The organism is Flavobacterium sp. AK-301 (assembly GCF_058310215.1).
Genome location: NZ_JBZEES010000003.1, coordinates 382,618 through 440,288 on the forward strand (window position 1 = coordinate 382,618; position 57,671 = coordinate 440,288).

Here is a 57,671-nt window from a genome sequence, read left to right on the forward strand (position 1 = left end):
TTTTGGATACAGAATGTAATTTTTTAAGCTTGAATGATAAAAACACTCTGAAAATACCATAAGTGATAAACGCCAGAGCAGTCCAGAATATAATTGATAACCCTCCAAAAATAGGGTTCCAGATCATTATGAATGAAAAGATTAATCCTAATACTCCCAGAGTTAATAACCATCCCCATTCCTGAACACCAAATGATTTCATGTCAAGTGAATATCCAATAGCAGACATGGATCGAAACATTAGCATGAAACCTACATAGAAAGGTAAAACTGCCAGAGATAAACCAGGATTAGAAATTAACCATAATCCAAACAGCAGATCAATTATTCCACTTGCCAAAACCCATCCCCAATTATCAATTCGGTCTTTATTGCTGATTGAAAAGATAATTTCAAAAATACCGTTTACAAGAAATGTTATGCTGAAAAGGATTGCTAATGTTAAATAAGATTCCAATGGGGTTTTTAAAATCCAAAATCCCAGTAATATAAATAGAACCCCTACAATAAGGGATAAATACCAATGTTTAACAGCATTTTTCACTGTTTTAAATACTTGATTTTCCATAATTTATAATAATTAAGTTATTTGTTACTAAATTTAGTGATTTAGTAACGATTTGTGAATTTATAATTGGTAAATTATATATAAATTATTTAGTTTTCAAAGAGTAGTTAAAAGATAAACTATTATATTAATCTTTTAGTCATAATAGAAGAAGCCCAATATTTAAGCAATTAATACTTAGATAATGGACTTCTTTGTTTTGTAAAACAGAAATTCTACAATGTAGATTGTTAGTTGTAACAATGGTATTATTATAGAAAATTGTTTTGTGGTTAGTATCTATAATATTCCGGTTTAAATGGACCGGTAACTTCAATACCAATATAAGCTGCCTGTTCTTCATTTAAAGTTTCCAGTTCGACACCTAACTTTGCCAAGTGTAAAGCAGCTACTTTTTCATCTAAATGTTTAGGTAGCATATAAACTTCATTTTTATAGTTGGCACTGTTTTTCCATAATTCGATCTGAGCCAAAGTCTGGTTTGTGAATGAATTACTCATTACAAAGCTTGGATGACCAGTTGCACAGCCTAAATTTACTAAACGACCTTCAGCCAGGATAATAATATCTTTTCCGTTGATTGTATATTTGTCTACCTGCGGTTTGATTTCGATTTTTGAAGCACCGTGATTTTTGTTTAACCATGCCATATCTAATTCGTTATCAAAATGACCGATATTACAAACGACAGTTTTGTCTTTCATTTTTTCAAAATGCCTTCCTACAACAATATCTTTGTTTCCGGTTGTTGTAATAATGATATCAGCAGTAGCAATAGCAGTATCTAGTTTTTTTACTTCATAACCATCCATTGCAGCTTGTAAAGCACAAATTGGATCAATTTCAGTTACTGTTACAATTGAACCAGCTCCTCTGAATGAAGCTGCGGTACCTTTACCAACATCCCCATAACCACAAACAATTACTCGCTTTCCGGCAAGCATAAGATCCGTAGCGCGACGAATAGCATCAACAGCACTCTCTTTACAACCGTATTTATTATCAAATTTTGATTTAGTAACAGAATCATTAACATTGATTGCAGGCATTGGTAAAGTACCATTTTTCATTCTTTCATACAAACGGTGAACACCAGTTGTCGTTTCTTCAGACAATCCTTTGATTCCCGCAACTAATTCAGGGTAACGATCAATAACCATATTGGTAAGATCTCCACCATCATCTAAGATCATATTTAATGGTTTTCTGTCTTCCCCAAAAAATAAGGTTTGTTCAATACACCAGTCAAAATCTTCTTCATTTAACCCTTTCCATGCGTAAACAGAAATACCGGCTGCTGCAATTGCAGCTGCTGCCTGATCCTGAGTAGAAAATATATTACAGGAACTCCAGGTTACTTCTGCACCAAGAGCGACCAATGTTTCAATTAGAACAGCAGTCTGGATAGTCATGTGTAAGCAACCAGCAATACGAGCACCTTTTAAAGGCTGTTCGTTTTTATATTCTTTACGAAGTGCCATTAATCCCGGCATTTCAGCTTCAGCTAATTCAATTTCTTTTCTTCCCCAACCTGCTAGAGAAATGTCTTTTACTTTAAAAGCCACAAAAGGCAATGTTTTTGAACTCATGTTGTATATTTGTGTTAGCAAAAATTAGGATACAAATTTACGGAATTACTTTTATTTAAATTAGCGTTCTGAATAAATTGTGACTTTGTCAATGTGCTAATGATCTGAAATACAATAACCTGAATTTAAAAATCAAAAAGTAAAACTCGTAATATAATAATGTCGCACTATAAAACTATCACTGTTACAGATACTATTCAGGTTTTTGTCTGGAAAATAACAGAAACATTCGATTCTCTTTTTAAAGAAGTTCAGCTTAAAGAGTCCAGTTTATTGCGCCTGAATATGATGAAGTCAGAAAGCCATAAAAGAGGGTTTTTAAGTGTAAGAAAGTTGTTGGAACAAGCCGGCTATACAGATTTCGATTTATTCTATGATCAGAACGGAAAACCACATCTTAAAGATGGTAAAAATATTTCAATAACACATTCCTTCGATTTTTCTGCTATAATCATAAGTGATAAAGTAGTGGGTATTGATATTGAGTTAAGAAGGGATAAAATAAAAAAGATCGCAGATAAGTTCATTGATTACGAGTTCAGTTTTCTGGATCAGGAAGATGAAAAGAGTTATATCAGTAAACTTACTGTAATATGGGGTGTAAAAGAAGCTTTGTATAAAATATGTACAAAGCCAAAAATGAGTCTTAAACAGAATGTAAAGGTTATTCCTTTTGAACTGGAAGAAAAAAAAGGAATAGCATGGTTGCAGTTTGAGGAGATAAATAAAATGTATCCGATTTATTTTGAGGAAATTGACCAATTTACCTTGGTGTATGCCGTTGGAGATACCTTTCTTTTTTAATGAAGATCAATAAATTTAAATATATGAAAAATAATTGCACGAGATCTGTCAGAAAAAAATATTGGTTATGGTAGAATTTTTTCTAAATGTCTATAAAGATAAAAGCACACTAGATATTATATTAGAGACTATTGTTTTTGTCTTTGGTATAATAAGTGTTTATTATGCTAAAAAAGAAAATATATTGGTTTACCCGACAGGGTTAATAGCTACAATCATAACGGTTTATTTACTATATACAGTTCAGTATTTTGCTGATATGACTTTAAATGCTTATTTCTCAATAATGAGTATTTACGGATGGTATAACTGGTCCAGAAAAATAAATAATCAGTATGTCATACCTATTTCCCGTACCAGTCTTAGAGAAAAGATAATCGGAGTAGGGTTATTTATATTGACGATATTAGTTACCTACATTATCTATCATTTATTCGGTCATGAGATACGACCGGAAAATTATATTGATATAGTTACTTCAGCAATATTTTTTACAGGGATGTGGTATATGGCGATCAAGAAGATCGAAAATTGGACTCTGTGGATTATAGGAGATTTTATTTCAATACCTTTGTATGCTTATAGAGGGTTGTGGATATTATCTCTACAATATGTCGTTTTTACAATTTTAGCAATTTCAGCTTATATAGAATGGAAGAGGATTTTAAGCAACAATCAACAGAGATTATAAAACAGCTCACTAAAACCAGAGAACAAGGTTTTTCATCAGAAGATTATGTTCAGATGTATCATCATGGTGTTGATATTGAAAAAATTCAGAATCATTTAGATATTTTGAAAAAGGGAGTTGCTAAGATAAAGTTAGAACGACCAGCTACAATAGGAGATGGAATTATTAAGTTTTCAGGAAGAGAAATTTTAAATTACACTAGTCTTTTTGAAGCAGAAAATGACAATTATAAAATTATAAAATTTGTTCCGGCTTCTGGAGCTGCCAGTAGAATGTTCAGTTTTTTAAATGAATTTTTAAATGAATTCAGACTGGGGAAAGAAACGGTTAATGCTTATATTAATCGAAAGAAAGAGACTTCTTTACCTGTTTTCTTTATAGGACTTGATAAATTGCCTTTTTATAAAGAAGTATTAGCGAAGACCAGAGTTATACATCCGGAATATGGGAAATGGACAAGTGATCTGAGATTTTTCTATTTTGTAGAGGTTTTATTGTCTTCGGAATATTTTGATTATGCAAATAAACCAAAAGGAGTTTTGCCTTTCCATAGATATAAAAAGAATCAGATAACACCTATTGAAGAGCATCTGAGAGAAAGTGTTTATTATGCGAATTCAGAAGGTATATCTCATTTGCATTTTACAATTTCAGAAAAACATTACGAAGAGTTTAAATCAGTTTTAAATTCAGTTAAGCCCAAAGTAGAATCAGATACAAAAGTATCTTTTGATATTAATTTTTCATATCAGGATAAAAAAACAGACACGATTGCAGTCGCTTTAGAGAATGTACCTTTAAGAGATAATAATGGACAGCTTATTTTCAGGCAGAGTGGACACGGAGCATTAATTGAAAATTTAAAGAAATTAGATGCAGATATTATCTTTATTAAAAATATTGATAATATTATTCAGAATCATATAAGAACAATTTCTAAATATAAAAAATGTTTAGCAGGAGTTCTGATATATTTACAGAAGCTGATATTTTCATACTTAAGGATATTAGACGGAAATATTGTAACAGAAGAAATTATATCTGAAATTGTAAATTATTCTGTTCAGAATTTAAATATTCAGATACCAATGGAGTTTTCCAAGTTTACAATAGAAAATAAGATCAGTTATTTGATTGAAAAACTGAATAGACCAATACGGGTTTGCGGGATGGTCAAAAATGAAGGAGAACCGGGGGGAGGACCTTTCTGGGTACGTGATGCGAATGGAACTATTTCATTACAGATAGTAGAGACCTCACAGATTGATATCAACAATAATGAGCAGGTTCAGGTTTTAGAAAATGCAACTCATTTTAATCCTGTTGATCTGGTTTGCGGAATAAAAAACAGTAAAGGAGAGACCTTTGATTTAGATAAATTTGTTAATACTGATAGTGGTTTTATCGTTCAGAAGAATACTGGTGGAAAGGAACTGAAATCATATGAACTTCCAGGGTTATGGAATGGTGCTATGTCAAACTGGATTACTGTTTTTGTAGAAGTTCCTTTAATTACTTTTAATCCAGTTAAAACCGTAAATGATCTATTAAAACCGGTACATCAGCCTATATAATGAATAAAGAGAAGATAATATCAGAATTACAGTTCAAAGCAGTAAGAAGCAGTGGTGCAGGAGGACAAAATGTTAATAAGGTTTCTTCAAAAGTTGTCCTTAGTTTTGATCTGAATAATAGTCAGGCAGTATCGGATAATGAAAAACAGTTGCTTCTGGAAAAACTTGCTTCAAAACTCACCAATAGCCAGATATTGATTTTAAATTGTGATGAAGACCGTAGTCAGATTCGAAATAAAGTACTCGTAATTAATAGGTTTATTAACATAATAGAACAGGCTCTTATTATCTCTAAAATAAGAAGACCAACTAAAATCTCAAGAGCTGCTGTTAAAAGAAGGATACAAAGTAAACAGAATCATTCTCTTAAAAAAGAACTCAGAAAAAGGCCAAATCGTTTTGAATGAGAGGGCTCTAAGATATTATTTGAATTTTAAAGCTCTTATTTAAAATTAATCTGTATATCTCAAAACTTTTTTATTACTTTTGTTCTGTCTCAAAGGGGTGCTCAAAATAACGAGCTGAGATTATACCCAAAGAACCTGGGCAGGTAATGCTGCCAAGGGAAATAAGATATTAGGAAGTGTGCACGCTTTTTTTGTCTGGAAACTATCTATTTATTATTAACAAAGAATAATTACCCCTTTTATTCGTGATTTTTTACGAATGGAAATTATATTCAAAATTATTGACGTGATTTCGTCAGCAGGAAGTTTATGTTTAAAAACAGTTAAAAATCCTTTTGTAGCACAACTAACTGTTATCATCTTTTTATTATCCATACCTATTTATGCTCAGGAAACTATTCCTGTGGATTCTACAAAAATAAAGGAGTTAAGCCTTGATGAAGTATTAGTGTCGGCAGTTAGAGTGACGGCACAAACACCGGTAACCTTTAGTAATCTGACTAAAAAAGAATTTGGCAAACGAAATCTGGGGCAGGATATTCCTGTTTTAATGAATTATTTACCATCAGTTGTAACAACAACAGATGCCGGTAATGGGGTCGGTTATAGTGGAATCAGAGTTAGAGGATCAGATGCGACCCGTGTCAATGTAACAATTAACGGGATTCCATATAATGATTCCGAATCACAAGGAACATTTTGGGTTAATATGCCTGATTTCGCTTCTTCTGTAGAGAGCCTTCAGCTTCAGAGAGGTGTAGGAACCTCTACAAATGGTTCAGGGGCTTTTGGTGCCAGTTTAAATATGCTTACAGATAAAGTTTCTGAAGAAGCAAATGGTGAGATTTCCAATTCCTTTGGTAGTTTTAAAACCAGAAAGCACACAGTTAAATTCAGTACAGGGAAATTAAATGACCATTTTGAATTAGCAGGACGTTTATCTATTCTTAAATCAGATGGTTATATCGACAGAGCTTTCTCTGATTTAAAGTCTTATTTTCTTCAAGGATCTTATGTTGGGAAGACCACATTTATAAAAGCATTGGTTTTTGGAGGAACACAAACTACCTATCAGGCATGGAATGGAATTGATAAAGAGACCTTAAAAAAAGATCGCAGATATAATTCAGCCGGAAGATATACTGACGAGAACGGAAAGATTCATTTTTATGATAACGAAGTAGATCATTATAATCAGGATCATTATCAGTTACACTGGAATGAAAAAATAGAAGAGTACTGGAGTACTAATCTCGCGTTTCATTATACAAGAGGGAAAGGATATTTTGAAAACTATAAAGAAGACGCTCGTTTTGCGGATTATGGTTTAAAAGAAATTGTTATTGAAGGTACAACTATAAATACAACAGATCTGATCAGACGTAAATGGCTGGATAATTATTTTTACGGAACCACATTTTCTGCAAATTATAAGAAAGATAATTTAGACTTTATAGTAGGAGGAGGATGGAATAAATATGAGGGAAATCATTATGGAAATGTAATTTGGGCAAGATATGCCTCTGGCAGTGAGTCAGAGATTCGTTACTATGATGATGATGCAAACAAGACTGATTTTAATGTTTTTGCAAAAGCAAATTACAGACTAAATAATCAATGGAGTCTTTTCGGAGATTTACAATATCGTACTATTAATTACCGGGCTGATGGGAATGAAACAGGTCTAGTAGATGACACTTTTAATTTTTTTAATCCAAAAGTAGGGATAACGTATACTTTAAATGAACAAAATAATTTGTATTTCTCATATGCCAGAGCAAACAGAGAACCAAGAAGGAATGATTATAAAAGTGGTAGTATTAAGCCCGAGAAATTAAATGATTTTGAGCTGGGTTGGCGTTTTGTATCTGAAAACACAAGATTGAATGTAAACGCTTATTATATGCGTTATAAAGATCAGTTAGTTTTAACAGGAGAATTAAATGATGTTGGAGCTCCTGTAACTACAAATAGTGGAGATAGTTATCGTTTGGGGCTGGAAATAGATGCAGATATTGCATTATCCGATAAATGGTCGCTCAGACCTAATTTGGCATTAAGTGATAATAAAAATATTGATTTTTACGATCAGAAAGAAGGAGTTTTACAGAATTTAGGAAAAACGAATATTGCTTTTTCTCCGTCTGTAGTTGCAGGAAATGCGATAACATTTAAACCGAAAGAAAATTTACAGTTTTCTTTTCTATCAAAGTTAGTAGGAGAACAGCATATGGGAAATATTGATGCTGTTGATTCAAAATTAGATAGTTATTTTGTAAATGATTTTAATGTAGTATACGAAGTACAGACTAAAAATATATTTAAATCAATTGTTTTTTCTGCTTTGGTCAATAATATTTTTGATACTAAATATGAGTCAAATGGATATTATGATTCACAATATGGACCAGGATATTATCCACAGGCAGGGATTAATTTTTTAATTGGAATGCAGCTGAAGTTTTAGATTATTTGATAGCTAGAAATCAACTGTTGATCAGCCTTTGGCTGATGTTAGTATAGTTATTTTAAAGGTCAGGAGACCTTTAATCGCACCTGCCAAGTCAGAGATATTTGCAGAGCAGAATCATATCCAATATGATTTCTAGCTATCAAATAATTCAAAAATTGAGTAATCGATATAAAAATTAGTTATAAATTCTGATTATATTGCCGTTAACCTGTACTCTATAAGGTTTCATGGTATATTGTCCTTCTCCAACACCTGTGAACAGACTATATTCTAAATTATCACAAGGACAAATAGCATTTATTCCTTTAATTGTCATTCTGGAACATTCATTGGGATATTGATTAGGGCAATTAGCTTCAAAAGCACGATAATCAGTCTCACTCACCTTCATTACAATGATTCCTTTTACGCCTATTCCCACCTGTGTAATAAGTACAGGGTTACTGACATATTTTAAATTGCTGTAAGAAGGAAGGTTTGTGTTAATGTCAATTGAGAATGAATACTCAGGGATGTATGGGTTTTTATTTTTCACACTATCTTTCGAACAACTAAATAGAAATAAAATTCCAAAAGTCAGGATTAGTAATTTTTTCATTTTTATAAAGGCTATAATTCAAACAAAAATAAATTAATTAACTTTGAATTCATATATCATTAAGTATAAATTATGGATTGATATAAAAATTAATATCTTTGCAAATAAGAAGTCCCATTCGTGTGGGATTTTTTCTATTTATATAAACGATGAAGTTATGAGTAAAGTATCTTATTATACAGCGGAAGGATTAAAAAAATTAAGAGATGAATTAGATTATCTGAAAAATGTGATGCGTCCAAAAGCTTCACAAGATATAGCAGAGGCAAGAGATAAAGGAGATTTGTCTGAGAATGCAGAATATGATGCAGCAAAAGAAGCACAAGGATTATTAGAAATGAAAATTTCTAAAATGGAAGAAGTATTTGCTAATGCAAGATTAATTGATGAATCGCAATTAGACACTTCAAAAGTATTAGTGCATTCTAATGTGAGGATCAAAAATAAAGCCAATGGAATGGAAATGAAATATACATTGGTAGCAGAAAGTGAAGCGGATTTAAAAACCGGGAAAATATCAGTAACTTCTCCGATTGGAAAAGGTTTATTAGGTAAATCAGTAGGAGAAGTGGCAGAGATTGTAGTCCCTAATGGAACATTACTATTTGATGTTTTAGAGATTACAAGAGACTAATGTAATACCCGTTTTTTGAATAATTCATAAATTAAACTATAAACCTATGGCTTCTATATTTACCAAAATTGTGAATGGAGAAATTCCTTGTTACAAAGTTGCAGAAGATGAAAAGTATTTCGCTTTTTTAGATGTTAATCCTAATGCTAAAGGACATACTCTATGTATTCCAAAGAAAGAGATCAATAAGATTTTTGATATGGAAGAAGAAGATTATTTAGGTCTGATGAAGTTTTCACGTAAAGTAGCTATTGCTTTAGAAAAAGCAGTGTCATGTAAACGTGTTGGGATGGCTGTAGTTGGATTAGAAGTGCCGCATGTACATGTACATTTGATACCTCTGAATGAGATGAAAGAAATGACTTTTCAGTATAAAGTAAGTTTAGAAAAAGAAGAGTTTGAAGCCCTGGCTAAAGACATACAGAGCTATTTATAAAGAAGTTTCTTTAAAGATTTAAACAGCTGTAATAATTGTATTACGGTTGTTTTATTTTAGAGCCTTTTTTAATATGATCTGCATAATTGTTCCTTTTCCTATTTCTGATTGAAGAACCTTAATCTTGCCTTTGTGATATTCTTCAACAATCCTTTTCGTAAGAGAAAGACCCAACCCCCAGCCTCGCTTTTTAGTAGTAAATCCGGGGTCAAAAATATTTTTGAACAGTTTTTTAGGGATACCATTTCCAGTATCCTGTACTAGAATTTTTACTGTTTTATCATTATCTATGATAGAAACAGACAGTTTGCCTCTTCCTTTCATGGCGTCGATAGCATTCTTCATCAAATTTTCAATAGTCCAGCTGTGCAGGGAAGGATTGAGCATAACAGGTATGCTGTATTGTGGTAGATCTAATGAAAATTCTATCTGACTAGAAAAACGAGACTGTAAATAATCAAAAGATTGTTTCGTTTCCTGTACAAGATCTCTTTTTTCAAGAATTGGTTTTGAACCTATTTTAGAAAAACGATCAGTGATTGTTTGTAACCGGGCAATGTCTTTCTGAATTTCAGTTATAATAGTTTCATCTACATTATCTGCTTTCATGATTTCTAGCCATCCTATTAAAGAAGAAAGAGGAGTGCCGATCTGATGTGCCGTTTCTTTTGCCATACCTGCCCAAAGTTTATTTTGAGTGGCTATTTTATTGGCTTGATAAAAATTCAGAACAATTCCTATGAACATTATTATTATTAATATTAATGCTAAAGGGTAATATTTAAGTTTTTTCAGTAAAGGAGAATTTCCATAATATAATAAATTTGATTTTCCCTCATCATATTCCATTACAATAGGTTTATTATTGTTCTTTAAACTCTTTAGCAGGAAATTTGCCTTTTTTTTATCTCTTGTAATCGCTTGATCAATATTGACCATTCTGATTATACTGTCTTTTTCATTAGTAAGGATAATGGGGATTGAGGAATTTTTACTGATTATCAATAATGAAAGTTCAACATCAGTATCTTCCAGATCTGCTTTATTGAGAGTTGTCTGGGCTTCTGCCCAAAGTTCCATTTTTATACGCTCCTCGTTTTTAAAGGTCTGAAAAAAGGTATAAGTATTCCAAAGGATAAGAATAACAAGATTAAACGAAGCTAAGATTATTATCCAGCGTATTAAATTCTTTTTAGAAGACTCCATGTCTGTATTTTTGAAAGGTTAAATATAGTGAAATAGTTTTTTGTCGTACTAAAATCAATGTAAAGAGGCTGAAATAATTAAGTTAAATATTTGATTAATAATCTAATTTAGTGAATGAACAGTTCAATACTATTTTCTATTTTTGTTTAAAACTATACTATTATGATTAGTGTTGATCCAAAAGAACTCTCTACAGCTAAATTACATGGATATTTGTTAGGTTCTGTTGGTCCGAGACCGATAGCACTTGCCAGTACAATAGATGAACAGGGAAGATCCAATCTTTCTCCTTTTAGTTTTTTTAATGTTTTTAGTGCGAATCCTCCTATTTTAGTTTTTTCTCCTGCAAGACGCGTTAGAGATAATACTATCAAGCATACCCTGATCAATGTTGAAAAAACAAGAGAAGTTGTAATTAATGTTGTAAATTACGAAATAGTACAACAGGTATCTCTTTCAAGTATTGAATACCCGGAAGGAATTAATGAGTTTATCAAGGCAGGATTAACAGCAGTACCATCAGATGTTGTAAAGCCTTTCAGAGTACGTGAATCACCTGTTCAGTTTGAATGTAAAGTAAATGAAGTGATACATTTGGGGGAAAATGGAGGAGCCGGTAACCTAATCATTTGTGAAGTAGTAAAACTACATATTCACGAAGATATTCTGAATGAAGATGGGGTTATAGATCAGTTTAGAGTAGATCTGGTAGCTAGAATGGGAGGAAACTGGTATTCAAGAGCAAATAAAGGACTTTTTAAAGTTCCTAAACCCATAGCAACAATCGGTATAGGAGTAGATTCGATTCCGGATTTTGTCAAAAACAGTGCTGTTTTTAACGGGAATGATTTGGGGATGTTAGGCAACATAGAAAAATTGCCTACAAAAGAAGAAATTAATATCTTTGTAAAAGAGAATTTTGCCGTTAAAGGAGTTTTAAGTTCAGATGATGAACAGAAAATTCATTTAAAAGCAAAAGAATATTTAAATAACCAAGATATACTTTCCGCATGGAAAGTATTATTAGCAAAAAAATAATTATGGAAGTTACAGGCAAAATTAAAGTGATCGATGAAACTAAGACTGTCGGAGCAGGAGGATTTAGAAAAAGAGAGTTAGTAGTAACTACAGAGGAGCAATATCCACAACATATTCTTATTGAATTTGTTCAGGACAGATGTGATTTATTAAATAATTTTAGTATTGGAGAACCTGTAAAAGTATCTATTAATCTAAGAGGTAGAGAATGGGTTAATCCACAAGGAGAAACAAAATATTTCAATGCAATTCAGGGATGGAAGATAGATAAAGTTCAGACTGAAGTTCCATCACAGCAAATGCCGCCAATGCCTGCTGCAGATGCTTTTGAACCTGCATCAAATTTTAAAGAAGAAGATCACGACGATTTGCCTTTCTAAAATATAGTAAGCCTCAAATTTCTTTTGAGGCTTTTTTCTCTTCTTTGTTTTTAATAAACTTTTGTTCAAATGTATTTTTTGACAAGCGAATTATCTTTCCCCTCGGTTTCTTTAGCTTCTTCAGATGGTCTCGTAGCTGTTGGTGGAGATCTGTCCGTAGAAAGGATTATATTAGCCTACAGATCTGGTATCTTTCCTTGGTTTGAGGATAATGATCCAATTTTATGGTGGAGTCCCAGTTGGCGAATGGTTTTGTTTTTAGATGAACTCAAAGTGTCTAAAAGTATGCGTAATATTTTAAATAGAAATATATTTCAGATTACTTTCAATAAAGATTTCAGAGCAGTAATTTCCAATTGTCAGAAAATGAAAAGAGAAGGGCAGCAGGGAACCTGGATCACTAAAGAAATGGAAGAAGCATATTGTAAACTTCATGATCTGGGGTATGCAAAATCTGTTGAGGTATGGCAGGATGATGAACTGGTAGGAGGTTTATATGGTATTGATCTTGGGCATGTTTTTTGTGGAGAAAGTATGTTTTCAAAAGTCAGTAATGCCTCAAAAGCAGCATTCATTTCGTTAGTTGAACGATTAAGAAAAGAGAATTATAAACTGCTGGACTGTCAGATTTATAACGATCACCTAAATAGTCTGGGTGCCAGAGAAATAGAAAGAGAAAAGTTTATAAAAATACTCAAAAGTTAATAGTTTATGTTATAGTGTGCCATATTAAATTATTGTATTCAATTCATTTTTAATATGTAAGTTTCCACATTATTTCTCTGTTCTTTTCCAGCAATCTATAGTATGATCATCTACCATTCCTATAGCTTGCATTTTAGCGTATATTACAGTTGAGCCTACAAATTTAAAACCTTTCTTTTTCATATCCTTACTTATAGAATCTGAAAGAGGTGTAGTTGCTGGTATTTCCGATAGATCCTTCCGGTGATTGATTATAGGTTTTTGATCTACAAATCCCCAAATGTATTTTGAGAAACTACCGTATTCTTTCTGTATTTCCATAAAAGCCTTAGCGTTAGAGATCGCTGCTCTTATTTTTAACTGATTTCTGATAATTCCTGCATCCTGTAGTAATTCCTGTACTTTTTCTTCAGTGTAATTTGCTATTTTAATATAATCAAAGTTATCAAAAGCAAGTTTGAAATTTTCTCTTTTTCGGAGGATAGTAATCCAACTTAATCCCGCTTGAAAAGTTTCTAAAATAAGAAATTCAAATAATTTTTTATCATCATATAAAGGAACACCCCATTCTTCATCATGATATTTTTGATAAAGAGTATCGTCTTTACACCATTTACATCTTATTTTAGACTCCATAATTATTTTGATTTTTGAATTCATTCAAATATAAAGAAAAACCCCAAATCTAAATGAAATGGGGTTTTATTATTTTGTAGTTTTAATAGTAAAGATATACTGCTGTACTGGTACTGCTGTGTATTTCTACTGTAAAAGATTAACCTAAAGCAGCTCTTTTAAATCCTGTAACTACTAAATCTTTATCAAGAGATTTAACGTAGGCAGCAACACTTAATTTACTGTCTTTAATATAATCCTGGTTCACTAAAGTATTATCTTTAAAGAAACGTTGTAATTTACCTTTAGCGATGTTTTCCAACATGTTTTCCGGTTTACCTTCCTGACGTAACATATCTTTAGCGATCTCGATTTCTTTTTCAATTGTAGCTGCATCAACACCTTCTTCATTTAAAGCGATAGGAGCCATGGCTGCTGCCTGCATTGCAACGTTTTTAGATACATCTTCAGCACCTGCTACGTTAGCAGAAAGAGATACAATAGTAGCAATTTTATTTCCGGCGTGGATATAAGATCCGACAAATGAACCTTCTAATTTTTCAAAAGTACCAATTTCGATTTTTTCTCCTATAACACCCGTTTGCTCGATTAATTTATCAGCAACAGTAATACCGTTGAAGTCTGCTGCTAAGAAAGCTTCTTTTGTAGGGAAGTTCAAAGCTAAATTAGCAAGATCATTAGCTAATTTTACAAATGATTCATTTTTACCTACAAAGTCAGTTTCACAGTTTAATGTGATAACCACACCAGCTGTTTTATCTGCATTAATTACAGCAATAGCAGCACCTTCAGTAGATTCTCTGTCAGATCTGTTAGCTGCAACTTTTTGCCCTTTTTTTCTTAAGTTTTCAATTGCCAAATCGAAATCCCCATCAGCTTCAACTAGTGCTTTTTTACAATCCATCATCCCTGCACCAGTGATAGTTCTTAATTTATTTACGTCTGCAGCAGTAATATTTGCCATTTGTGTATATTTTTAAGGTTAAAAAAGAAGTCGTTATGTTGATTAATAACTACAAAAGCAGTTCTCCATCAACATAACGACTTTATTATAAATAATTCTTATTCTTCAGTAGAAGCGGTAGTCTCAGGAGCAACAGTTGCTTCAGTCGGAGCTGGAGTCGGTTGTGTATCTTTCTCAGCATTTCTCTCAGAAAGACCTTCAATTACAGCAGAAGTTACTAAAGATAAAACTTTATCAATAGATTTAGAAGCATCATCATTTGATGGAATAACAAAATCAACCTCTCTTGGGTCAGAGTTTGTATCAACCATTGCAAAAACTGGAATGTTTAATTTTTGAGCTTCTTTTATTGCTATGTGTTCAGATTTAATATCAACTACAAACAACGCTGCCGGTAATCTGGTCATGTCCGCGATAGAACCTAAGTTTTTCTCAAGTTTTGCACGTAAACGATCTACCTGTAAACGTTCTTTTTTAGAAAGTGTATTAAAAGTACCGTCTTTTTTCATTCTGTCAATAGAAGCCATTTTTTTAACAGCTTTTCTGATAGTTACGAAGTTAGTCAGCATACCACCCGGCCATCTTTCAGTGATATAAGGCATGTTAGCAGCTGCAGCTTTTTCAGCTACGATATCTTTTGCTTGTTTTTTGGTAGCTACGAAAAGTATTTTTCTACCTGATGCAGCGATTTTTTTAAGAGCTTCATTAGCTTCTTCAATTTTTGCTGCAGTTTTATATAGATTGATAATGTGAATTCCATTACGCTCCATATAGATGTAAGGAGCCATGTTTGGGTCCCATTTTCTAGTCATGTGTCCAAAGTGAACACCTGCTTCTAGTAAGTCTTTTACTTCTATTTTGTTTGCCATTTTTTGTAATAGTTTACGTTCCGTTGACTAGCAATGTTTAAGTGGCGAAATTTTCGGCCTTAACCATTTAGATGCTAAACTAATTCCCTTCGAGGGTCAACAACAACTAATTTTTTTAAATTCAATTAATAAATGAACTGTATCTTGTTCAAATAAAACAAGGTAAGTATTAACGTTTAGAGAATTGGAATTTCTTACGCGCTTTCTTCTGACCGAATTTCTTACGCTCAACCATTCTAGGGTCTCTTGTTAATAAACCTTCTGGTTTCAAGATAGATCTGTTTTCAATTTCTACTTCACACATTGCGCGTGCAATAGCCATTCTTACAGCCTCAGCTTGTCCAGTTACACCACCACCATATACATTTACTTTTACGTCAAAGTTAGTAGCGTTTTCTGTAAGAGAAAGTGGCTGCATTACTTTATACTGTAAAGTTGCTGTAGGGAAGTAAGTTGCTAATTCTTTTTTGTTTACTGTGATAACTCCTGTTCCTTCTGAAACGTATACACGAGCAACAGCGGTTTTTCTTCTACCGATTTTGTGAATAACTCCCATTACTTAAGATCGTTTAAATTAACGGTTTTAGGTTTTTGAGCCTCATGTTTGTGCCCAGTACCTACATTTACATTTAAATTACGGAATAGTTCAGCACCTAATTTATTTTTAGGTAACATTCCTTTGATAGCTTTTTCTACTAAAAGTGCAGGGTTTTTTGCCTGTAACACTTTTGCAGTTAAAACTCTTTGACCACCTGGGTAACCGGTATGACGAATGTACTGTTTGTCATCTAGTTTGTTACCAGTTAGATTGATTTTTTCTGCGTTAATAACAATTACGTTATCTCCACAGTCCACGTGCGGTGTATAACTTGGTTTGTATTTACCTCTTAATAGCATTGCTACTTTTGAAGCAAAACGACCTAAGTTATGACCTTCAGCATCTACAATAATCCACTCTTTTTGTACAGTGGCTTTATTAGCTGAAATTGTCTTGTAGCTTAATGTGTTCACAATTATTTATTTTAATTAAACATTCCATCCCCAATAAAGGGGTTGCAAAAGTACAATTAATTATTTTAATTACAAACACACATAAAAGAATATTTTAAGTGTTGATTATCAGTGAAAAATCTTTATGATCTGTTTCAGATTAAAAGATAATCATTTCTGATTCTTTTTCAAAAAGAGCCAAATTTAAGAAAATGAAGGAATAGAAAAGCAATAATTGTATACTGGTTAATAAACCGTTTTAAATTTAATAAAAAAGTTTATCCCGAAAATAGTCTTTTATATATTATAAGAATTAAATCATTTAATGATAAATTAAATTATAATTACATATAAATGAATTAGTGTTTAAAGTATATTAATTTAGATAAGGCAATTCTTCTTCTGTTTTTAAGTCATGAATTTTTAAATCTATAGTAATGGTTTGATCCTTAATATTATCAGATAATAGTTTAACAAGGTTATAGCGGATTATTTCTAGTCGGTTTAATTCATTGTTTTTTGTATCGGGAAGCAAAATATAGTATTCATTATAATGAGGTGTTGTTATTATATCACTGGATAGCAGATAAGAATTTATTATTTGGCAGATTTCTCCTTGAAGTTGTTCTTTAAAAGAAAGATTAAAAGAATCCAGTTTTGAGTTATTTTTAAAAGTAATTATAGCCATATGACTTTGTATTCCTTTTATTTTTATCCTTTGTAGTTCCTGGTTTACAATTATGCTAAACAAATACATATCTATATTGTTAAAAGCTCCAATGGTCTGTAAGCTTTTATTTATTTTGCCCGAACTGGATAGGAATTCCTTACCTCTTTGTGTAATGGTATATTCTCCTATTGTTTTTTTTAACAGATCAAACAGATCGTTTTCATATTCACAATCCAGACAGACAGCGATCATTTCTGAATTCTGAAATGTGTGATAACATTCTCCGCAGGAGTACACAGTAGAAGGTTTATCATAGTCAACTCCAATGTGTCTTAATGTTTTATTGCATTTTGGGCATTCCAGAAGGTCTAGTTTTTTGAAATTATTTTCAGGAGCAACATGAGCACATACAAAATGATGAATCAAATCCTGAGGTTTTATGTTACTTGTGTTACATTTTGGGCACACTTCTTTGAAGTTGAGAAAATTACCTTTACAGTTTTTACAAAGATGTATATGATCTTTAATTTTTATATCTAAATAGCCGTTTTGAACGATCTTATTTAGTATTCTCAAAAGTTCTATACCTTCTTTGTTATTATATAATAAGCTGATGTAAGGATAAGTATACCCAATATGATTTTTTCGTGATAAAACAGGAGTTAGGGTTTCATTTCGTGTATATAAGTAAGCTAATATTTTATATATTATTCCTTTTTCAGTAGTATGATCCTGTCTTTTAAATATTGTTTTTAATCGGTTGTTTATACTGGCTACTTTTTTTAAAGTGACCGAAATTTGTGACATATCTAAATAATTATCACAATGCACTATGATTTTTCCAGGATACTTTAAGTGTTGGAGGAGGAGTATCGGTTTTAAGCTAATTGTAATACATTCTTGTTTTCTTATAAAAAGAACTATTTTTACAGCTTCACTTTTTACAGCAGTATCAATAATAAAGCCATCATATTTTTTAAGGGATTGCTCTGTTAAGTCTGAGATCTGTTGTATTCGAAATAGAGAATGATCATTATAATTGATCTCTTGTGAATCACTTTCATTTTTTGATGTATTTTCCATTTTGAAAGGATTTAAATTAGTTTTAGATATGAAAATAGTTCTGATTTAAATGATTTTAGCCTGTTTTATATATTTTTATCTTGACATTCATTTTATAAAATCTCCCCCATTTTGTTATATCTTCTTTTTTAGAAGGCATAATCAGGGCTAATATATTTCGTTCCAGAGGCTCGTATGTTTTCTGAAATTCTTTAGGAGATTCATAAGTTGATATGTATAATTTATAAATGATTCCTTTCGATTTAGATCGATCAGGAAACTCTATAGTTACTGTTTCACCTTCTTTTATGCCATTTGATTGTGTAAGATGAAAATAAGCTTTTATATGTACTTTTTCAGGATTATGAATGGTTAAAACATTTTCTGTTTTATAGGATACTTCTCCATCACCTTTAAGAATTTGACCGATTACTCCGTTTATGGGTGAGAAATAACCACTGTAGAAGTCGTTATTTTGGATAGTATCATTTTCTTCTGAAGAATTATTAAATTGTAGTTGCTCTTTCTGTTGGTTCAGGTAAAGAATTTCGTCTTGTTTTAGTTGAATATTGGTTTCTAAGTTAATCCTTTGATTGGTAATCTCATCCAGTTGTGCTTTTGGATGGATATCCAGTAGAACTAAATTCAATATATTTTCTTCTTTTAATTTAGTTAGTTCTAACTTAGATCTAAGTCCTTTTAATTCTATATTACAAAAGGAAATTTCTTTTTCCAGACTTTGCAAAGAAGTTCTAAACTTTTCTTTTTTGTTACTGTTTCTCAGATAGACAGTAGCCTGATCGTCAAAATCATTTTGTTTATAATCAAAAATTAATTTGTTTTTATGTACAGAATCTCCTTCTTGAATATAGAGTTTTATGATTCGAATGTCGTGTGTAAAATTGACATCTATTTTATCCATAAAAATCTGTCCATTTCCTTCAATAACAGCAATCTTTAAAAACACAAAGCGTCCTAAAAAATAAACTATAATCAAAGCAAATATAAAATATATAACCCTGTCTGTATTTATTTTTCTCTTTTTGAATACAGGCTCTTTTAATGTTCTGATGATTGCTTCTTTTTTTTGAAATGAGAATTTTTTCATTTATATTTTTTTAGTTCATCTAATTCCTCTTCTATCCATTTATCAAGCTCTTTTGAAAATATATTGGTTTCATTCTGAATAAATATAAATTCATTCTCTTTTAATTTCTTAATAAAATCTTCGTTTTTATTCTCTGTAATAATGTGTTTTATTCCTTTAGCCTTTAGAAAGTTAATTTGTAATTCAATAGGGAATTTACTTTGTTTTTGGATAATAACATTTATTTTTCCCGTTGTGTTTTCCAGAACTAATGGTTTTGCAAAAAGAATGGTTTCGTTGCTGTTCAATGTATATAATGTCGATAAAATATGATATAGTTCTTTTTTTATTTGTAAGATGTTTTCAAGTACTTCAAACTTTTGTTTTAAAATATTTAAAAGAGTCAATCCGGAGTTATTGTTATTGAATTCCTGTTTTAAGATATTAATTACTCTTTCCTGTTCCGTTAATAATTGCCATATTTTGTACTGCGTATTTATGTCCCGTATTTTTTCACGATATTGGCTGATATTGGTCAGTATATCATTTTGATCAATAAGATATTCCTTTTGAAACTGATTTTTCAGGATAGATGTTTTAGTTTGTAGGATTTCTTTTTTATAGTCATTCCTTAAAGGAAGCTTAAATCGAAATCCTGCAATAGTATAATCTGCTATGTTGTGTTGTGATGATTGCCGAATATTATAATTAATGTAAAAGGATAATTCAGCTTTATTTTCAAATTTATTTTCTAATTCAATATTGTTCTTTAAAATTTTTTCTCTTTCATTTTGATTATAAGTTGGATGTAAGCTATCAATTATAATTTCAACAAGAGGAAGTTCCTTTTCAGGAAAAGACTGAGTCACACTATCTTTAGTTTGAATGTTAAATGCTTTCAGATTATTAATTTCAGTTGTAACAATAGTAAGTGCATTTCCTGTTTCGATAATAAGATTTCGGTTGATTACCTTTTTGAAGTACAAGAGATTTAGTAAATCAAAATATTTTTCAAGAAATATTTTTTTCTCTATAAAAAGAGTTAGCAACTCTTGGTTTATACTGAAATTATAACTTAATCTAAATTGTTTTATCCAGGATTCCTTATCGTATCTGATCTTTTCTATTTGAAGAGCTGTTTTTTCGTTTTCTATTTGTTTGACTTTGTTTTTATTATATAAAAAGCCACTATTTAAGAGCCGCCATTCTAGTTCAGTGTCTAATCGGGATATTTGAGTGTCTTCAAGGTCATTGTTGAAAGCTGTCCCAAAAAGATACATCCCCCTTACCTTTAATTCTAGTCCAAGATCATTTTTATATCTTTTAATTTCCCATTTCTTTATATCTATTGCCGGATCTGTAATAATATCTGAATCTGTAATTGAAATTAAATTCTTTAATGGATAATTAGGTTGATTTTTAGGGAAATTTAGTTTAGGTGAAGTCTTTTCTATTAGAAATTCCGTTTGTTTTATTAAATCACTAAATCCTTGCTCCTGAGCTTGTAGAGTATAGAGACTGGAAAACAAGAATAGAAAACAAGAGTTAAAAATAGTCATATTTAATAGGGGATTTAAAATACAATTCTTTATACTTTGATGTGACATTCTGGCTCTCTTCAAATGTAGTTAAAATTTCTCTATTTTATTAAATATATTTTAATAAATTATATTTATATATATAATATTTGATTAATTTAAGTTAAATTTACAGACTACAAGTTATGATCGTTTATGTGGGATTGAATATTTGCTATTGTAAGTAAAAAATAAATAGTTATGGTGTATTCAAATTTGTATACTATTTTCCCGGAATATATGAAGTATTGGAGTATAGTAGGTTATGATAAATTCATTCAGGTCTTTTGGTATTTTATTTATTTTGAATTTACACGGTATATTTTAATTGATTATATAGTAGCTTTCATATACAAGATAAATAATAAGAAGAGGAAAATTATTTTTGAAACAGCAAGACAAAAATTAAAAAATGAAAACCCATTTGTATCCATTATTATTCCTGGTAAAAATGAAGGAAAACATTTGTATAAACTGACAAAGTCATTAAAAGAACAAACATTTAAAAACTTTGAGACTATTATAGTAGACGATGGTTCAGACGATGACACCCCTATAATTGGTAAGAATCTGGAAAAATTAGGTTTGATCAGTCGTTTCATTCGAAATGACATGAGGGGAGGAAAAGCATCAGCAGCGAATATTGCTTTATGTTTCAGTAAAGGAAAATATGTTATACACTTAGATGCAGATTGTTCTTTTGACAGATCAGCGATAGAAAAGATCTTAATACCTTTTTATACAGACGATTCAATAGCTGCAGTTGGAGGTAACGTAAAAGTAAGAAACTATAAGACTAGTTTGTGTGCAAAGCTACAAGCCATAGAATATCTCAAAACAATATCAGTAGGGCGTATCATTACATCCTATTTGGGAATATATAAGATTATTTCAGGTGCTTTCGGAGCATTTAAAAAAGAAGTTATAGAAAACATCGGAGGTTGGGATGTAGGTCCTGGTTTAGACGGAGATATAACAGTAAAGATCCGAAAATCAGGATATAAAGTTGTTTTTGCAGAAAATGCAATTTGTTTAACAAGTGTACCCGCTAATTTTAAAATACTTACCAAACAAAGATTAAGATGGGATAAATCAATTATTCGATTTCGTGTACGAAAACACAAAGACGTTTATTTTCCAAATGCAAATTTTAGATGGAGTACCTTTTTTGCTTTAGCCGAGAATGTATTTTACAACGTGGTACTTGATGCAATATGGTTGATATATGTACTTGATATGATTATTAATTACAACAGTTCATTAGAGTTTATTATAAAGATGAATTTTACACTATACTTTGTAATGAGTTTTGTGCAAATGATACCCGTTTATATTTTTTCAGAGCGTAGAAAAGAAGAGCTCTATCTCTGGCGTTACATTCCTTTAATGTTACTATATACCGGAGTTTATCTTAGAATCGTGCGATCAATAGCCTATTATAAAGAATTCTTTTTTAAACAATCGTTCAATGATCCCTGGAATCCGTATAAATCCTCCATTCAGGCTAAAAGACATGGGTTATAATCATTTTTGATTTAAGATAAAAAAAAGAGAACAACATAGAAGATTATTGTGTTGAGTATTAATCAAATAGTTTTTCGGAAAAAAGAGATGTAATTTTGTTAATTTATAAATGTAAGAGTAGTCAAAATTCTTTTGCGTTTATATTTTTCATTACTTTACGTAATCATTACAAGAATATAAATTTTAGGTACCATGAAAGCTAGAGCTACTTTAAAACAAATAGCAAAGGAATTAAACGTTTCAATATCCACAGTATCCAAAGCTTTAAGTAATAGTCCGGAAATTAGTGAGCCAACAAAGAAAAAAATTCAGGAGTTTGCAAAACTGAAGCACTATAAGCCAAATAACATGGCTATAAACCTTAAAAATAGGCGTACTAAAACAATAGGCGTTATTATTCCAAATATTTTAAATTCATTTTTTGCAAAAGTGTTTAGTGGAATTGAAAAAGCAGCAAATGAAAAAGGATACAATGTAATTACTTGTATATCAAATGAGTCATACGAAAAAGAAGTGTATACATTAGATATGTTAAGCAATGGTACTATAGACGGATTTATTCTTTCCATTGCCGAAGAGACACAAAAAAAACAAGAGTTCAAACATTTTGAAGACATTATAAAAGGAGGTGTTCCCATTGTAATGTTTGACAGAATCTCAGAAGAAGTTAACTGTGATAAAGTAATCGTAGATGATTTTGATTCCGCTGTTCATGCAACACAATATTTAATAGATCTGAAATGTAAAAATATAGCTCTGTTATCTACCATTGATAATTTAAGTGTTGGAAAACTAAGGTATAAAGGATATCTGAAAGCTTTTGAAATCAACAAATTAAAAGTAAATACCGATCTGATCCTTACAACAGATTCAGAAGAAGATTTCGACAAACGTATTATTGAATTGTTTAATAATCACTCGATAGACGGTATTTATGCAATCGACGAGCATGCCTCCGTACATGCAATGAAAACAGCAATTAAAAGAGGAATTAAAATTCCGGAAGAATTAAGTATGATTGGAGTAGCAGACGGTTTGTGGTCCCGCAGAATGACGCCTTCTTTGTCTACAGTCAGTCAACATGGGATTAAAATAGGAAAAGCAGCAGTTGAAAAATTAATTGAAAAACTAGAAAACAAAGAAGAAGAATATACTTACAGCACTACTGTTATAAAAACAGAATTAAGAAAAAGAGACTCTACAAGAAAAATATAATTTTTTTTAGATTGTTCGATTGTTTGATTTTTAGACTATTCGAAGAGAGTCTTTGTGAAGTTGAAAACTTTACAAAGACTCTAAATGAGCCATCGAGCCATCCAATTATCGAATAATCATTTAATGAGCAACCAACCAGTTTTCACCTTGTCCTAAATCTACGATTAAAGGAACATCCAGTTTAAAAGCATTTTCCATTTCTTCTTTTATCATTGGTTTAATGTACTCTAATTCAATGTTATAAATGTCAAATACAAGCTCATCATGCACCTGAAGTAACATTTTACTTTTTAGATTTTCATTAAGCAAACGATTATGAATATTAATCATTGCTATTTTAATAATATCAGCCGCACTTCCCTGAATAGGAGCATTAACAGCATTCCTTTCAGCAGCCCCACGAACTACAGCGTTCTGAGAATTGATATCCTTTAAATAGCGTCTTCTGCCCAGGATTGTCTGTACATATCCATGTTCCCTTGCAGATTCGATCTGTTCCTGAATATATTCCTTTAATCTTGGATAAGTTTTATAATAAGCATCAATCAGTTCTTTTGATTCCGATCTGGAAAGAGATGTCTGATTACTTAATCCAAAAGCAGATACACCATAAATAATTCCGAAGTTAACCGTTTTAGCATGGCTTCTCTGTTCTCTAGTTACCTCGTTCAGAGGAATATTGAATACCTTAGCCGCAGTAGAAGCGTGAATATCCTCTCCTTTCTGGAAAGAAGCAATCATTTCCGGATCACCACTTAGAGCAGCAATAACACGTAACTCAATCTGAGAGTAATCTGCTGAAACAAGAGTATAGTTTTCATCCCTTGCGACAAAAGCTTTTCTGATTTGTCTTCCTCTTTCCGTACGAATAGGAATATTCTGTAAGTTAGGGTTATTAGAACTTAAACGACCGGTAGCAGCAACAGTCTGCATATAGTCAGTGTGAACCCTTTTTGTTTTAGGATCTACCTGAGTAGGCAGAGCATCTACATAAGTATTTTGTAATTTGATTAAAGAACGCCAGTCCAGAATATCACTTACAATCTGATGTTCCGTTGCTAAATAAGAAAGAACTTCTTCCCCCGTTGCATATTGCCCTGTTTTTGTTTTTTTCTGTTTATTTCCTCCGATTTTTAATTTATCAAAGAGAATATCACCTAATTGTTTTGGAGAAGCTAAATTGAAACTTTCCCCCGCAGTCTCATATATTTTCTGTTCCAGTGATTTGATATCGTTATCCAGAGCTTGGGAAAGAGATTTAAGGAAGTCAACATCTAAACGAATACCCTCAGTTTCCATATCTGCTAATACAGAAACCAATGGGATTTCAATTTCATCAAATAATTTTTTAGTACCCGTATTATCTAATTCAGTACTAAAAAATTCTTTTAACTGAAACGTAATATCAGCATCCTCAGCAGCATATTCTTTTATGTCTTCCAAAGAAATATCACGCATTGATTTTTGATTTTTCCCTTTTTTACCAATAAGAGTTTCAATAGGTTTAGGAGAATATTGCAAATAAGTTTCCGCAAGAATATCCATTCCGTGACGCATATCAGGATTTATCAGATAATGAGCAATCATGGTGTCAAATAGTTTTCCTTTAACCTGAATATTATAATTAGATAATATTTTCAGATCGTATTTCAGATTCTGACCGATTTTCTCAATAGATTCAGATTCAAAAAACGGAATAAATTTTTCAATTAATAGTTGAGCTTCCTTCTGGTTTTCAGGAAAGGGGATATAAAATCCTTTCCCTTTTTCCCAACTAAAAGCAATCCCGACCAGTTCGGCGTGTAAAGCGTTCAGACCTGTTGTTTCAGTATCAAAACAGACACTTTCCTGTTTTAGCATGTTATCCAGAAGTAGTTTGATTGCAAAATCTCCCTGAATAATCTGATAAAAATGTTCTGTATTATCTAAAGTTTTATAAAAACTGGTATGTGTTTCTTCTGAAGAGCCAACTGTAATATCATTACCAAAAAGAGAAAACTGTTCCTCATTCTTTTTTGCTGTTTTTGTTGTGACAGGGTTTTGAGAAGCCAGTTCATCAGAAGTTTTGAACAGATTATCAAATTGTTCAGCCATTCTTCGGAATTCCAGCTCCTGGAAGATAGCATCCACTTTTTCTATATCCGGTCTGGAAAGTTCATAATCTTTTTCATTAAACGTTACATCACAATCCAGTAAAATAGTAGCCAGTTTCTTTGAAAGAATTCCTTTTTCAGCATTTGCTTCAATATTTTCTTTCATTTTCCCTTTCAGTTCATGAGTATTCGCCAAAAGGTTTTCCATACTGCCATATTCCTTTAATAGTTTTTTAGCCGTTTTATCCCCAACTCCGGGAAGTCCCGGAATATTATCTACAGCATCACCCATCATTCCCAGAAAATCAATTACCTGTTCAGGTCGTTCAATCTCAAATTTAGCCAGAACTTCCGGAACACCCCATATTTCAATTCCATTGCCCATTCGGGCCGGTTTATACATGAAGATATTTTCAGAAACCAGTTGAGCAAAGTCTTTATCAGGAGTTACCATAAAAACCTGATAACCTTCTTTTTCAGCTTGTTTAGAAAGAGTTCCTATTAAGTCGTCAGCCTCGCAACCCGGCATTTCAATCACCGGAATATGCATTGCTCTCAAAAGTTCCTGAATATAAGGAACAGCAATACTGATTGCTTCCGGCGTAGCATCACGATTTGCTTTATAAGCAGGGAACATTTCACTTCTCACAACACTTCCTCCTTTATCAAAAGCAACAGCTAGATGATCCGGTTTCTCTCTTCGGATAACATCCAGTAAAGAATTCATGAATCCCATTATTGCTGATGTATCCATTCCTTTTGAATTGATTCTTGGGTTCTTGATAAAAGCATAATAACCGCGAAAAATAAGAGCGTAAGCATCAAGAAGGAAAAGACGTTTCTGTTGTGACATGATAATTGTTTTTATATAGCTTTCAAAATTACAAACTTAAATAAGAAGAAAAAAGAAAGATATTAAAGTTCCGGATTTAAAGTTTAAGGTTTAACGTTTTCATCCAACTTTAAACTTTAAACAAAGTAACTTTAAATCGTTAAAGTTCTTTAAATAAGAATGATTTAGTATTTCTTTCTTCGTTTCTTTGTTATAGAATTTTATTAAAAATTAATATGCGTTGGATTTTTATTTGTTGTTTATTGCTTATTGTTGAAATTTATGCTTTTCAGGCATTTAAGACAGTACTTAAAGGAAATTGGGTTTTATATTGTTATGAAATTATAAGCTTATTAATCATCTTTTATATCGTTTATTCCTTTACACAATTTGACAGAACTTTAGGACAGACCCAAAAAACGCTATTTACAATGGGTTTACTTTTTGTTACTTTAGCGCCTAAGATAATGCTGACTTTGATTTTGTTTGGAGAAGATATTTACAGAGTATTCATAGGATCAGCTCATTATTTATTTAGTAAAAACACAACAGAATCTGTTCTTCCTGAAAGAAGAAAATTTATAAGCCAAATAGCTTTAGCACTAGCAGCTATTCCTTTCACATCTGTATTATATGGTATTTTTGTAGGGAAATATAATTTTAAAGTTATAAAGCAGACTATATTCTTTAAAGATTTACCAGATACATTTGACGGTTTTAAAATTACACAGATATCAGATATTCATAGCGGAAGTTTCGATGATCCGGAAAAGATTGAATACGCAATTGATCTGATTAACGATCAGGAATCAGATATAATCCTTTTTACAGGTGATATTGTCAATACACGAGCTTCCGAAATGATACCATGGATTAAAACATTTAAAAAAATTAGAAAACCAGAATACGGGAAATATTCTGTATTAGGAAATCATGATTACGGAGAATATATTACCTGGCCTTCAGAAAGAGAAAAACAGAATAATTTTGAAGAAATTAAAGATCTGCATCGTCAGATAGATTTTAAATTATTATTAAATGAACATATCTTTATACATAAAGGAGGAGATTCAATGGCATTAGTAGGAGTAGAAAATTGGGGTCATAATTTTAAAAAAGCAGGAGATCTGAATAAAGCAGTGAATGGTTTAGATAAATCTGATTTTAAAATTTTAATGAGTCATGATCCGTCTCATTGGGAACATGAAGTAAAGAATCATCCTAAAAACATTCAGTTAACATTAAGCGGACACACACACGGATTACAATTTGGAGTTGAAATCCCCGGTATTTTTAAGTGGAGTCCCATTCAGTATGTATACAAACACTGGGCAGGATTATACAAAGAATTAGGCAGATATTTATATGTAAACAGAGGATTTGGTTTTCATGCTTATCCGGGAAGAGTCGGAATTTGGCCTGAAATAACAGTATTAGAACTAAAAAAAGAGAAAAATGTAGTGTAATTCGTTAAATATGCTAAATTTGTAATATAACATTTGAAAAAGTAATCAGGCTTTAAAGTCAATAAAATTTCTACTATGTCAAAATTTGGAGAACTTATCAACGGAAAAATCCCTGTATTGATTGATTTTTTTACAGAGTGGAATGAGTCGTCAGTATCCATGCATCTTGTCATTAGAGATGTCGCAGCAGCCTTAGGTGATAAGGCAAAAGTGATTAAAATAGACGTAGATAAAAATCAGGAACTGGCAGACGCACTCAGAATTAAAAATGTTCCTACTTTAATGATTTATAAAGATGGACAGATGATATGGAGACAATCCGGAGAGTTAGATGCAAATTCGATTATCAGTATCGTTAAAGATAACTGTTAATCAATAATCCCAAATTGGAATCCTTTCTTGCTAAGAAATTTTAAAGTTCTTGGTAAAGCAAACTGCATATTTTTAGAAGCCTTAATACTGTCATGAAATATGATAATACTTCCTGGTTTGACATTATCAATAACATTTGTTAAACATTTTTCTGGACTGATATTCTTATCATAGTCAGCGCTCAGTACATCCCACATAATAATTTTATATCCTGATCTTCTTAATTTTTTAGATTGAGAAAGTTTTATTTTGCCATAAGGAGGGCGGAATAATTTTTGATAGAACTTAGGTGTTTTATTATAAATAAGAAATTGTTCCTCTATTAGTTTTTCAGTTTGATATATGTCATCCAAATATTGATTGGTAGTTGTTTTCCATCCTTTTAAATGATTAAAAGTATGATTACCTATCGAATGCCCATCCTCTAATAGTTTCGAAAAAAGAACGGGGTTATTGTGGATGTTTTTTCCAATGCAGAAAAAAGTAGCTTTAGCATTGTAGCTTTTGAGTGTTGATAAAATCCATTCCGTAATTTCAGAAGTAGGACCATCATCAAAAGTCAGGTATATTGTTTTTTCATCATTAGGTATATCCCAAACATATTTAGAAAATAGTTTCTTGATAAATAAGTTTGTTTTAATCCAATAGAAATTCATAGCTTGTCGTATCTAAAAAAAGAGCCAATTTAAATTCAGATTTAAATTGGCTCCTGTGTATATTAAGTGTTATTCATTTTTACGTCCGAAACGCTCAAACATTTTATTATAGTTATTGAAGATAGGTTTGTTTTTGTTATAAAACTCTTCATCTCCTCTGTCTTTCATAGCTAACAGAAGACTTCTGTATCTCTCAATATCAGTAGCAATTTCCATATAATAAGTGTTTTGCTCCGATGATTTTAAGCTACTGTAATAGGTTAGGTCTTCCTGATATTTAGTAATCAGTTTAGATAAGACGTTTCTTGCTTTTTCTTTTTCACCAATCTCATAATAACCACCAGCAAAAGGTTCTACCAAAGTATAATAGTCGAAGTAATCAATAGGCATTTTTGTCATAGCCAGATCAATTATTGTTTTAGCTTTCTCTTTTTTACCCTCATTAATTAATCTTTCCATTAATCTGGCAAGGTTAGTTCGGTATGAGATACTGTTTTTTCTGGTTTCAGGGTCATGATAAACTTTTGGACTTTCGCTATTACCCCAATCCCATTTCATTACAATATCATACATTTTATCAGTATCAATATCTCCCATATCAAGAGGGCTTCCGTTTTTAGGTATCGGAGTTTTTACAGGAACTAATTTATAAGTCATTCCCTGTAGCTGAAGATAATCTTTCATCCAGATATAATCATCATCACCAAAACTTCCTCCTGTAAACTGAATAGGTCTTTCCCAGTTATTATTTGCAATGATATCAAGCATCATTAGTCTGTTTTTGTATAAAGCCCCTCCCTTAATATCTACATCAATAAAAGGAACAATAGAATCATAGTATTTTGTGTTTACTACTTTATTCTTGATTACCGCATCCTTGTCAATAGGAATTCGAATTTTATTTGTTGGATAAAAATGAATTTTCTGTCCGTTTCTCATTTCAACAATAGTCTGAGGATCTTCACTTGCCAGAAAACGAATGAAATCTTTAATATCCCATCGATTTTCCGTTTTTTGTTGGTACAGCATATAATCTCTCGTTCCTTGTACATATTGATCGTGTGTAAATGAAATAGGTAAAGGTTCAGACTCATATGCTTTACTCTTCATCTGATCAATGTACCAATCTGTCATGAAGAGTTGTGTATTTACAATTCGAACATCAGTTCTGTAATTCTCTATTTCCTGAGCATACCATAACGGGAAAGTATCATTATCTCCGATAGTGTATAAAATGGCATTTTTATCACAGGAATCAAGATAAGCCTTAGCCATGGCAATAGCAGTATATCTTCCTGAACGATCATGATCATTCCAGTTTTTTGCACCCATTAATACAGGAGTGGCAAGAAGGCAGATAGTAATTACAGCAGGTCCGGCTATTTTTGGTTGAATGTATTTTTTTAGTCCGTCATAAATGGCATATACTCCAAAACCGATCCACATAGCAAAAACATAGAAAGAACCAACCAGAGCATAATCCCTTTCACGAGGCTCAAAAGGTCTTTCGTTGAGGTATATCTTTAAAGCAATTCCTGTAAATAAGAACAAAGCTAATAGTACATAAAAACTTTTCAAATCTTTTTTAGCATGATAAAATAAACCAATTATGCCCAGTATAAAGGGTAAGAAATAATAAGTGTTTCTTCCTTTATTGTTTAACATATCTGAACTCAGGTTATCCTGAGAACCTAATCGGATTTCATCAAAAAATTTAATTCCGCTTAACCAGTTACCATTATTATCATATTTACCCTGAATATCATTCTGACGACCGGTAAAATTCCACATTAAGTATCTCCAGTACATATAGCCAAACTGATATTCCACCATGAATTTCATATTATCACTGAAAGTTGGTTTATCAATAATCAGATAGTCGCCATATGTTTTTAAGAAATTATTATATTCTGCAATATCCAGTTGCCCTGAATCATAAGCTCCTCTAAATTGAGAAACGATATCAACCAGTTGTTTTTCATGTGAATATTCCGGATTAATTCTGAAATTTAATACATTCGTAAAACGCATATAATTTTCTGCATGATCAGAACTCCACATTCGTGGTAAGAAAGCTTTATGATCATCACTCGTATTTTGTTTTGCGTTTTTATAATTGTTTACAATAACATATTTTCCTGTTTTGTAATTTCTTTCATAATTGGGTTTTTCATCAGAAAAAGGATTGTTAGGATCTAATCCTGCATAAGAATCTGAAAACTGCGGACCATAAAATAATGGATTACTTCCATATTGTTCTCTGTTGTAATATGCTAAAACCTCACTGGCATCAGAAGGTCTATTTTCATTAATTACCACATTAGCATTAGACCGTATAGGTAACATCATCCATGTAGAGAATCCGATAAATATGAAAATAATGCATAAAATCAAAGTGTTCAGTTGCACATACCCTTTGTTCTTTGTGTATTTTAAACCAAAATAAAATAAAACAATAAATAACAAAGCAACAAATATAGTTCCTGAATTGAATGGTAATCCAAAGTTATTAACCATAAATATTTCAGCTTTACCAAAGAAAGACATGGTTAAAGGAAGCAGTAATAAGAAAATAAATAAAAGAATTGCTACAACTACCAAATTAGCAATAATAAAGTTTTTTACAGTAACCGTTTTATAATGTTTAAAGAAATATAAATAACCGATAGCCGGAATAGTAAGTAGTGCCATAAAATGAACACCGAAAGATAAGCCTATTACCAGAGAGATCACTAATAACCATTTGTTTCCTCTTGGTGTATCCATATCCTGTTCCCAACGTAGTCCCAGCCATAATAAAATAGCTATAAATAGAGAAGCCATAGCATATACTTCCGCTTCAAGAGCATTAAACCAGAAACTATCAGAATAAGTGTAAGCAAGAGAGCCGACAAATGCACTCCCTAGTATTACTATTGCATTACTATTATTGATTTCAGAAAACTGAGAAATAAGTTTCTTTAATAGTATAGTCATTGACCAAAACATAAATAAAATGGTAAAAGCACTTGAAAAAACAGATACCATATTAACCATTAGAGCCACTTTAGAAGCATCTGTAGCAAACATGGCAAAGAAAGCACCTACCATTTGAAATAAAGGAGCTCCAGGTGGATGTCCTACTTCAAGTTTGGCAGCCGTTGCTATATATTCTCCACAATCCCAGAAACTTAATGTAGGTTCAACTGTAAGCGTATAGGTGATTAATGCAACTGCAAAAGTAAACCAACCTAAAATTGTATTCCATTTATTAAAATTGAAAGTCACCATGTTCTTTTATCAAGTTTATTATAAGTTTTGATTCACAAAGAAAAAGCTTTTTGTTCAAAGAAATACAGAAAAGACCATTTTTAATATTTTTTTTGGTAAAAGTTTGGATAGGTAAAAAAAAGTGCTAAATTTGCACCCGCATTCAAGTACTGATGGTCTATGGTGTAATGGTAACACAACTGTTTTTGGTGCAGTCTTTCAAGGTTCGAGTCCTTGTAGACCAACAGAAAAACCTCTCTTAACAGAGAGGTTTTTTATTTGGAAAAGAACATACCGGTTTTTAATCTTTTGTAAATTATTAAAAATTTGTAGATTTGTATGTAGTTATTGGCCTATGGTGTAATGGTAACACAACTGTTTTTGGTGCAGTCTTTCAAGGTTCGAGTCCTTGTAGGCCAACAAAAAAGTCCTTTCAGATTCTCTGAAAGGACTTTTTTCTTTAGTTTTAAGGATGTTATATCTTAAAAGTAATAACAGGTTTTTGTGTGTGATTGACCAAATCCTCACTTATACTTCCGTTAAAAAAATGATTCAGACCCTTTCTTCCATGTGTACCCATTGCAATTAGATCAGCTTTAATTTTATCAGCAAAATTTAATATGCCCATTTCTATATTGATATCATTATAGAAATGTAACGAATAAAGATCAGAAGGTAAATTTAAGTCTTTAACAAAATTATTCATTAACTTTTCTGCTTCAGAAGTGGATTTAAACTCATTTGGAGTGTTTACCAGTAATAGGTTTAAATGAGCGTCAAGTACCATGGCAAAATGAATTGCTTTTTTGAAAGAGTTTTTTGTCTTTTCTGAAAAATCAGAAGCTAATACAATATTTTTAGTAGAAGAAATATCATAATGATCTTTGACTACTAATACAGGGATTTCAGATGTTCTGATTACCTTTTCAGTGTTTGAGCCGATAAACATTTCTTCCAGTCCGCTGGAGCCTTGAGATCCCATGACAATAAGATCAATATCTTGTTTCTTGCTGAATTCCATAATACCTTCAAAAGCTCTCTGAAACTGAACAGCTTCAGTAACAGGTATTCCTTTTAGAAAATCCTGGTTTTTTATTTCATTAAATTTTTCATGTGCTTTTTTCATGAAAAATAAAACTTCAGGAATAGAATTTCCTTTATCAATTGCATCGTTCAATTGATTAGGGAGTTCCAGCATATGTAGTAAAAATATTTCGCTTTCATTTTTCTTTGCGATTTGTGAGGCGACTTCCAAAGCATACTCAGCATGTTTTGAAAAATCTGTAGGGATTAGTATTTTTTTCATGGGGTTATGGTTATAAGTTATTGTGTGATAAAAAGTTTATTCGTTGCTAAATAAAGATAAGAATATATTTTAACACGACATAATGATTTTCTATATATAAAAAAATCACTATATTTGCATCGTTATTTATTAAAATCTAAATAATGAGGGGACTATGGTCCCCTCTTTTTATAAAAATATGACATTTAAAGAAAAAGTGAATGAACTGCTGGTAGCAGCGTTAGAAGAAAGACCATCAATTTTTTTAATTGATTTTACTATTACAGATAGTAATAAGATAATTGTAACTTTAGATGGTGATAGCGGAATTACTTTACAAGATTGCATAGATGTGAGTAGAGCGATAGAGCATAATTTAGATCGTGAAGAGAACGATTTTAGCCTCGAAGTTGCATCAGCAGGCTTATCTACTCCTTTAAGAATTGTTAGACAATATAGAAAAAATATTGGTAGAAAGTTGATCGTAAAAACAATGACGGAAAAAATAGAAGCTGATTTAGTTGATGCTAATGATGATTTTATTGTTGTTGAATGGACAGCCAGAGAACCTAAAAAGATAGGAAAAGGAAAAGAAACCGTTCAAAAAAGAAGGGAACTTCCTTATAGCGAAATTAAAGAAGCAATTGTTACAGTAACATTTTAATTAGAAGATTCAGCATGGAGAATATTGCATTAATTGAGTCATTTTCAGAGTTTAAAGACGATAAACTTATTGATCGTGTGACGCTTATGGCAATTTTGGAAGATGTGTTTAGGAATGCATTGAAGAAAAAATATGGTTCAGATGATAATTTCGATATTATTATAAATCCCGATAAAGGAGATATGGAAATATGGAGAAAAAGGATTGTCGTTGCAGATGAAGATCTTGATTTTGAAAATCAGGAGATTGCACTTTCTGAAGCAAGAAAAATAGAACCGGATTTTGAAATTGGAGAAGAAGTATCAGAAGAAGTAAAATTAATTGATTTAGGGAGAAGAGCGATCTTAGCTTTACGTCAGAATCTGATCGCAAAAATACATGAACATGATAATACTAATCTTTATAAGCAATTTAAAGATTTAATTGGCGATATTTACACCGCCGAAGTACATCATGTTAGACCAAGAGCTGTTATTCTTGTTGATGATGAAGGAAATGAGATCGTTTTGCCAAAAGAAAAACAGATCCCATCTGATTTTTTCAGAAAAGGAGATAACGTTAGAGGTATTATTGAGAATGTTGAGCTGAAAGGAAATAAACCTCAGATTATTATGTCCAGAACTTCAGAGAAGTTTCTGGAAAAATTATTTGAACAGGAAATTCCTGAAGTTTTTGACGGATTGATCACTGTTAAAAAAGTAGTGAGAATACCTGGAGAAAAAGCAAAAGTAGCAGTAGATTCTTATGATGACAGAATTGATCCTGTCGGAGCCTGTGTAGGTATGAAAGGTTCCCGTATTCACGGAATAGTTCGTGAATTAGGAAATGAGAATATTGATGTAATTAATTACACAACAAATATACAGTTATTCATTACCAGGGCTTTGAGTCCTGCAAAAGTCTCTTCAATTAAAATTAATGAAGAAACAAAAAGAGCCGAAGTGTTTTTGAAATTGGAAGAAGTCTCAAAAGCGATTGGTAGAGGAGGTCATAATATCAAATTAGCAGGTCAGTTGACCGGTTATGAATTAGATGTTATCAGAGAGGGTAGTTTAGTCGAAGACGAAGATGTTGAGTTAACAGAGTTTTCTGATGAAATTGAAAGTTGGGTAATTGAAGAATTCGCTAAAATTGGTTTAGATACAGCAAGAAGTATTTTAAAACATGATGTAGAGGATTTAGTAAGAAGAACAGATCTTGAAGAGGAAACTATTCTGGATGTGATAAGAATTTTGAAAGAAGAGTTTGAAGACTAATTCTTTCTTTCCTATATAATTTAAGATAATATTAAAAAGGTTTTATGTCTGAAGAGAGAATAATAAGAATAAACAAAGTTTTAAGGGAATTAAATATTTCGTTAGATAGGGCTGTTGATTATCTAAAAGATAAAGGATTTGATATTGAAGCAAGTCCGAATACTAAAATTTCTGACGAGGTTTATAATGTCTTGTGCGGTCAATTTTCTGTTGACAAAGGGAAAAAAGAAGCTTCTATTGAAGTGGGGGAAGAAAAAAGAAAAGAAAAAGAAGCGTTGCGTTTAGAAAGAGAAAAAGAAATAGAAGAAAAACGTAAACAAGACGAAGAAAAACAGAAACAAGAAGTTGTTAAAGCAAAAGCTGTTGTTTCTGCCCCTAAACATGTTGGTAATATTGATCTCAATCCAAAGAAACCTATCGCTCCCCCTGTTAAAGTAGAAGAGGTAAAAAAAGAACCGATAGTAGAGGCTAAATCTGAAAATGTTGAAGTCGAAAAACCGGTCAAAGTTAAAAAAGAAATTTCAAAACCTGAACAAGTGGTTGAGAAGAAGGCTGACAAAGCTCCAAAAACCGAAAGACCTAATTTGATCAAACCAAATATGGTTAAATCGACAGAGTCAAAATCGATTCAGAATAAGCCTGCCGAGAAAAAAGAAGAAAAAACGAAAGTTGTAGAGGTCGTTAAACCGGAAGTAGTAGCTGTTACTACTGAAGAAGTAGTCGCTCCTGTTGATGAGAAGATTACGACTCAATATCAAAAACTTTCAGGTACTACTTTTACCGGGCAGACTATTGATCTTACTCAATTTAATAAGCCTAAGAAAAAGAAAGAAGAACCTAAAAAGGACGGAAATAAACCCGGGAATAATGCTAGTGCTGCTTCTAAGAATAAAAGAAAAAGAATAGCTCCAAAACCAGGTGCTCCAAGAACAGGAACTCCAAATGCAGCAGGGTCTGCTCCAAGAATACCAGGGGGACCAAATGTGATCCGTCCAGGTTTTGTTAAAGGAAAAAGACCAGCCATCGTTGCTAAAGTTGAGCCAACAGAAGAAGAAGTTAAAAATCAAATTAGAGAGACTTTAGAAAAGCTTCAAGGAAAAGGAAATAAATCTAAAGCGGCTAAATACAGAAGAGATAAAAGAGATACTCACAGACAAAAAGTTGACGATGAACAAAGATTACTAGATGCAGACAGTAAAGTAATCAAGGTTACAGAATTCGTGACTGTAGGTGAAGTTGCTACAATGATGGATGTGCCGATTACAAAAGTAATTTCAGTATGTATGTCATTAGGTATCATGGTAACTATGAATCAGCGTTTAGATGCCGAGACATTATCAATCGTTGCAGATGAGTTTGGATACGAAGTTGAGTTTATTACTGTAGATATTGAAGAGGCAATTGTTGTTGAAGAAGATAAGCCGGAAGATCTAGTTTACAGAGCACCTATTGTAACAGTAATGGGACACGTTGATCACGGTAAAACATCTTTACTAGATTATATCCGTAAAGAAAATGTAATTGCTGGTGAATCAGGAGGGATTACACAACACATTGGTGCATATGGTGTAACCTTAGAAAGCGGTCAGAAAATAGCATTCCTTGATACACCTGGACACGAAGCGTTTACAGCGATGCGTGCTCGTGGTGCACAAATAACAGATATTGCAATTATTGTGATTGCGGCAGATGATGATATCATGCCACAAACAAAAGAAGCAATCAGTCACGCACAGGCTGCGGGTGTTCCTTTGATTTTTGCAATCAATAAAGTAGATAAACCAACAGCTAATCCTGAAAAAATTAAAGAAAAATTAGCAGGAATGAACTTGTTAGTTGAAGATTGGGGTGGAAAAATTCAGTCTCATGATATTTCAGCAAAAACAGGATTAGGAGTTAAAGATCTGTTAGAAAAAGTTTTATTAGAAGCTGAGATCTTAGATCTTAAAGCAAATCCAAATAAACAGGCAGTAGGAACAGTTGTAGAAGCATACTTAGATAAAGGTAGAGGTTATATTTCTACTGTTTTAGTTCAGACAGGTACATTACGTGTCGGAGACTATATCTTAGCAGGTAAACATCATGGTAAAGTGAAAGCGATGCATGATGAACGAGGGAATATGATTAAAGAAGCAGGTCCTTCAACACCAATATCTGTTTTAGGTCTTGACGGTGCAGCCACTGCAGGTGATAAGTTCAATGTATTTAATGATGAAAAAGAAGCAAAACAAATTGCAGCAAAACGGACTCAGTTAATGAGAGAGCAGTCTGTTCGTACACAAAGACATATTACGCTGGCTGAGATTGGACGTAGAATCGCATTAGGACAATTTAAAGAACTGAATATTATTCTTAAAGGTGACGTTGATGGTTCAGTTGAAGCCTTATCAGATTCATTCTCTAAATTATCAACCGATGAGATCCAAATCAATATTATACATAAAGGAGTTGGAGCAATTACAGAATCTGATGTATTATTAGCATCTGCATCCGATGCAATTATTATCGGATTTAATGTAAGACCTTCCGGAAATGCAAAACAATTAGCAGACAAAGAAGAAATTGACATCAGAAACTACTCAATTATCTATGATGCAATTGATGATTTGAAAGATGCAATGGAAGGAATGTTATCTCCGGAAATGAAAGAAGAAATCACAGGTACTGCTGAGATCAGAGAAACGTTCAAAATATCTAAAGTAGGAACGATTGCTGGTTGTATGGTTACTGATGGTAAGATATTCAGAAGTTCTAAAATCAGACTGATCAGAGAAGGTGTAGTAATCTATACTGGTGAATTAACTACTCTGAAACGTTTCAAAGACGACGTGAAAGAAGTTGCCAAAGGATATGATTGTGGTATTCAGATTAAAAACTACAATGATATTAAAGAACTTGATATTATAGAGGCTTTCCAGGAAGTAGCTGTAAAGAAAAAACTAAAATAAGAATTTATTAATATATACTAAAAAAGGGTCTCATCAAGAGACCCTTTTTTTTGTAAAATGTTTTTTGTGAAAAGGGAGAGGTAAAATATGGTGTCGAAATAGTTGATAGTTTAGAACTATGACTGAATATTGCCTTACTGAATACTTTACATCTTTCTTTTTGACTCTTTCTTCTTTACTCTGAAAAGGTGTATATTAAAATCGTAAGTTGTATACGATTTATTTGCTAGGTTTGATTAAAAGCGCATTAGGATATTTCGCTCTGACTTCTACCATATTTCTTTCCGCTTCAATTCTGGTTTTAAAATTACCAACCCATACTTTGTAGATAGGAGTGTTAAAAACTATCGTTCCATCAAGATTCTTAAAATCTCTTTTGAAGTCAGATAAAATTTTTCTGGACGAAGAATTATCCCCGTAATAGATTTGAATTTTATAATGATCTTCTACACTAAGCGAAGAGTTCATTTTTCTTTTTTTATCCAGTAATTGTGTAAATTTCTGGTCTTGTTGAATGTTAATGTTCTTGTCCTGAGCCAATAAGAAACTAATTGATGTCATTGTAAAAAGGACAGGTAAAACGATTTTTTTAACAGTTAAGATTCTCATAATGAAATAGATTTTATACAAATGTAATATTTATAGTTCTAAACAAAAACAGGAAATCTATTTAGAACGGTTATAAATTAAGAATTAAGGGAGATAAGGTTTTTGTGAATAGTTCATATATCGTATTTTTGTCGGAAGTTTAAAAAAAACGTATTGATTTTTATATAGAAAAAATCATACCAAAAATTTAGTCGATAACCATTTTAAATATGAAAAAGGTGGGAAACCATAATTCGATTTCAAGGATTTTATTATTAAGTTTAGCATTGATGCTAACTTTCTCCATTTCTTCTTTTGCACAAGATGGAGATCCTGTACAAGGTAAGGCATTGTTCAATTCAAATTGTGCAGCTTGTCATAAGCTGGACGCTAAGTCTACTGGTCCGGCTCTTAGAGGTGTGGCAGATAAGTTTGAGCGTGAATGGTTGTATAAGTGGATTCACAATAGTAGTGAGTTGATTAAATCTGGAGATGCTCAGGCAATTAAGCTTTTCGAAGAAAACGGAAAAGTGACAATGAATGCATTTCCTCAGTTTTCAACTGACGATATTGATAATATCTTAGCATATACTTCTGAACCAAAAGCTGAAGTAGTAGCGGTTCCGGGAGGAGTCGATGCAGCAGCAGCAAAAGCAAATGATGGAGTTACCAATACAGTTGTTTTAGGAGCCTTAGTTTTAGTGATGTTTATTTTAGTAGTAATGTTGATCTTAGTGAACAATGTACTGATAAAAATTGCTAAAGCAAATAATATAGAAATATACAGAAGCAATAAAATATCTATTTGGTCTGCTTTTATTAAGAATCAGTTCTTGGTGTTAGTGACTGTGATTTTATTATTGCTGGTAAGTGCTTATTTTGTTTATGGATATTTAATGCAGATAGGTGTTGATAAAGGATATCAACCTGTTCAACCAATCCACTATTCTCACAAAATACATGCAGGAGATAATGAAATTGACTGTAAATACTGTCACTCATCTGCTCGTGTAAGTAAACAATCAGGGATACCTTCTTTGAATGTTTGTATGAATTGTCATAAATCAATTGGTGAAGTTGCAGCAACAACAGCCACTCCGGAATTCAGTAAAGAGTTTTATGATGGAGAAATCCAGAAACTATATGATGCTGTAGGATGGGATAAAGATAAACAAGCCTATACAGGTGAACAGAAACCTGTAAAATGGGTTAGAATTCACAATCTTCCGGATTTTGTTTACTTTAATCACTCACAACACGTTACTGTTGCCGGTGTAGAATGTCAGACTTGTCATGGTCCTGTAGAGACTATGGAGGTAATGGAACAATTCTCTCCGTTAACTATGGGATGGTGTGTAAATTGTCACCGTGAAACTAATGTTAAGATGGAAGATAACGAGTACTACAAAAAAATTCATGAAGAGCTTTCTAAAAAATACGGTGTGGATAAATTAACCGCAGCGCAAATGGGAGGTCTTGAATGTGGTAAGTGTCACTATTAATCAATTATTAAGAAGCTAATATTTATATACAATGTCATCAAACAAAAAATACTGGAAAAGTGTTGAAGAACTAAACGATAATAGTTCTATTGTTGAGGCGCTTAGAAATAACGAGTTTGTTGAACCAATTCCTACAGATGAGTTTTTAGGAGACAAAGAAACTCTGTCTGCATCTTCAACAACACGTCGTGACTTTTTAAAGTACGTTGGATTTAGTACTGCTGCAGTTTCTTTAGCAGCATGTGAAGGTCCGGTAATTAAGTCCATTCCTTATGTTGTTCAACCGGAAGAAATTATTCCAGGGGTAGCTGATTATTATGCAACTACGATCGCTGATGGTTTTGATTTTGCTAATATCTTAGTTAAAACCAGAGAGGGGCGCCCTATAAAAATTGAAAACAATAATTTACCAGGCTCAAAAATTAGCGCAAATGCAAGAGTGCACGCGTCTGTTTTGTCTTTATATGATAGTCTTCGTTTAAAAGAACCAAAGATTGCCGGTAAAACAGCAACATGGAAAGAAGTAGATTCAAAAGTACAATCCAGTTTAGAAGATGCAAGAGCAAATGGAGGTCAGGTAGTTTTACTAACAAATACCATTGCAAGTCCTTCAACAGATAAGTTGATTGCTGAGTTTTCTGCAAAATATGCTAATGTAAAACATGTAGTATATGATGCAGTTTCTTCTTCAGAAGCATTAGATGCTTTTCAAACAGTTTATGGTGAAAGAGCTTTAGCAGAATATGATTTCTCTAAATCATCTCTAATTGTATCTGTTGGTGCAGATTTCTTAGGAGATTGGCAAGGAGGAGGATATGATGCAGGTTATGCTCAGGCAAAAATTCCTACTAATGGAAAAATGTCTCGTCATATTCAGTTAGAATCTAATATGACTCTATCCGGAGCAAATGCAGATAAACGTATTCCAATGACTGTTTTTGAACAAAAACAAGCATTGGTTAAAATATATAATATTATTACTGGTTCTTCAATTGCAACTTCAAAAATTGCAGGTGAAGATGACGTGATTAAAGCAGCACAACAATTGAAATCTGCCGGAAGCCAAGGTGTTTTGGTTTCAGGAATTCAAGATAAAGATGCTCAGTTATTAGTTTTGGCAATTAATCAAGCATTAAGCAGCCAGGCTTTTAATACTACAAATACAAGACAGATCAGAAAAGGAAATAACGTTGAAGTTGCACAACTTTTAAACGATATGAAAGTCGGTAAAGTTCATACTTTAATTATGAGCGGAATTAATCCGGTTTATACCTTACCAAATAGTGCTGATTTTGTAGAAGGACTTAAAAAAGTAAAACTTTCAGTTGCATTCTCTTTAAAAGAAGATGAAACAGCTTCAATAACAACTATTGCAGCAGCAGCGCCTCATTTCTTAGAATCTTGGGGTGATGTACATATTGTGAAAGGAAGTTACAGTTTAATGCAGCCGACTATTCGTCCGTTGTTTGATACAAAACAGTTTCAGGAAGCTTTGTTAACATGGATTGGAAGTAACGATTCCTATTATGACTATATCAGAGGAACCTGGAATTCAGGTCTTCTTACTTTAGCTACCTGGAATAAAGCTTTACATGATGGTGTATATGAAACTTCTAATGTTTCACCATTATCAGCTGCAAGTGTAGATTATAATGCAGCAGCAACTAAGGTAACCGCTCTTAAAAGTATTGGTGAATTAGAACTGATTCTTTATACTAAAACAGGTATCGGAGATGGTCAGCAGGCAAATAACCCTTGGTTACAAGAGTTCCCGGATCCTATTACAAGAGTGTCCTGGGATAACTATGTTACCGTTTCTAAAGCCGATGCGGATGAATTAGGTCTAAAAAACCACAATGTTGCTAATGGAGGTTTAAACGGTAGTTATGTAACTCTTGAAGTAGCAGGAACTAAAGTTGAAAAAGTACCTGTTATTATTCAGCCGGGACAAGCAAAAGGAACAGTAGGACTTGCTTTAGGATACGGTCGTAAAGCAGCTATGAAAAATGAAATGAAGGTAGGTGTAAATGCTTATCCTCTATATAAAAACTTCAATAATGTTCAATCTGTAAAAATAACAAAAGAAGCTGGTGATCACGAGTTTGCTTGCGTTCAGTTACAGAAAACGTTAATGGGAAGAGGTGATATTATAAAAGAAACTACTTTAGAGATCTTTAATACTAAAGATGCTAAAGAATGGAATGTAGTTCCTATGGTTTCTTTAGATCACAGTCCAGTAGAAAGTACAAAAGTAGATTTATGGAGTGAATTCGATCGTTCAGTTGGTCATCATTTCAACTTATCTATTGATTTGAATGCCTGTACAGGTTGTGGGGCTTGCGTTATCGCTTGTCATGCAGAAAATAACGTACCTGTTGTAGGTAAATCTGAAGTAAGAAGAAGCCGTGATATGCATTGGTTGCGTATTGACAGATATTATTCTTCAGAAGAAACATTTGCTAAGGATGTTGATACTAAAGATGGCGCAACCGGATTGATGAATTCTATTTCTACATTAAGAGGAATGGAAAATCCATCAGATAATCCTCAGGTAGCATTCCAGCCGGTAATGTGTCAGCATTGTAACCATGCTCCTTGTGAAACTGTATGTCCTGTGGCAGCAACTTCTCATGGACGTCAAGGACAAAACCATATGGCATATAACCGTTGCGTAGGTACTCGTTACTGTGCAAACAACTGTCCATATAAAGTACGTCGTTTTAACTGGTTCTTATATAGTAAAAACAGTGAATTCGATTACCACATGAATGATGATTTAGGTCGTATGGTATTAAACCCAGATGTAAACGTTCGTTCTAGAGGGGTGATGGAGAAATGCTCTATGTGTATCCAAATGACTCAAGCTACTATTTTAAAAGCAAAACGTGAAGGAAGGTCTATTAAAGACGGAGAATTCCAGACTGCATGTTCAAGTGCATGTTCAAGTGGAGCAATGGTGTTTGGAGATGTTAATGATAAAGATAGTAAAGTTGCAAAATTAGCAGCAGATGACAGGATGTATCATTTATTAGAGCATATTGGTACAAAACCAAATGTTTTCTATCATGTAAAAGTTAGAAATACCTAGTTTAATAAAATTATTAATTAAGAAACAATATAAAGGATTATGTCGTCTCATTACGAAGCACCCATTAGAAAACCTTTAGTTATAGGTGATAAATCTTATCATGATGTAACAGTAGATGTAGCTAGACCTGTAGAAGGTAGAGCAAACAAACAATGGTGGATAGTATTTTCAATTGCATTAGCAGCTTTCCTTTGGGGAGTAGGTTGTATTATCTATACAGTGTCTGTTGGTATAGGTACATGGGGATTAAATAAAACAGTTGGTTGGGCTTGGGATATTACTAACTTCGTTTGGTGGGTTGGTATTGGACATGCCGGAACCTTAATTTCCGCAGTATTATTGTTATTCCGTCAAAAATGGAGAATGGCAATTAACCGTTCTGCAGAAGCAATGACAATTTTCTCAGTAGTACAAGCAGGTTTGTTCCCTGTATTTCACATGGGACGCCCTTGGTTAGCGTATTGGGTATTACCTATTCCGAACCAGTTTGGTTCTCTTTGGGTCAACTTTAACTCGCCGTTACTTTGGGACGTGTTTGCGATTTCTACGTATCTTTCTGTATCATTAGTTTTCTGGTGGACAGGTTTATTACCGGATTTTGCCATGCTAAGAGATAGAGCCGTAACGCCTTTTACAAAAAGAATTTATTCTATTGTAAGTTTTGGGTGGAGTGGTAGAGCAAAAGACTGGCAACGTTTTGAAGAAGTGTCTCTAGTGTTAGCTGGTTTAGCAACACCTTTAGTACTTTCTGTTCATACGATTGTATCTTTTGACTTCGCAACTTCCGTTATTCCGGGATGGCACACAACCATTCTTCCTCCGTACTTCGTTGCAGGAGCTATTTTCTCTGGATTCGCAATGGTTAACACATTGTTGATTATTATGAGAAAAGTATCTAATCTTGAAGATTATATTACAATACAACATATAGAATTAATGAATATCGTAATCATGATTACAGGTTCTATAGTAGGAACTGCTTATATTACGGAATTATTTATTGCTTGGTATTCAGGAGTTGAATATGAGCAATACGCATTCCTGAACAGAGCAACAGGACCTTACTGGTGGTCTTACTGGTTAATGATGTCATTTAATGTGTTTTCTCCACAATTTATGTGGTTTAAAAAGTTAAGAACGAGTATCATATTCTCTTTTATCATTTCGATTGTAGTAAATATTGGTATGTGGTTTGAGCGTTTCGTTATTATCGTTACTTCACTACACAGAGATTACCTTCCATCATCATGGACTATGTTCCAGCCAACATTTGTTGATATTGGGTTCTACATAGGTACAATAGGTTTCTTCTTTGTTCTTTTCCTTTTATATGCCAGATCATTTCCGGTTATAGCACAAGCAGAGGTGAAAACAATTTTGAAAACATCAGGAGATAATTATAAAAAATTAAGAGAAGAACATAATCATTCAGATCATGAGTAATAAAGTTATACATGCCATTTACAATGATGATGATGTATTAATGGATGCAGTTAAAAAAACGCGTGCAGCTCATCATCATATTGAAGAGATTTTTACTCCGTTTCCGGTTCACGGATTGGACAAAGCAATGGGATTAGCACCAACAAGAATAGCTATTTGTGCCTTTATATATGGTGTGATTGGTTTAGTGTTCGCTACTGCTTTGATGAATTATACAATGATCGAAGACTGGCCTCAGGATATCGGTGGTAAACCAAGTTTTAGTTATATTGAAAATATGCCGGCTTTCGTACCGATTATGTTTGAGTTAACTGTGTTTTTCTCAGCTCACTTAATGGTTCTTACTTTTTATATGAGAAGTAAATTATGGCCTTTTAAACAAGCAGAGAATCCGGATGTGAGAACAACAGATGATCATTTTTTAATGGAAATCATTGTTCATAATAATGAAGAAGAACTGACCTCTTTTTTACAGAGCACAGGAGCAGTAGAAGTAAAAGTAATTGAAAAGCATTAATATATAGATATGAAAAGCTTATATAAAATAGCACTGTTAATAAGTTTGTCAGCAATGGTAACTTCTTGTTTTGACAAATCTAAACCTAACTATCAGTATTTTCCTAATATGTATGAGTCTGTAGCTTACGAGACTTATGCAGAGACTGATGCTTTCAAAAATGGTAAAGAAGCTCAACTTCCGGCAGAAGGATCTGTTCCAAGAGGATTTGAACCTTACGAATATGAAAACTCAACCGCTGGTCATGATTTAGCAAAAGTGAATTTAAAATCACCTTTAGATCCGTTAGACAAAGAGGCTAATGATGCAAAAGGAAAAGAATTATTTACTATTTATTGCGCTATCTGTCATGGTGATAAAGGAGATGGTAAAGGGAAATTAGTTGAAAAAGAAAAAATACTAGGTGTGCCTAATTATAAAGATAGAGACATTACCGAAGGAAGTATTTTTCATGTTGAAACATATGGTTTAAATACGATGGGATCACATGCAAATCAATTAAGCGCACACGAACGTTGGTTAGTTGCTGGTTACGTAATGAAACTAAGAGCAGAATTATAATTGTAGAACACACTGATTTTATTAGATATGTACACATTTTCAAGCAAATTAAAAACATTTTCTTTTATTCTGATGGTATTAGGTATCCTTGGGATAGGATATGGTTTTTTAACTGCACCTAAGAACATAGAAGACGTTGAGAAAATTTTAGCAGCAGGAGGTCATGATGATCACGCAACAGCTGTTACTTCTCACGGAGATAAAGAAACAGAACATCAGGAAGCTACAGAAGTTTCTTCTAAAACAGATACTGTTAAAGGAGCAAGTATTGTAACCGCTACAGTTGCTACTGAAGTAGCAGAAGTAAATCATGATAGCCATGTGATTGTCGATACAACTAAAGAGGAAGTTATTTCTGCAGTTGTAGATCATAAAGTCGCATCAACAACAGAGGTACATGAAGATCATGAAGCACACACTAAGCATTTAGAACATGTTCTACACCAGTTACAAAACAAGCCTTGGGCAGCCTTATACGTTGCAGCTATATTTTTTATGTTGATTAGTTTAGGTGTTTTAGCGTTTTATGCAATACAATATTGTGCTCAGGCAGGTTGGTCTCCAGTGCTTTTTAGAGTAATGGAGGGCATAACAAGTTATTTATTACCAGGTTCAATTATATTCTTTTTATTACTAGTAGCATCAGGACTTCATTTCAATCATTTATTCGTATGGATGGACAAAGATGTTGTAGCAGGAGATCCTTTAATTCAGGCAAAATCAGGATATTTAAATGTTCCTTTTTTCTTAATCAGAGCGGCTATATTCTTAATAGGATGGAATTTATATAGATATTTTTCTAAAAAGAATTCATTAGCTCAGGATGAGTCTAATGACAACTCTTTTTACAGAAAGAATTTTAAAATATCAGCTGTGTTTTTAGTATTTTTCATTGTAACAGAATCGATCATGTCATGGGACTGGATTATGTCTGTTGATCCACACTGGTACAGTACCCTATTTGCATGGTATGTATTTGCCAGTTTCTTTGTAAGTGGAATTACTGTGATCACAATGATTACTTTATATCTTAAATCTAAAGGACTTTTAGAATATGTAAACTCTAGCCATTTACATGATTTAGCTAAATTCATGTTTGGTATTAGTATATTTTGGACTTATTTGTGGTTCTCTCAGTTTATGTTAATCTGGTATGCTGATATACCTGAAGAAGTAACTTATTTTGTAACAAGAATAGAACAGTATAATTTACCATTCTTTGGTATGGTTGCAATGAACTTCTTGTTTCCATTATTAATTTTAGTAAATACCGATTTTAAAAGAATTCCATGGATTCTTATCATGGCAGGAGTAGTAATATTATCAGGTCATTATTTAGACTTCTTTAATATGATTATGCCGGCAACAGTAGGAGATCAGTGGTTTATTGGAGTTTCAGAAATAAGTTCAGTACTTTTCTTCTTAGGTTTGTTTATATTTGTTGTCTTTACAGCACTTACAAAAACACCATTATTAGCGAAGAAAAACCCATTGATTGAAGAAAGTAAACATTTTCATTATTAATATTTAAAGAAAATCAGATGACAAGTTTGTTAGTTATTATAGTTTTAGTCTTATTGACAATTGCCATATGGCAGATGACTAAAATTTTTGATTTGACTCAGGTTGGCTCTCATGCGGATAATTCGCAATTAGCTAATGATAGAGACAATAGTGTTAATGGGTATTTAATGTTTGTCTTTTTAGGGTTTATTTATATTTTTACTATTTATGGATTAATAGAATGGGGACCTTTAGTGTTACTAGGAGATTCTGCTTCTGAACATGGTAAAGATGTAGATAATTTAATGACCATTTCATTAGTTTTGATTTTTATCGTACAATTTCTTACACAAGGATTACTATATTATTTTGCATTTAAATATAAAGGCAAAAAAAATCAGAAAGCATTATACTTTGCTGATAATGATAAATTAGAGTTTATCTGGACAATTATTCCGGTAATTGTTTTAGCTGGTTTAATCTTATATGGATTATTTGCATGGACAAACATTATGTTTGTTGACGAGGATGAAGATGTGATGTATGTAGAAATATATGCAAAACAGTTTGCTTGGGAAGTTAGATACTCAGGAGAAGATAATGTTCTTGGTAAAGCAAATGTTAGATATATCCAAGGGACAAATACTTTAGGTGTTGATGTTTCTGATCCTAATGCACAAGATGATATTGTTGCTAATGAATTGCATTTACCAGTAGGGAAAAAAGTAGTTTTTAAAATGCGTTCACAAGATGTATTACACTCTGCTTATATGCCACACTTCAGAGCACAGATGAACTGTGTTCCCGGTATGGTAACTCAATTTGCTTTTACACCAACAGTTACGACAGCTGAAATGCGTGAAAATAAACATATTATAGAGAAAGTTGCAAATATCAATAAGATTAGAGAAAATAAAAGTAAAGAGTTAGTTGCAAAAGGAGAATCAGCACTTGACCCTTATACATTTAATTACTTATTGCTTTGTAACAAGATTTGTGGCGCTTCTCATTACAATATGCAGATGAATATTATTGTAGAGTCACCAGAAGATTTTAAAAAATGGTTAAAAGAAAAACCTACTTTTGGCCAGGCTTTAAAAGAACAAAACAAAGCTGAGACAGTTAGTGATTCGACTGCTGTTGTTCAGGTTATAAAATAATAATATATCTTTAAAATAATATATAAATTAAGAATATGTCAGTAGAAGGTCACGAACACAGTCATCATAAAGAAACATTTGTAACTAAATATATCTTTAGTACAGACCACAAAATGATTGCTAAGCAATTCCTTATTACAGGTATTATTATGGGAATCATTGGAATAATGATGTCAATATTATTCCGTATCCAAATTGCATGGCCCGAAGAGTCTTTTAAAATATTCGAAATTCTTCTAGGTGATAAATTTGCTCCTGGAGGAGTCATGAAAAATGATATTTATCTTGCTTTGGTTACGATACATGGTACAATAATGGTATTCTTTGTTCTGACAGCAGGATTAAGCGGAACGTTTAGTAATTTATTAATTCCATTACAGATTGGAGCAAGAGATATGGCTTCCGGTTTTATGAATATGATTTCATACTGGTTGTTCTTTATTTCATGTATTGTCATGATTTGTTCTTTATTTGTAGAAGCCGGACCGGCATCAGCAGGATGGACAATCTATCCTCCTTTAAGTGCATTACCACAGGCTATTCCAGGTTCAGGTTCAGGAATGACCTTATGGTTAATTTCGATGGCTTTTTTCGTAGCTTCTCAGTTATTAGGTGGTATCAACTATGTGGTTACCATCTTCAATTTAAGAACAAAAGGAATGTCAATGACAAAACTTCCTTTAACAATATGGACTTTCCTTATTACAGCAGTTTTAGGTATTGTTTCCTTCCCGGTTTTATTATCTGCCGTTCTGTTATTGATTTTTGACAGAAGTTTTGGTACATCATTCTATCTTTCAGATATTTTTATTGCAGGAGAGGTACTACAACACCAAGGAGGTTCTCCGGTTTTGTTTGAGCACTTATTTTGGTTCTTAGGTCACCCGGAGGTTTATATCGTAATATTACCGGCAATGGGTATTGCTTCAGAAGTTATAGCAACAAACTCTCGTAAACCTATTTTTGGTTACAGAGCGATGATTACTTCAGTATTAGCAATTGGATTTTTATCTACAATTGTTTGGGGGCACCATATGTTTGTTTCAGGAATGAATCCTTTCTTAGGCTCTGTATTTACATTCACAACCTTATTGATTGCAATTCCTTCAGCAGTAAAAGCATTTAATTATATTACAACATTATGGAAAGGTAACTTGCAGATGAATCCGGCAATGTTATTTTCTATCGGTTTCGTTTCAACGTTTATTACCGGTGGTTTGACAGGAATTATATTGGCAGACAGTACTTTAGATATTAATGTTCACGATACATATTTCGTTATTGCACACTTTCACTTAGTGATGGGTATTTCTGCAATCTATGGTATGTTTGCGGGTATTTACCATTGGTTCCCTAAGATGTTTGGAAGAATGATGAATAAAAACTTAGGATATATTCATTTTTGGGTAACAGTTATATGTGCTTATGGCGTGTTTTTCCCAATGCATTTTATAGGTCTTGCAGGTTTACCAAGACGTTATTATACTAACACAGCATTCCCTCTTTTTGACGATTTAGCTGATGTTAATGTTCTAATGACTATTTTTGCAATAGTAGGAGCTATATTCCAGTTAGTGTTTCTATGGAATTTCTTTACCAGTATATTTTATGGTAAAAAAGCAGTACAAAATCCATGGAGATCAAATACACTAGAATGGACTACTCCGGTAGAACATATACATGGAAACTGGCCGGGAGAGTTGCCTGTAGTATACAGATGGCCTTACGATTACAGTAAACCGGGTCAGGAAGAAGATTTTGTTCCTCAGAACGTACCGATGAAAGAAGGTGAAGAAGTTTTAAATCACTAATTTCAAAATACTATATATTAAAAGCCTTTCCTTGCGGAGAGGCTTTTTTATTAGTTTATAGTTTTGTGAGATGTTATCTGTAAAAAGTAAATAGTTGATCGTTTGAAACCGAGAACTGAATACTGCGATTGGTAACAGGTCAGCTGTTAGTTCTCAATGATGTCGTATATTGTACTTCGTAAATTGTATATTTATAATGTCTTTTTTCTTGCTTCTTTGCTCTTTTTTATAAGAAGTTGTTTTTCTTAGTATCTTTGCAGAATGAATGAGAATTTAGATCCGACAAATAGTAACTACAATCCTGAGGAACTTGATTTAGAAAAAAAATTAAGACCCTTGTCCTTTGATGATTTTTCAGGTCAGGAGCAGGTTTTAGAGAATTTAAAAGTATTTGTTGAAGCAGCTAATTTGCGTAGTGAAGCATTAGATCATACACTTTTCCATGGACCTCCCGGTCTTGGTAAAACAACACTGGCTAATATCCTTGCAAATGAATTAGGCGTAGGAATAAAGATAACATCCGGACCTGTTTTAGATAAACCGGGTGATTTGGCAGGTTTGCTTACGAATTTAGATGAACGTGACGTGCTTTTTATTGATGAAATCCATCGATTGAGTCCTATTGTAGAAGAATATCTTTATTCTGCAATGGAGGACTTTAAAATCGATATTATGATTGAATCCGGACCTAATGCACGAACTGTTCAGATTAATTTAAATCCATTTACCTTAGTAGGAGCAACTACGCGTTCCGGATTGTTAACCGCTCCAATGCGTGCCCGTTTTGGTATTTCCAGTAGATTAGAATATTATAAGGCAGAATTACTTACGACTATTGTACAACGTAGTGCTTCAATCTTAAAAATGCCTATTACTATGGAGGCCGCTATTGAAATTGCAGGAAGAAGTAGAGGAACACCACGTATTGCAAATGCATTGCTACGTCGAGTACGGGATTTTGCTCAGATAAAAGGGAATGGTAAGATCGATATAGAAATCGCCAGATATTCTCTGAAAGCATTACATGTAGACGCTCATGGATTAGATGAGATGGACAATAAGATTTTAATTACTATTATTGAAAAATTTAAAGGAGGACCGGTAGGTTTGTCTACATTGGCGACTGCCGTTTCTGAAAGTAGTGAAACAATTGAGGAAGTGTATGAACCTTTTTTAATTCAGGAAGGTTTCATCATGCGTACACCCCGAGGGCGAGAAGTAACTGAAAAAGCTTATAAACATTTAGGGAAAATAAGAGGTTCTGCACAAGGAGGTTTGTTTTAGTTTTGATTTCCCTTTAATTTTCGGTATCCCTAGAATCTCAATACTAATATCTCAATACTATATTTTGAATTCCAATAAAGAAAAATATTCAAAATTCATTAAAGCTGAAGCGGATCGCCTTGGCTTTTTATCTTGTGGTATTGCTAAAGCCGATTTTTTGGAAGAAGAGGCTCCTCGTCTGGAAAAGTGGCTGAAAGCTGAAATGAATGGTGAAATGGGGTATATGCAGAACCATTTCGATAAACGACTTAATCCTAAACTATTAGTTGAAGGTTCTAAAAGTATAATATCGTTATTACTAAACTATTATCCAGAAGAAAACCAGAGGTCAGACACTTTTAAGATCTCTAAATATGCTTATGGAGAAGATTATCATTTTGTAATTAAAGAAAAATTAAAAGAATTACTTTTTTCAATACAGGAAAATATTGGAAAGGTGGAAGGACGTGCTTTTGTAGATTCAGCGCCTGTTCTGGATAAAGCCTGGGCAGCTAAAAGTGGATTAGGATGGATAGGTAAGAATAGTAATCTGATAAGTAAAAAAACAGGTTCTTTTTTCTTTATTGCTGAGCTAATAGTAGATTTAGATTTAGAGTATGACAGTCCAACCACGGATCATTGCGGAAGTTGTACAAAATGTATTGATGCTTGTCCTACTCAGGCAATTGTTTCTCCACAAGTAGTTGATGGCAGTAAATGTATTTCATATTTTACAATTGAACTGAAAGAAAATATACCCTATGAGCTGAAAGGCAGACTGGATGACTGGATATTTGGTTGTGATGTTTGTCAGGATGTTTGTCCATGGAATCGTTTTTCCAAATCACATAATGAACCATTATTCAGGGCTAATCCTGAATTATTGTTTTTGACAAAAAAAGATTGGGAAGAAATTACAGAAGATACTTTTAGAAAAGTATTTAAAAATTCCGCTGTAAAAAGGACAAAATATAGTGGTTTAAAGAGAAATATCGATTTTTTAAAGTAAATATTTGACAATAGTCGTATATAAGATGTAAAATAATTATTTTTACACTCAGAAAAAACAAAACTCTTACTTATATGCAAGAAATAGTACATTATTGTGGAGCTGATCTTGACTGGGTAGAAGATTTTGCAACAAAGTTTAATGGTTATGTAGACGGAAATTTTATTGTAATTCCAGAAGAACAGGATGTTAGTATTCGTTATGTTTTGGAGGTTGTCCCAGGGATAATATCAATGTATGTTGATTCAGTATACCATGTAACAATGCTTTTAAAACAGCGAAATTTAACACATGATTTTATCGGTATCTACTATGATATGACTGAAGAAAGATCCGAGTTGATTTCAGAAGATATTTCAAATGCAATAGGGCGATGGTATTGTAATTTAGTTACATTGGATAGTTCTCTGGAAACAAATTTTTTAATAAAAAAAAACAGTCATATTTATACAATCTGTATTTTTATAAAAAAGAGTATATTTAAAAACTATATCAATAAAGCACATTCAAAAAAATCAGTAATAGATAATTTTTTTGATCCGAAAAAGAATACTATTATCCGTTATGACAGAATGGATAACAATAGCATCAAATTAATACAGGATCTAAAAAATATAAAAGTAGGGGGAGTTTTTTTTGATTTTATTTTTAAAGGTACTGTTTTTGCTTTGTTGAGTTATTATATTGATATATTGATTTTTGATAAGGTTATTATAGAAAAGGTATTTTCAGCTGATTTTTCAGCGATTATTGCTTCCCAGGCTTTTTTAGCGCAAAATGCACAAAATAGTTTTCCGGGAATTGAGTTATTATCACAAAAAGCCTTTATGTCTGAATCTAAATATAAAAAACTATTTAAAAAAATTACAGGATTAACACCGCATGCTTTTTTTCAGGAAAATAAATTACAGTTGGCAAAACAGCTTTTAGAAACAAGGAAAGAAACTGTTTTTGAAGTTTCAGATCGACTTAATTTTGCAAACAATTCTCATTTTTCAGAACAATTTAAAAGACATTTCGGGATGTCTCCAAAAGATTATATAAATCATTTACAGTGACTTAATGAAAGATAGACTTTCCTTTTCTCTTTATTATAGTTTAACATCAGAATGGCTACAGCAATTAGTTAATTTTTTTGGAGCTGTAATGTTAGATGAAAAAAGACTGATTTTTCCGGAAACTATCGCTTCCGGAGGTATCTATTTTTCAGAAGTAATTCCGGGGATGTCTGTGTTGTTAATGGATATAACTTATAATGTGCCTGTTTCTCTGACCAAAATTAAATCAGAAGAAGATTTCTCCGTTTTTTATTACGATCTAAGTGATGAAATAAATACACATGTTATAAATAATTCGAGATATAAGACAGGATATAAATCTAAGCAGGGTTTTGGGGTTGTTGATAACAGGATTAAAAGCACTTATATTCCGGTTGTAGGAGAAAGGGTCTATTCTTTAAGAATACTAATTTCGAATGTATTATTAAAAGAATCATTATTATTAAATAGTATTCAGTGTGGAAGAGAGTCAAGTAATGTATTTAATAATTTAAAAGAGACTACTGTTGTTTATGATTATATAGATAGTAAGAGTAAAGTGTTGCTGTATCAGTTAAAAAATAAATCTTTTCTGGAACCTTCTTTTGATTTACTGATAAGAGGTGTTGCTCTTAATCTATTTGGTTATTTCCTGAGCAGGCGTACTAATAATGAATCAATATCTAATAAGTTATCAGAACTTTGTACACAGTCTGTATTACAGACAAAAGAATATTTATTGGCTAATCTGAGATCAAATTTTCCTGGAATAGATTTTCTAGCAGATATGGCAGATATATCAATATCCAGATATAAAAATATTTTTAAAAATATTTTTAATGATACGCCAAATAATTATTTTATGAAAGAGAAGATGTTTTTGGCAAAACAACTTTTAAATAGTGGTAATTATAGTAAGATATCAGATGTTGCTTTTGAATTAGGATATACTAAACCAGGTTATTTTTCTGCTATTTACAAAAAACAGTTTAATCAGTTGCCAAGTGACCATTTTGTTTCTGGTAAGATTTAGGAGATTTATTTTAAAGAGAGTGTTTTTTTGTTAGAATTAATTCTCGTATTTTGTAGATATGTGTTATTTTTTATAAACTTTAGTCTTATCGTGTTATTTTTATGACTTATTGTGGCTCTGTTTAATAAATAAATTATCAATCTTTGTCTTACTAGATTTAATAAAAATAGATTTAGATCTGTCTAAATTAGAATGCAAAATACGTTGAATATCGATTTGTTAATAGGGGTATTGATAGATGTTCAATATATTTAGATTATAAATTACTTGATGTATTTGATTGGGATTAATTTTACATTAAAAAAGTGTTTATATATCTGAAATAGAATAAATAATAGAACCAAGTGTTTAGTTGTAATAAAATTATTTTTTGCATTTTTAAGATAGATTATAAAAAGCCTTTCTCTTTTAAGAAAGGCTTTTTTGTTTAATAAATGTATCGTAAATAAATACTTATAATAATCATTTCTGAAGCCTGTGTTTTTCAGAATAAATTAAAAAACGCAAAGTTTTTAAAAGAATACCTTAAAAAATTTCTAAAGTTGACTTCATCCCTTTACCTTTGTACTCCATATTAATTTTAACAGAGATATGAATAAACAAAATAAAAGGAGAGAGGCATTATTGTATCACGCAAAACCTACTCCTGGTAAAATTCAAGTAGTTCCTACTAAAAAGTATGCAACACAGAGAGATTTGTCTTTAGCATATTCACCTGGAGTTGCTGAGCCTTGTCTGGAAATAGCAAAAGATGTAAATAATGTATATAAATACACAGCAAAAGGAAATCTTGTTGCTGTAATTACAAATGGTACAGCTGTATTAGGGTTAGGAGATATCGGACCAGAGGCATCAAAACCTGTAATGGAAGGAAAAGGACTATTGTTTAAAATTTTTTCTGATATAGATGTTTTTGATATTGAAATTGACACAAAAGATGTTGAGAAGTTTATCGAAACAGTAAAAATGATAGCTCCGACATTTGGGGGAATTAATCTGGAAGATATTAAAGCTCCCGAGTCTTTTGAAATAGAAAGAAGATTAGTAGAAGAGCTTGATATTCCTGTAATGCATGATGATCAGCACGGAACAGCTATTATTTCGTCTGCAGCATTGATAAATGCTTTAGAGTTGGCTGGTAAAAAAGCAAAAGAAGTTAAGGTTGTTGTTTCCGGAGCAGGATCAGCAGCATTAGCTTGTGCGAACTTATATGTTCTTCTTGGTGTAAAAGAAGAAAACGTTTATATGTTTAATAGTAAAGGTCTTTTAACAAAAGAAACACCGGGAATGTCCAGCCTGCAGAAAGTGTACGCAAAAGATCTTAAAGGTGTTTCAATGGTAGACGCTATAAAAGGGGCGGATGTTTTTATCGGATTATCAGGACCAGACGTGCTGACTCCTGAAATGTTGCTTTCTATGGCAGACAATCCGATTGTTTTTGCAATGGCTAATCCGGTATCGGAAATCGATTATGATCTTGCAATTGCGACAAGAAAAGACATTATAATGGCAACAGGAAGGTCGGATCATCCTAATCAGGTAAATAATGTTCTGGGGTTCCCTTATATTTTTAGAGGAGCACTTGATGTAAGAGCGACAAAAATTAATGAAGAAATGAAGATGGCAGCTGTAAAAGCGTTAGCTTCTTTAGCAAAAGAGTCTGTTCCTGAGCAGGTAAATGTGGCTTATGGAGAGACGAAATTAATATTTGGTCGTGATTACATTATTCCAAAACCATTTGATCCAAGACTGATTGCTGTAGTTGCCCCTGCAGTTGCAAAAGCAGCAATAGATTCAGGAGTGGCTCAGAATCCGATTACTGACTGGGATAAATATGAAGAGGAGTTGTTGGAAAGACTGGGTAATGATAATAAGATGGTCAGATTATTGACTAATAGAGCAAAAATAGATCCTAAAAGAGTTGTCTTTGCAGAAGCAGATCATTTAGATGTTTTAAAAGCAGCTCAGATTGTTTTGGAAGAAGGAATTGCTCTTCCAATATTATTAGGGAACAGAGAAACTATTTTAGGGTTAAAAGAAGAACTTGGATTTGACACAGAAGTTCTAATTATTGATCCGAAAACACAAGAAGAGGAGAGTAGAAGAAATAAATACGCAGAAAGTTATTGGCAATCAAGTCAAAGAAGAGGGATTACTCTACTTGATGCTCAGAAATGGATGAGAGAGAGGAATTATTTTGCAGCAATGATGGTTAATGAGGGAGAGGCAGATGCTTTGGTTACAGGTTATTCAAGAAGTTATCCTGCTATAGTGAAACCTATGATGCATTTGATCGGGAAAGCACCGGGTGTTTCTAGAATTGCAACAACTAATATGATGATGACTCAGAGAGGACCTATGTTCTTATCTGATACAGCGATTAATCCAAATCCATCAGCAGACGATTTAGCTAAAATTGCTTTAATAACAGCCAGAACAGTAAAAATGTTTGGAATAGAACCTGTTATTGCAATGATCTCGTTTTCTAATTTTGGTTCTTCTAACCATGAAAGTGCTACTAAAGTAAGAGAAGCAGTAGAATATTTACATGAAAATCATCCGGACCTTATTATAGATGGAGAATTGCAGACTGATTTTGCACTGAATGCTGATATGCTGAAAGAAAGATTTCCATTTT

The 57,671-nt window shown here is 32.4% G+C and carries 47 protein-coding genes and 2 tRNA genes (2 of these 49 only partly in view); 32 read left to right on the forward strand and 17 right to left on the reverse strand.

Annotated elements, in window-relative coordinates:
* Nucleotides 1-568 carry the 5' portion of an HdeD family acid-resistance protein gene (locus tag AC4FQX_RS07565; RefSeq protein ID WP_491167074.1) on the reverse strand. The gene continues 17 nt to the left of window position 1, outside the view, so only the first 568 of its 585 coding nucleotides appear in the window; the start codon lies at nt 566-568; the stop codon falls past the left edge of the window.
* A gap of 272 nt (nt 569-840) precedes the next feature.
* Nucleotides 841-2,157 (reverse strand): adenosylhomocysteinase, encoded by a 1,317-nt coding sequence (gene ahcY, locus AC4FQX_RS07570; protein ID WP_491167075.1) that lies wholly within the window; start codon nt 2,155-2,157, stop codon nt 841-843.
* Nucleotides 2,158-2,316: 159 nt separating this feature from the next.
* On the opposite strand from ahcY, the gene AC4FQX_RS07575 reads away from it, so the two are divergent.
* The 5 genes from AC4FQX_RS07575 to AC4FQX_RS07595 all read left to right on the forward strand — a co-directional run bounded on the left by AC4FQX_RS07575 (nt 2,317) and on the right by AC4FQX_RS07595 (nt 8,100).
* Complete coding sequence (locus AC4FQX_RS07575; RefSeq protein WP_491167076.1) at nt 2,317-2,961, forward strand: 4'-phosphopantetheinyl transferase family protein; 645 nt, start codon at nt 2,317-2,319, stop codon at nt 2,959-2,961.
* A gap of 67 nt (nt 2,962-3,028) precedes the next feature.
* A complete protein-coding gene (pnuC, locus tag AC4FQX_RS07580) occupies nt 3,029-3,652 on the forward strand; it encodes a nicotinamide riboside transporter PnuC (RefSeq protein WP_491167077.1) in 624 nt (207 codons plus the stop codon).
* Nucleotides 3,613-5,226: a DUF4301 family protein gene (locus AC4FQX_RS07585; protein ID WP_491167078.1), complete on the forward strand. Its 1,614-nt coding sequence runs from the start codon at nt 3,613-3,615 to the stop codon at nt 5,224-5,226. Before pnuC ends, AC4FQX_RS07585 begins: the two co-directional genes overlap by 40 nt.
* Nucleotides 5,226-5,633 carry an alternative ribosome rescue aminoacyl-tRNA hydrolase ArfB gene (gene arfB, locus AC4FQX_RS07590; protein WP_491167079.1) on the forward strand — a complete coding sequence of 136 codons (408 nt, stop codon included), beginning with the start codon at nt 5,226-5,228 and terminating at the stop codon, nt 5,631-5,633. Before AC4FQX_RS07585 ends, arfB begins: the two co-directional genes overlap by 1 nt.
* Before the next feature lie 259 nt (nt 5,634-5,892).
* Entirely contained in the window at nt 5,893-8,100 is a 2,208-nt protein-coding gene (locus tag AC4FQX_RS07595) for a TonB-dependent receptor (RefSeq protein WP_491167080.1), read from the forward strand.
* Between the two features lie 181 nt (nt 8,101-8,281).
* On the opposite strand, the gene AC4FQX_RS07600 is transcribed toward AC4FQX_RS07595, so the two are convergent.
* Nucleotides 8,282-8,704, reverse strand: a complete 423-nt coding sequence (locus AC4FQX_RS07600) for a Rieske (2Fe-2S) protein (RefSeq protein WP_491167081.1) — start codon at nt 8,702-8,704, stop codon at nt 8,282-8,284.
* A gap of 157 nt (nt 8,705-8,861) precedes the next feature.
* Here AC4FQX_RS07600 and greA point away from each other — a divergent pair, with 157 nt between their 5' ends.
* Both greA and AC4FQX_RS07610 read left to right on the forward strand, forming a co-directional pair.
* Entirely contained in the window at nt 8,862-9,338 is a 477-nt protein-coding gene (gene greA, locus AC4FQX_RS07605) for a transcription elongation factor GreA (protein WP_491167082.1), read from the forward strand.
* Nucleotides 9,339-9,384: 46 nt separating this feature from the next.
* A complete protein-coding gene (locus AC4FQX_RS07610) occupies nt 9,385-9,774 on the forward strand; it encodes an HIT family protein (RefSeq protein WP_491167083.1) in 390 nt (129 codons plus the stop codon).
* 51 nt (nt 9,775-9,825) lie between these two features.
* Here the strand turns inward: AC4FQX_RS07610 and AC4FQX_RS07615 are convergent, their stop codons facing one another.
* Nucleotides 9,826-10,980: a sensor histidine kinase gene (locus tag AC4FQX_RS07615; RefSeq protein ID WP_491167084.1), complete on the reverse strand. Its 1,155-nt coding sequence runs from the start codon at nt 10,978-10,980 to the stop codon at nt 9,826-9,828.
* Between the two features lie 162 nt (nt 10,981-11,142).
* Here AC4FQX_RS07615 and AC4FQX_RS07620 point away from each other — a divergent pair, with 162 nt between their 5' ends.
* From AC4FQX_RS07620 to aat, 3 genes are all read left to right on the forward strand, one after another.
* Complete coding sequence (locus AC4FQX_RS07620) at nt 11,143-12,018, forward strand: flavin reductase family protein (protein WP_491167085.1); 876 nt, start codon at nt 11,143-11,145, stop codon at nt 12,016-12,018.
* A 2-nt stretch (nt 12,019-12,020) separates the two neighbouring features.
* Nucleotides 12,021-12,398 (forward strand): DUF3127 domain-containing protein, encoded by a 378-nt coding sequence (locus AC4FQX_RS07625; RefSeq protein WP_491167086.1) that lies wholly within the window; start codon nt 12,021-12,023, stop codon nt 12,396-12,398.
* A 69-nt stretch (nt 12,399-12,467) separates the two neighbouring features.
* Entirely contained in the window at nt 12,468-13,103 is a 636-nt protein-coding gene (gene aat, locus AC4FQX_RS07630; protein ID WP_491167087.1) for a leucyl/phenylalanyl-tRNA--protein transferase, read from the forward strand.
* 69 nt (nt 13,104-13,172) lie between these two features.
* Here aat and AC4FQX_RS07635 read toward each other — a convergent pair whose 3' ends face one another.
* The 8 genes from AC4FQX_RS07635 to AC4FQX_RS07670 all read right to left on the reverse strand — a co-directional run bounded on the left by AC4FQX_RS07635 (nt 13,173) and on the right by AC4FQX_RS07670 (nt 20,940).
* Nucleotides 13,173-13,739 carry a DNA-3-methyladenine glycosylase I gene (locus AC4FQX_RS07635; protein WP_491167088.1) on the reverse strand — a complete coding sequence of 189 codons (567 nt, stop codon included), beginning with the start codon at nt 13,737-13,739 and terminating at the stop codon, nt 13,173-13,175.
* 139 nt (nt 13,740-13,878) lie between these two features.
* A complete protein-coding gene (gene tsf, locus AC4FQX_RS07640) occupies nt 13,879-14,703 on the reverse strand; it encodes a translation elongation factor Ts (RefSeq protein WP_491167089.1) in 825 nt (274 codons plus the stop codon).
* 98 nt (nt 14,704-14,801) lie between these two features.
* Entirely contained in the window at nt 14,802-15,572 is a 771-nt protein-coding gene (gene rpsB / locus AC4FQX_RS07645) for a 30S ribosomal protein S2 (RefSeq protein WP_491167090.1), read from the reverse strand.
* Between the two features lie 169 nt (nt 15,573-15,741).
* On the reverse strand, nt 15,742-16,128 hold the full coding sequence (rpsI, locus tag AC4FQX_RS07650) for a 30S ribosomal protein S9 (protein WP_491167091.1): 387 nt from the start codon (nt 16,126-16,128) through the stop codon (nt 15,742-15,744).
* The gene (gene rplM, locus AC4FQX_RS07655; RefSeq protein WP_491167092.1) at nt 16,128-16,583 is read right to left on the reverse strand and encodes a 50S ribosomal protein L13; all 456 of its coding nucleotides are present in this window, start codon (nt 16,581-16,583) and stop codon (nt 16,128-16,130) included. The genes rpsI and rplM overlap by 1 nt, the downstream gene beginning before the upstream one ends.
* Before the next feature lie 355 nt (nt 16,584-16,938).
* Nucleotides 16,939-18,315 carry a TackOD1 domain-containing metal-binding protein gene (locus AC4FQX_RS07660; RefSeq protein WP_491167093.1) on the reverse strand — a complete coding sequence of 459 codons (1,377 nt, stop codon included), beginning with the start codon at nt 18,313-18,315 and terminating at the stop codon, nt 16,939-16,941.
* A 55-nt stretch (nt 18,316-18,370) separates the two neighbouring features.
* Nucleotides 18,371-19,402: an HlyD family secretion protein gene (locus tag AC4FQX_RS07665; RefSeq protein WP_491167094.1), complete on the reverse strand. Its 1,032-nt coding sequence runs from the start codon at nt 19,400-19,402 to the stop codon at nt 18,371-18,373.
* The gene (locus AC4FQX_RS07670) at nt 19,399-20,940 is read right to left on the reverse strand and encodes a hypothetical protein (RefSeq protein ID WP_491167095.1); all 1,542 of its coding nucleotides are present in this window, start codon (nt 20,938-20,940) and stop codon (nt 19,399-19,401) included. The genes AC4FQX_RS07665 and AC4FQX_RS07670 overlap by 4 nt, the downstream gene beginning before the upstream one ends.
* Nucleotides 20,941-21,159: 219 nt before the next feature.
* Here AC4FQX_RS07670 and AC4FQX_RS07675 point away from each other — a divergent pair, with 219 nt between their 5' ends.
* On the forward strand, nt 21,160-22,482 hold the full coding sequence (locus AC4FQX_RS07675) for a glycosyltransferase family 2 protein (protein ID WP_491167096.1): 1,323 nt from the start codon (nt 21,160-21,162) through the stop codon (nt 22,480-22,482).
* A 192-nt stretch (nt 22,483-22,674) separates the two neighbouring features.
* Nucleotides 22,675-23,697, forward strand: a complete 1,023-nt coding sequence (locus tag AC4FQX_RS07680) for a LacI family DNA-binding transcriptional regulator (protein ID WP_491167097.1) — start codon at nt 22,675-22,677, stop codon at nt 23,695-23,697.
* Between the two features lie 120 nt (nt 23,698-23,817).
* Here the strand turns inward: AC4FQX_RS07680 and polA are convergent, their stop codons facing one another.
* Nucleotides 23,818-26,643 carry a DNA polymerase I gene (gene polA, locus AC4FQX_RS07685; RefSeq protein ID WP_491167098.1) on the reverse strand — a complete coding sequence of 942 codons (2,826 nt, stop codon included), beginning with the start codon at nt 26,641-26,643 and terminating at the stop codon, nt 23,818-23,820.
* A gap of 215 nt (nt 26,644-26,858) precedes the next feature.
* Here polA and AC4FQX_RS07690 point away from each other — a divergent pair, with 215 nt between their 5' ends.
* Nucleotides 26,859-28,088, forward strand: a complete 1,230-nt coding sequence (locus tag AC4FQX_RS07690; protein ID WP_491167099.1) for a metallophosphoesterase — start codon at nt 26,859-26,861, stop codon at nt 28,086-28,088.
* A 75-nt stretch (nt 28,089-28,163) separates the two neighbouring features.
* Entirely contained in the window at nt 28,164-28,460 is a 297-nt protein-coding gene (locus tag AC4FQX_RS07695; RefSeq protein ID WP_491167100.1) for a thioredoxin family protein, read from the forward strand.
* Here AC4FQX_RS07695 and AC4FQX_RS07700 read toward each other — a convergent pair.
* Both AC4FQX_RS07700 and AC4FQX_RS07705 read right to left on the reverse strand, forming a co-directional pair.
* On the reverse strand, nt 28,457-29,116 hold the full coding sequence (locus tag AC4FQX_RS07700) for a polysaccharide deacetylase family protein (protein ID WP_491167101.1): 660 nt from the start codon (nt 29,114-29,116) through the stop codon (nt 28,457-28,459). The genes AC4FQX_RS07695 and AC4FQX_RS07700 overlap by 4 nt on opposite strands.
* 69 nt (nt 29,117-29,185) lie before the next feature.
* Nucleotides 29,186-32,386: a glycosyltransferase family 117 protein gene (locus tag AC4FQX_RS07705; RefSeq protein ID WP_491167102.1), complete on the reverse strand. Its 3,201-nt coding sequence runs from the start codon at nt 32,384-32,386 to the stop codon at nt 29,186-29,188.
* Between the two features lie 153 nt (nt 32,387-32,539).
* Here AC4FQX_RS07705 and AC4FQX_RS07710 point away from each other — a divergent pair.
* Nucleotides 32,540-32,610: transfer RNA gene (locus AC4FQX_RS07710), tRNA-Gln, on the forward strand.
* A gap of 104 nt (nt 32,611-32,714) precedes the next feature.
* Nucleotides 32,715-32,785, forward strand: a tRNA-Gln gene (locus AC4FQX_RS07715).
* A gap of 55 nt (nt 32,786-32,840) precedes the next feature.
* Here AC4FQX_RS07715 and AC4FQX_RS07720 read toward each other — a convergent pair.
* Nucleotides 32,841-33,671 (reverse strand): universal stress protein, encoded by an 831-nt coding sequence (locus AC4FQX_RS07720; protein WP_491167103.1) that lies wholly within the window; start codon nt 33,669-33,671, stop codon nt 32,841-32,843.
* 178 nt (nt 33,672-33,849) lie between these two features.
* Between AC4FQX_RS07720 and rimP the strand changes: the two genes are divergently transcribed.
* The 3 genes from rimP to infB are packed head-to-tail and all read left to right on the forward strand — an operon-like array spanning nt 33,850 to nt 38,518.
* The gene (gene rimP, locus AC4FQX_RS07725; protein WP_491167104.1) at nt 33,850-34,314 is read left to right on the forward strand and encodes a ribosome assembly cofactor RimP; all 465 of its coding nucleotides are present in this window, start codon (nt 33,850-33,852) and stop codon (nt 34,312-34,314) included.
* 14 nt (nt 34,315-34,328) lie between these two features.
* Complete coding sequence (gene nusA, locus AC4FQX_RS07730) at nt 34,329-35,570, forward strand: transcription termination factor NusA (RefSeq protein ID WP_491167105.1); 1,242 nt, start codon at nt 34,329-34,331, stop codon at nt 35,568-35,570.
* 44 nt (nt 35,571-35,614) lie between these two features.
* Nucleotides 35,615-38,518 carry a translation initiation factor IF-2 gene (gene infB / locus AC4FQX_RS07735; protein ID WP_491167106.1) on the forward strand — a complete coding sequence of 968 codons (2,904 nt, stop codon included), beginning with the start codon at nt 35,615-35,617 and terminating at the stop codon, nt 38,516-38,518.
* A 219-nt stretch (nt 38,519-38,737) separates the two neighbouring features.
* Here the strand turns inward: infB and AC4FQX_RS07740 are convergent, their stop codons facing one another.
* Nucleotides 38,738-39,127, reverse strand: coding sequence for an SPOR domain-containing protein (locus AC4FQX_RS07740; protein WP_491167107.1), 390 nt, complete (start codon nt 39,125-39,127; stop codon nt 38,738-38,740).
* Between the two features lie 209 nt (nt 39,128-39,336).
* On the opposite strand from AC4FQX_RS07740, the gene AC4FQX_RS07745 reads away from it, so the two are divergent.
* From AC4FQX_RS07745 to AC4FQX_RS07805, 13 genes are all read left to right on the forward strand, one after another.
* A complete protein-coding gene (locus tag AC4FQX_RS07745) occupies nt 39,337-40,608 on the forward strand; it encodes a cytochrome c3 family protein (protein WP_491167108.1) in 1,272 nt (423 codons plus the stop codon).
* 31 nt (nt 40,609-40,639) lie between these two features.
* Complete coding sequence (locus AC4FQX_RS07750; RefSeq protein WP_491167109.1) at nt 40,640-43,696, forward strand: TAT-variant-translocated molybdopterin oxidoreductase; 3,057 nt, start codon at nt 40,640-40,642, stop codon at nt 43,694-43,696.
* A gap of 39 nt (nt 43,697-43,735) precedes the next feature.
* Nucleotides 43,736-45,139 carry an NrfD/PsrC family molybdoenzyme membrane anchor subunit gene (gene nrfD, locus AC4FQX_RS07755; protein ID WP_491167110.1) on the forward strand — a complete coding sequence of 468 codons (1,404 nt, stop codon included), beginning with the start codon at nt 43,736-43,738 and terminating at the stop codon, nt 45,137-45,139.
* Nucleotides 45,132-45,656 (forward strand): DUF3341 domain-containing protein, encoded by a 525-nt coding sequence (locus tag AC4FQX_RS07760; RefSeq protein WP_491167111.1) that lies wholly within the window; start codon nt 45,132-45,134, stop codon nt 45,654-45,656. Before nrfD ends, AC4FQX_RS07760 begins: the two co-directional genes overlap by 8 nt.
* 9 nt (nt 45,657-45,665) lie before the next feature.
* Nucleotides 45,666-46,217 carry a c-type cytochrome gene (locus tag AC4FQX_RS07765; RefSeq protein WP_491167112.1) on the forward strand — a complete coding sequence of 184 codons (552 nt, stop codon included), beginning with the start codon at nt 45,666-45,668 and terminating at the stop codon, nt 46,215-46,217.
* 27 nt (nt 46,218-46,244) lie between these two features.
* Nucleotides 46,245-47,741, forward strand: a complete 1,497-nt coding sequence (locus AC4FQX_RS07770; RefSeq protein ID WP_491167113.1) for a quinol:cytochrome C oxidoreductase — start codon at nt 46,245-46,247, stop codon at nt 47,739-47,741.
* A gap of 17 nt (nt 47,742-47,758) precedes the next feature.
* Nucleotides 47,759-48,880: a cytochrome c oxidase subunit II gene (locus AC4FQX_RS07775; RefSeq protein ID WP_491167114.1), complete on the forward strand. Its 1,122-nt coding sequence runs from the start codon at nt 47,759-47,761 to the stop codon at nt 48,878-48,880.
* 35 nt (nt 48,881-48,915) lie between these two features.
* On the forward strand, nt 48,916-50,691 hold the full coding sequence (locus AC4FQX_RS07780) for a cytochrome c oxidase subunit I (protein WP_491167115.1): 1,776 nt from the start codon (nt 48,916-48,918) through the stop codon (nt 50,689-50,691).
* A gap of 261 nt (nt 50,692-50,952) precedes the next feature.
* Nucleotides 50,953-51,975, forward strand: a complete 1,023-nt coding sequence (ruvB, locus tag AC4FQX_RS07785) for a Holliday junction branch migration DNA helicase RuvB (protein ID WP_491167116.1) — start codon at nt 50,953-50,955, stop codon at nt 51,973-51,975.
* Nucleotides 51,976-52,039: 64 nt separating this feature from the next.
* Nucleotides 52,040-52,963: a tRNA epoxyqueuosine(34) reductase QueG gene (queG, locus tag AC4FQX_RS07790; RefSeq protein ID WP_491167117.1), complete on the forward strand. Its 924-nt coding sequence runs from the start codon at nt 52,040-52,042 to the stop codon at nt 52,961-52,963.
* 74 nt (nt 52,964-53,037) lie between these two features.
* Complete coding sequence (locus AC4FQX_RS07795; protein ID WP_491167118.1) at nt 53,038-54,021, forward strand: helix-turn-helix domain-containing protein; 984 nt, start codon at nt 53,038-53,040, stop codon at nt 54,019-54,021.
* Between the two features lie 4 nt (nt 54,022-54,025).
* Nucleotides 54,026-55,033 (forward strand): helix-turn-helix domain-containing protein, encoded by a 1,008-nt coding sequence (locus AC4FQX_RS07800; protein WP_491167119.1) that lies wholly within the window; start codon nt 54,026-54,028, stop codon nt 55,031-55,033.
* 591 nt (nt 55,034-55,624) lie between these two features.
* Nucleotides 55,625-57,671 carry the 5' portion of an NADP-dependent malic enzyme gene (locus tag AC4FQX_RS07805; protein ID WP_491167120.1) on the forward strand. 236 nt of this gene lie beyond the right edge of the window, so 2,047 of the gene's 2,283 nt are visible here — the first part of the coding sequence; it begins with the start codon at nt 55,625-55,627; its stop codon lies off the right edge, out of view.

Excerpts from the sequence above, each read along its gene's own strand:
- AC4FQX_RS07625 (WP_491167086.1), top strand. The coding sequence starts at position 12,021 with ATGGAAGTTACAGGCAAAATTAAAGTGATCGATGAAACTAAGACTGTC.
- AC4FQX_RS07720 (WP_491167103.1), bottom strand. The coding sequence starts at position 33,671 with ATGAAAAAAATACTAATCCCTACAGATTTTTCAAAACATGCTGAGTAT.
- pnuC (WP_491167077.1), top strand. The coding sequence starts at position 3,029 with ATGGTAGAATTTTTTCTAAATGTCTATAAAGATAAAAGCACACTAGAT.
- AC4FQX_RS07670 (WP_491167095.1), bottom strand. The coding sequence starts at position 20,940 with ATGACTATTTTTAACTCTTGTTTTCTATTCTTGTTTTCCAGTCTCTAT.
- AC4FQX_RS07775 (WP_491167114.1), top strand. The coding sequence starts at position 47,759 with ATGACAAGTTTGTTAGTTATTATAGTTTTAGTCTTATTGACAATTGCC.
- AC4FQX_RS07690 (WP_491167099.1), top strand. The coding sequence starts at position 26,859 with ATGCGTTGGATTTTTATTTGTTGTTTATTGCTTATTGTTGAAATTTAT.
- rpsB (WP_491167090.1), bottom strand. The coding sequence starts at position 15,572 with ATGGCAAACAAAATAGAAGTAAAAGACTTACTAGAAGCAGGTGTTCAC.
- AC4FQX_RS07615 (WP_491167084.1), bottom strand. The coding sequence starts at position 10,980 with ATGGAGTCTTCTAAAAAGAATTTAATACGCTGGATAATAATCTTAGCT.
- nrfD (WP_491167110.1), top strand. The coding sequence starts at position 43,736 with ATGTCGTCTCATTACGAAGCACCCATTAGAAAACCTTTAGTTATAGGT.
- nusA (WP_491167105.1), top strand. The coding sequence starts at position 34,329 with ATGGAGAATATTGCATTAATTGAGTCATTTTCAGAGTTTAAAGACGAT.
- infB (WP_491167106.1), top strand. The coding sequence starts at position 35,615 with ATGTCTGAAGAGAGAATAATAAGAATAAACAAAGTTTTAAGGGAATTA.
- AC4FQX_RS07675 (WP_491167096.1), top strand. The coding sequence starts at position 21,160 with ATGGTGTATTCAAATTTGTATACTATTTTCCCGGAATATATGAAGTAT.
- tsf (WP_491167089.1), bottom strand. The coding sequence starts at position 14,703 with ATGGCAAATATTACTGCTGCAGACGTAAATAAATTAAGAACTATCACT.
- AC4FQX_RS07800 (WP_491167119.1), top strand. The coding sequence starts at position 54,026 with ATGAAAGATAGACTTTCCTTTTCTCTTTATTATAGTTTAACATCAGAA.
- AC4FQX_RS07740 (WP_491167107.1), bottom strand. The coding sequence starts at position 39,127 with ATGAGAATCTTAACTGTTAAAAAAATCGTTTTACCTGTCCTTTTTACA.
- AC4FQX_RS07575 (WP_491167076.1), top strand. The coding sequence starts at position 2,317 with ATGTCGCACTATAAAACTATCACTGTTACAGATACTATTCAGGTTTTT.
- rpsI (WP_491167091.1), bottom strand. The coding sequence starts at position 16,128 with ATGGGAGTTATTCACAAAATCGGTAGAAGAAAAACCGCTGTTGCTCGT.
- aat (WP_491167087.1), top strand. The coding sequence starts at position 12,468 with ATGTATTTTTTGACAAGCGAATTATCTTTCCCCTCGGTTTCTTTAGCT.
- AC4FQX_RS07750 (WP_491167109.1), top strand. The coding sequence starts at position 40,640 with ATGTCATCAAACAAAAAATACTGGAAAAGTGTTGAAGAACTAAACGAT.
- AC4FQX_RS07700 (WP_491167101.1), bottom strand. The coding sequence starts at position 29,116 with ATGAATTTCTATTGGATTAAAACAAACTTATTTATCAAGAAACTATTT.
- AC4FQX_RS07610 (WP_491167083.1), top strand. The coding sequence starts at position 9,385 with ATGGCTTCTATATTTACCAAAATTGTGAATGGAGAAATTCCTTGTTAC.
- AC4FQX_RS07680 (WP_491167097.1), top strand. The coding sequence starts at position 22,675 with ATGAAAGCTAGAGCTACTTTAAAACAAATAGCAAAGGAATTAAACGTT.
- AC4FQX_RS07620 (WP_491167085.1), top strand. The coding sequence starts at position 11,143 with ATGATTAGTGTTGATCCAAAAGAACTCTCTACAGCTAAATTACATGGA.
- AC4FQX_RS07780 (WP_491167115.1), top strand. The coding sequence starts at position 48,916 with ATGTCAGTAGAAGGTCACGAACACAGTCATCATAAAGAAACATTTGTA.
- AC4FQX_RS07665 (WP_491167094.1), bottom strand. The coding sequence starts at position 19,402 with ATGAAAAAATTCTCATTTCAAAAAAAAGAAGCAATCATCAGAACATTA.
- AC4FQX_RS07795 (WP_491167118.1), top strand. The coding sequence starts at position 53,038 with ATGCAAGAAATAGTACATTATTGTGGAGCTGATCTTGACTGGGTAGAA.
- polA (WP_491167098.1), bottom strand. The coding sequence starts at position 26,643 with ATGTCACAACAGAAACGTCTTTTCCTTCTTGATGCTTACGCTCTTATT.
- rimP (WP_491167104.1), top strand. The coding sequence starts at position 33,850 with ATGACATTTAAAGAAAAAGTGAATGAACTGCTGGTAGCAGCGTTAGAA.
- AC4FQX_RS07585 (WP_491167078.1), top strand. The coding sequence starts at position 3,613 with ATGGAAGAGGATTTTAAGCAACAATCAACAGAGATTATAAAACAGCTC.
- ahcY (WP_491167075.1), bottom strand. The coding sequence starts at position 2,157 with ATGAGTTCAAAAACATTGCCTTTTGTGGCTTTTAAAGTAAAAGACATT.
- AC4FQX_RS07600 (WP_491167081.1), bottom strand. The coding sequence starts at position 8,704 with ATGAAAAAATTACTAATCCTGACTTTTGGAATTTTATTTCTATTTAGT.
- greA (WP_491167082.1), top strand. The coding sequence starts at position 8,862 with ATGAGTAAAGTATCTTATTATACAGCGGAAGGATTAAAAAAATTAAGA.
- arfB (WP_491167079.1), top strand. The coding sequence starts at position 5,226 with ATGAATAAAGAGAAGATAATATCAGAATTACAGTTCAAAGCAGTAAGA.
- AC4FQX_RS07695 (WP_491167100.1), top strand. The coding sequence starts at position 28,164 with ATGTCAAAATTTGGAGAACTTATCAACGGAAAAATCCCTGTATTGATT.
- AC4FQX_RS07760 (WP_491167111.1), top strand. The coding sequence starts at position 45,132 with ATGAGTAATAAAGTTATACATGCCATTTACAATGATGATGATGTATTA.
- AC4FQX_RS07765 (WP_491167112.1), top strand. The coding sequence starts at position 45,666 with ATGAAAAGCTTATATAAAATAGCACTGTTAATAAGTTTGTCAGCAATG.
- AC4FQX_RS07635 (WP_491167088.1), bottom strand. The coding sequence starts at position 13,739 with ATGGAGTCTAAAATAAGATGTAAATGGTGTAAAGACGATACTCTTTAT.
- AC4FQX_RS07745 (WP_491167108.1), top strand. The coding sequence starts at position 39,337 with ATGAAAAAGGTGGGAAACCATAATTCGATTTCAAGGATTTTATTATTA.
- AC4FQX_RS07705 (WP_491167102.1), bottom strand. The coding sequence starts at position 32,386 with ATGGTGACTTTCAATTTTAATAAATGGAATACAATTTTAGGTTGGTTT.
- AC4FQX_RS07595 (WP_491167080.1), top strand. The coding sequence starts at position 5,893 with ATGGAAATTATATTCAAAATTATTGACGTGATTTCGTCAGCAGGAAGT.
- AC4FQX_RS07770 (WP_491167113.1), top strand. The coding sequence starts at position 46,245 with ATGTACACATTTTCAAGCAAATTAAAAACATTTTCTTTTATTCTGATG.
- ruvB (WP_491167116.1), top strand. The coding sequence starts at position 50,953 with ATGAATGAGAATTTAGATCCGACAAATAGTAACTACAATCCTGAGGAA.
- AC4FQX_RS07660 (WP_491167093.1), bottom strand. The coding sequence starts at position 18,315 with ATGGAAAATACATCAAAAAATGAAAGTGATTCACAAGAGATCAATTAT.